Below are 57,671 nucleotides of genomic sequence, written 5' to 3' on the forward strand. Positions count from 1 at the left end.
CGTTTCGCCATCTCGTATCCCTCCAAAAAGTTCGGGATACACCTTAGCTAACTGTCCGGATTTCCGGGACCACTTCAGACAATCGGAGATTTTGCGGATCAGGAACTGGACTCGGGGCACCAGATGGACCCCGGCCTTGATTGGGTCATCGTCGGCGGCGAGAGCGGCAAGCGCGCGCGCCCTATGCATCCTGACTGGGCGCGCGGCCTGCGGGATCAGTGTGCCGCCGCTGGGGTGGCGTTTTTCTTCAAGCAATGGGGTCAATACGCGCCTTGGGACGACGACAACTGGTCTCTGCCTGATGGATACGACGATGTTGTTTGCCATGAACGCGCATACAGGATGGGCGGTGTGGATTTTCTCAATGTCGGCAAGAAAGTCGCCGGTCGCCTGCTGGATGGCCGGGAATGGAGCGAGGTGCCGGGATGACCGAAGCCTACGCTCCCGACCCATTTGAGGGACTGGACCGCAAGGAGCGCCGCCGATTGGAGGTCGGAATAGATCGCGTGGTCGAAAAGGTCACGTCAAACGTGATCGTCCGCAAGTCGCCAAAGCACCTTCTGCGCGAGGTCTACATGGCGGGGCTATATCATGGGAGCCAAGCGGGGGAGGGGTGGCCGGAATGACAGCCGCACCCCGCCCATACACGCCCGACCAGCTGGCCGACCGCTGGGGTTGCTCTGGCGAGACAATCCGCGCCATGATCCGACGTGGCGACCTGCATGCTTTTCGAGTCGGTGGCCGGTTGCTGCGCATTGCTCAGGAAACAGTGGAGGCATACGAATGCGGGACTATCGAATCGGACGCCTCAAGGGACGCTTCGTCGTCATGTGGAACGAGGACGACGGACGCCGCCGCCGTTACCGTCTTGCGGCACACTCGCCAAAGGAAGCTGAGCGAGAAGCCCGCGACCTGATCTTGCGCATCTCCGCGCCGCCTGCGGGAATGACCGTGGCGCAAATATGGGAAGCGTATCAGGAGGAAATGAGCGGACGCCGCCAAGCCGCCAAGCTGGCGCAGACCGGCAAGAACGTACTGCCGGAATTCGGCCACCTCGCTGCCGCGCAGATCACCAAGGACGATTGCCGCGCCTACGTCGACCAGCGCCGCAGTCAGGGGCGCAAGGACGCGACCATCCGCACCGAACTGGGGTGCCTGCGCGCAGCGCTACTGTGGGCGCACAAGGCCGACCTGATCCACAAGGCTCCGTACATAGAGCGCCCCCCAGCCCCGCCACCGCGCGACCGCCACCTATCCCGCTCCGAAGTGTCCGCGCTCCTGGCATCCGCAATCGACCCACACATTCGCCTTGCAATGCTGTTGATGCTGACCACGGCAGGCCGATCCGGCGCCATCCTCGAATTGACGTGGGACCGGGTGGACCTCGACCGGCGCATTATCAAACTGGCGACGAATGACATAGGCCCGAAGAAGGGCCGCGCTACAGGAGGCGCAGCGGGCCGCGCTGAGCCGCTATGTGGTGGAGTGGGGCGGGCGCCGGGTAAAGTCGATCAAGACAGGCTTCAATGCCGCCGTGAAGCGCGCTGGAATCGCTCACTGCACCCCGCATGATCTGCGTCGCACAGCAGGCCGGTTCATGGCCGAAGCCGGAGTGCCGATAGAGGAAATCGCCCAGTATCTCGGGCACACGAACCCCAGCGTGACCCGCTCGACCTATGGTCAATTCAGCCCAGATTATCTGCGCCATGCAGCAGGTTCGCTTGAGTTCAACGAGCCGGTTTCGGTTCAACGAACCAGAAAGAAAACCCCATGAAAAACGCAAGTAATTGTTTTTGTGTGGTTATTTGGCGACCCCGGCAGGATTCGAACCTGCAACCTGCCCCTTAGGAGGGGGCTGCTCTATCCAGTTGAGCCACGGGGCCGTGCGGGATCGGTTTTAGACAGCATCTGCGAGATTGTCATGCCCGATCCGAAAAAAAATCCGATCGCGTGGCGGCGTCTGCGCGCTTGAACCTGCATCCATGTTCGCGATAACATCGGGGCAGGGATTTTTTCGGGGACATTCTCTTGGCCAATGACAACCGCTCTTTGACGCTGCGCGATGTATCCGAGGCTTCCGGCGTGTCCGAAATGACCGTCAGCCGCGTGCTGCGCAACCGCGGCGACGTTTCCGATGCCACCCGCGCCCGCGTGCTCAAGGCCGCGAAGGATCTGGGATATGTGCCCAACAAGATCGCCGGCGCGCTGGCCAGCCAGCGGGTGAACCTTGTGGCGGTGATCATTCCATCCCTGTCCAACATGGTTTTCCCCGAAGTGCTTTCGGGTATCAGCCAGACCCTGGAGGACACCGATTTGCAACCGGTGGTGGGCGTCACGGACTACCTGCCGGAAAAGGAAGAAAAAGTTCTTTATGAGATGCTGTCGTGGCGCCCTTCTGGCGTGATCATCGCCGGGCTGGAACATACCGATGCCGCGCGGGCCATGCTGAACGCAAGCGGCATTCCCGTGGTCGAGATCATGGACACCGACGGAGAGCCGGTTGACGCCATGGTCGGGATCTCGCACCGCCGTGCCGGGCATGAAATGGCCTCGGCCATCCTCAGCGCCGGGTATCGGCGGATCGCGTTTCTGGGCACCAAGATGCCGCTGGACCACCGGGCGCGCAAACGGTTTGAAGGTTTTACCGAAACCCTGGCCAAGGGCGGAGTGGAAGTATGCGAACGCGAATTCTATTCCGGCGGCTCCGCGCTTGCGAAGGGGCGCGAGATGACCCGCGCGGTGCTGGACCGGTCGCCGGATATCGATTTTATCTATTACTCCAATGACATGATCGGCGCCGGCGGGCTGTTGTACCTGCTTGAACAGGGTGTCGATATTCCCGGCCAGATCGGGCTTGCCGGTTTCAACGGGGTCGAGCTGTTGCAGGGTCTTCCGCGCCAGCTGGCCACGATGGATGCCTGCCGCCGCGAGATCGGCTGCCGGGCAGCCGGGATCATTGCCGCCCGCGTTGCTGGCGAGACACCGGAGGCAACCGTGGCGTTGACCCCGACGATCAGCTTTGGAGATACGCTGCGGCGCGGCTAGGCCGGCTCAGCCCTTGCGATCATACTTGGCGATCCGGTCTTCGGCAGCCCGCAGCGCCTTGCGGAAATGCGGCCCGCGACGACGCGCAAGCACGGCCCTGCAATAACGTGCCAGCAGCCGAGGGCGATTCAGCTTTTCCAGCGTTTGCAGCATCTCTTTCTGATAGCGTGGCGTATCGCGCCGCCGCCGCAGCAACGTATAAAAGTCCGACGCCGTCATCGTGCCCGCCACACAGCCCTCGATCACCGGCTTCAACACCCCCATCTGCAACCACAAGGATGCGATCCGGTGCCCCATGAAACGGCAGCGGTACTTGTGCAGGTTGACCCCGCGAAACAGCGACGCATGCATGGCGTCCAGCGGCGCGCGCGGGTCATAAAACAGGTGCACCGCCCCGGCGCCCGCAACCATGTCGGGCGCATAGCCGTAGCGATCCGAATAATCGCGCCGCCACGCCTTGCGATAACGGGTTTCCCAGGGGGCCACCTCGCGATCCAGCGTGGCCTGCGGCGAGATGCAGATCACCGTGGCGCCCGGCGCCGCCGAAGAAAATACGGCGGCCGCATAGGCCCCCATCGACGCGCCATAAAAGATCACCTTGTCAAACCGCGCAAAGAACCCTTCTTCGCGCAAACGGTCAAAGAAATCATGCACATGACCATCGCGATACCAGGTCCAGTCATGTGCCATGAGGCCCAGCATCGACCAGCCGCGCGAGGTGACGAAATCGTAACCCCACGGCATCCGGTCTTGTGCATTCCCATATACGTGATCCAGATTTTCAAAGGTCACGATCAGGGTTTTGCCGCGCTCGACAAACAGCGCCGTATGCTGATCCCCCAAGGCTTCGTAAAATCCCTGTTCGGCGCCGATCTTTTGCAGATTGGCCTGCCACTCTGTCTGGGTCTGCCCTGCCGCGTCCTTCATGCTCATGCCGCCTCTGCCAGCTTCTGGCGCACGTCTTCATACATCTCGAAATCCGGACCGAAGGCGGCCTCGATATTGCGCCGGTCGGTGGCCGTCATGCCTTCGATCAGCTCGGCGCTTCTGGATTTGTGACCCAGCGAGGCGCGGGTGTCCTGCACCTCGGGATGCGCGACGTTGAAAACCCGCCGCACGATCCGGGACAACGCGCCACCAAGATCGGCCATGTCGCCGACAAAATCATAGCTGATGAAATCATAAGAGATCTCCAGCCGCTGGCTGCGCCAGTGCCGGTCCAGATCCCGTGCGGCCGGATCCTGTGCCATGATGTCCAGGAATTCCGACAAGGTCAGGTCACTGTCAGCGGGGCGTTTGAGATAACGCATCAGCCGGGTTTTCTGCTTTTCGCCCTTCACGATCTTGTCGGCAAAGGATGACACGGTGCGCGCCACCGGTTCGCGCACAATGGTAAAGCGGTACACCTGCTTGTCGGCCAGCGCCTCCATCACGCGGGGCATGGACAACCCCCGCGGCCCGGTCAGCAAAAGCGTATTGGGCGGCGTGTGGACCGATCCCATGTCGATACTGTCCGTGGTTTCCCCCTTTTGCTGCAACAGGTTGGCCATCAGCGTGGCCAGCACCGTGGTACATGCCGCCTTGTGGTTCTTCATGTACAAAAACGGCGTGCCAAAAACCGGGATGTTCACCAGTTGCAGAAAATGGCGCTGGTGCGGATAATTGTCCAGGATGCGGGGCCGATACTCCATCTCAGCCCTCGCGAAACAGGCGGGGGGCCGCCGCGATCAACTTGTCCCGACACTCTTTGATGAACCCTTTTTCCACAAGGTAATCGCGCGAAATCTTGGTGATCGACGCCTCCCCTTTCAGCGATTCAATGGCGATCTTTGCCTGAAACTCGGGGTCATCCACCGGCGCCTTGTTGTTGACCACGCGCGCCGGGATCGGCGCCGCGTCAGGATCGATGCCGTGCTTGAGCATCACCTCGTGCAGGAACGATCCGCGCCGGGGACGGTTGTTTTCCTTTTCCTGAAGCCGCGGTTTCATCCGGCGCGCCCAGAAATGCACGCCCCTGGTGTCTTCGGTGAACCAGTCATTCATGTCGAACTTGCTCTGGAACATCTTGTTCCTGTCCCTGAAGCTGACGGGGTAAAACGCCTCGACCGGCTCGGCATACTTGATCTCGCCCGATTGCCTGAGGAAATACGTCACCGCCGCCGGGCCGGTGAATCCCCAGTTCTGCGCCGTCATATGCACCGGGTTCCCGGCGTCTTTCTCGGCCTGCAACTCTTTCTGCTGCCAGGGGCGCAGCCATGGGCCGATGGCATATTCATCCTCGAAAAACGCCAGCATCGCGTTCAGCGCGCCCGAGGTTTTCGGCAAGCCAAGCACCGCATTGCAGACCAGATCGTCCTTTTCCCAGCCAAACACCGATTTTCGGGAAAAATTGAACGGGCGGTAACAGTAAATATCCGCGTCCACCCAGATCTTGTCAGTCTTCCTGAGCAGGTTCAGGCGCCACAGGTCGGCATGAATCGCCGGGCTGCCGGTGCGAACATGGCGGTACATCGGATCACCCGGAAATATCTCGGCCGCATCGGCGGTGTGCACGCCTTCGGGCACGTTGGGAATTTCCTCATAGCTGTACAGCGTCGTGTGATGGCCCGCGTCGGCAAAGCTTTTCAGGCAAAGCTGTTCCAGCCAGCTCAGCTGTCCGCCGATCCACAGCGATGCAATCTCGGGGAGTTTGGCCATGTTGCCTGCCCTTTGTTCTTGATTTGAAAACAGTTTACCGGTTTGCGGGGGGTTTGTCTCTGAATTTTGCAACCAAACGCGGGGGGGGGTCAGTGCGCCGTTTCCTGCTTGTCCACGGTGAAAAAGAAATCATCCGGCAGGTCGCGTTCCACCACCCAGTCGGGGATCACCTCGGGACCGGCCAGAAACACGTTGGCCCCGAAATGCGGGTGCAGGCGTGCCAGCTTTTCCATGCGCGGTCCGGTCAGTTCGGCGTAGAAATTCGCGTAGTTGTCGGTCTCTCTCAACGCGTCGATCTTGGCCCGGTGCCGGTCCACGCTGAAGGCATGCGCCTCGGCAATCTCGGGGTCGGCCAAAAGCCGGTCCATCTCGGCCTGCATCATGGGGATCATGCGCTGGATCGACGTATCCTCATCCACGTTGTTGTTCATGCGGAACCAATAGGCCAGCCCCTGATCCCGATCGACATGGTTCACCCGCCCCCGGTCACGTTTGACCAAAAAGCTTTCGGCCGAGCGCACGGCATAGTGGTTGAGCTGCACCAGATCATAGCCCACCGTTTCGGTGGTCGAGCGCCAGGCATTGCGGTACATGTCCTTGGGCAAAGGTTGTCCAGAGCCGTTCACCCAATTGATTTCGTTCCATAATTGCGGGTTCAGCCCCTTGGGGCGATGCACGCCCAGCTTCTTGAACAGGCCGATATTGCGATACAGTGTCTTGAACCCCCAGGCCTGATGCGGCTTGCGCGTTATTTCATGGGCACAGCGCGTGAATTGGGCGATCAGCGGTTCGTCGGCATAGCCGTGCACATCCGAATTGCCGAACAAACGCCATGTACAGGAAATCAGGTTGGCATCGGGAACCGCGCCAAACAGCGCCCTGAGCGTGCCGTCGCCCACCTTGATGTTGATGAACTCATCCACGTCCATCGAAATCACCCAGTCGGCATCCCTGACCACGGCTTCCTTTTCTCCGGCCTGCAAGGCCGCGTGCTGGGGTTTCAGGCCAGTGCCCTTGAACGGGTTCTCGCGATGCTGGACATAGCCCTTGTCCTGCAACAGGCGCAGGAACGAGTCGGTGCCGTCATTGCAATCATTGGTGTAGACCAGCACATCCTTGACCCCGATGGCCCGGTGATAGGCCAGCCATTCAAGGATGAACGGGCCCTCGTTCTTCATGCAGGTGATGATCGTCACGTCATTGCTGTCGGGATCCACCCTGGGTTTGGGGATCTCGGGCATCCGCACCGGCTTGTGATCAAACACGTTTTCGGCCAGCTCCAGCAGCGCAGGCTCTTCGATCAGCGCGGTCTTGGGGACGATTTTCGAAACCGTGTCGGTCGGGTGGCGCAGCCCCATGCAACGATAGACTTGAACCCAGTCCTGAGGCCCCGGCGGCGCGCCGACAATCCGCACCAGCCGCCAGACCGTATTCGGCCCGGCCTTTTGCGGCGCCACGCACCAGCGTCGGCGCATCTTGGTGGCGTCGAACTGTACGCAGATATGATCGCCAAAGCCGGTTTCGTCATCATTGCGCACCCGCCAGGGATAACAATGCCGGCCCACAAGCGAAACCGTGCCCGACGGCGCGTTGACCGCCGCGTCAAAGGCGGTCTGCCCGGTGACGGTTTCCCCCCTGCGCGTGGTCAGCAGGTCGCAAATATCCAGCAGCGCCACGGCGCGGGCGCGGTCCAGAAACCGCCGCCGCATCATCTCGAATATCTGCAACTCGCCCAGCGGCGAATCCCAGGGAGAGGCATCAGGTACGTCCATCCGGTCTTTGCCCGGCGCGTCGGGCGCGTTGAACGGGTGGTGTTCGGGCGGCAGATCATGCTGGCCCAGCGGCATGTCGCCATGCACCAGAACCACCTGTTCCAGCCCCTTGATCTTCTTCACCCCGGCCTTCAGCCCTTCGGCAAAAGCCAGGGCATCATCCGGCCGCGCCCGATCCAGGATCAGCGCCGCCTGCATCCCGTGATGCCCGGCGTGATAGCGCAGCCAGTCCAGCGTGACCGCCAGCGTTTCGCCGTTGCGAATGGCAAGGGCCGTGTTCAGCCCGGCAAACAGGCCGGTCTCTTCGCTGGTGACAGCCAGGCGCTCGGTCTGGCCGCCAAGGCTCAGCACCGGGGCGTCGCCCGCATGGCTCAGATCGGCAATCAGCCCGTTGCCGACACTGCGCAGATTGTTCAGCTCGGTTCCCGCCCCCGCCGTGATCGCGGCGGGTGGTGTGCCGGTGGCGAAATAGGCCACGGCCTGCCCCTGGCCCACACCCACCACATCCAGAACCCGCAGGCCACCGATATCGCGATGCTGAAAGGAACGGCTTTGAAACTTGGCCTGGCCCATGCCGGTGCGACCCCTGCTCGAAATGTGTTTGCCCGGTTCAGCCGGGGTTCTTGTTGGCCTCTTGATACCACCGAACCAGTTGGCGCTGCAAACGCTGTGGCAGCACCGCGCTGCCCCCGGCCACAAGAATCTGTGTCATCAGCGTTTGATACCCGGGTTGCCTGACCAGTTCGTTAAACCGTGACTGATGCCATGCCACCGCCTGCGCGTGCAGCGCGGCCACCCCCGGCAAGGCGCGCAGCCTGCGCTCCTGGGCTTGCGTCGCCGGGCGCATCCGCGCAATCGAGGTGTCGGCCACGGTGTTGAAATTGCGCTCAGTCCAATAGGCAAGATCCACCGGCTTGTGCGTTCGGTTGGGCAGGCCGCGATCGCATTTCAGCACGAACCCGGCCGCCGAGCGCACCGCGTAATGGTTCAGTTCCACCAGGTCCCGCGCCACGCCCAGATCATACAGCGCAAGCCGCTGCGGCGCGCGCGCCAGGATCGGGTGCATCGGGCGCCCCGATCCGTCGACGAATTGCGGCAGATCCGCTTTTTCGGGGTCTTTCTGCCGGGGCCGGTGCACGCCCAGCTGGTTGAACGGACCCTTGGCGCGGAACAATGTCTTGAACAGGCCGGCGGCGATGGGAAACTGCATGTCCGGCGGCGCGGCACGGGTGAATTGCTCTGTCACCGGGGCGTCGCGGATATCGACCACGCCGTTATGCCCGAACAACCGCCAGGGCAGCACGATGGCATCGGTGGTTTCGGGCACCCTCGCCAGCAGGGCGGGGATATCGTGGCCGTCGACGTGGATGTTCAGGAACTCGTCCACATCCGACACCAGAATCCAGTCCGCCGTCTTGCGCAGATCATGCCGCCAGGCCAGCCGCAGCGCCTGCCACTGGATCGACCTGTTGCGCCTGGGTTCATGCGGCACATGGGTGATGATCCCGGCCTGGTCCAGCGCCTGCAAAAGATCATGCGTACCGTCATCGCAATCGTTGGAACAGATCAGGAAATCCGTGACCCCGGCCGCCCGGTGATGGGCGATCCATTCCACAAGATAGGGGCCTTCATTGCGGACCGTTGTCACACTGAGAACGCGCAAGGGGGTGCCTCGTTGCTGGCTTCATGCGTCTTGCTAACACGGGAACCGGGGCGCGCGCACCCGTTTGCCCGCGCCCCGGACGCGATTGAGTCCTGCGGGTGACACCTGGGCGCGCGCTGGCCGCGCGGCTCAGGGTGCCGCCGCCCAAAGTTCGACTTCGACAACGAATTCCGGTCGGGTAAACCCCGATACGATCAGCAGGGTGGACCCCGGCAAAGCGGCATTCTCTGCCAGAAAGGCGTCACGGGCCGCCATATAGCCCGCCATGTGGTGGCGGGCGGTGACATAGGCGGTTACATGCACCACATGTTCCGGCCTCATCCCGGCCTCGGCCAGAATATGACGGATATTGGCGAAACAGATATCGGCCTGGGCGCGGGCGCCATCGGGCACGCGGCCATCCGGGGCCAGACCCAACTGGCCCGAAACCCGCACCAGCCGGTGCCCGGCGGGGATCTCCACACCATGGGAATACCGGGCGAAGGGCGGGGCAATGGCGGCAGGGGCAAGCGGGCGCATCGGGTCTCTTTCGTCAGGGGCGTTCCACCTCAGACTTGCATTCCGGCGCATGGCTTGTAAATTGAGGATCATCTCTGGCACAGACATAGGGCCACGCACATCCCAACCGGGTGACGCGTGGCTTTTGCGTTCCTGGCCATGCCCGCCCCGACATGAAAGGCTGGCCCATGCAGGGATATTGGTCCGACATCACGGCACCGCGGTTTCGCGACCTGCCCGCCGACATGATCGCGGTTCTGCCGCTGGGCGCCACCGAACAGCACGGGCCGCACCTGCCGGTGTCGGTGGACAGCGATCTTGTCGAGGCGGTGCTTGCACGCAGCCTGCCGCACTGGCATCGCGACACGAACGCGCTGATCCTGCCCACCCTGCGCGTGACCCGAAGTACCGAGCACGCCGCCCATCCCGGCACGCTCAGCCTGTCGGCAAACACGCTCCTGGCCATGCTGGGCGATATCGGCGACAGCGTGGCGCGTGCGGGCATCACCCGGCTGGCAATGCTGAACGGGCATGGCGGCAATACGGCGGTGCTGGACATCGCGGCCCGGGATATGCGGGTGCGGCACGGCATGATCACCGCCCATGGCAGCTGGTTCTCCTTTGCCGAATGGGACGGGGTGATGGGGGCCGACGCCCTGCGCCATGATCAGCATGGCGGCGACAGCGAAACCAGCCCTATGCTGGCCGTGCGGCCCGATCTGGTCGATATGGCCGCCGCCGCCGATTTCCGCTCCAAAAGCCGCAAATGGCAGGACGAACAGCACTGGATCGGCCTGAACGGTCAGGCCATGCGCCCCGGCTGGGTGATCGACGATCTGCACCCGGCGGGCGCCTGTGGCGATGCCTCGGTCGCGACCGCCGACAAGGGCCACGCCGCGCTGGACAGCGCCGCGCGCAATTTTGCCGCCTTCCTGCGTGAATTCGCGCGTTTCGATCCGGCAGAGTAAGGCGCGGCTGATGACCATGCTGATCCCCGACATTGCCCTGCCGCGCGCGCTGATCCGCGATGCGGCCCAGTTTCGCGGGCATGTCCACCGCGACTGTGTCACTGGCGATCTGGTGCTGCGCCGGGGGCGTGTGGTGGGGATGCGCTCCGGCCAAGCCGCGCCCGGCACCTGCCGGCTGATATTTCCCGCGCTGACGGAGCCGCATTGCCACCTGGACAAATGCCACAGCGTCGGGCGGCTGGAGCAGCGGGGCGGCGATCTGTCAGCTGCCATCCAGGCCCAGCACCGCGACAAGGCAAACTGGAGCGCCGACGACATCCGTGCCCGTGCCCTGCGTGGACTGGCCGAGGCAAACGCTGCCGGCGTGGCCACTCTGCGCAGCCATGTCGATTGGGGCAGGGACGCGGAACCGCCGCTGGCCTGGCATGTGTTGCTGGAACTGGCGCAGGCCGCGCCGCTGACCATGCAACTGTCGCCGCTGACCGGTATCGATCAGATGGCCGATCCCGATTTTTCCGAAACCGTCGCCCGTGCCGTGCCCGAAGGCCATGCGATTGGCGCGATGGTGCTGGGGCACCCCCATATGCGCGCCGGGCTACGCAGCCTGTTCGCCGCCGCCGCGCGGCATGATCTGGCGGTGGATTTCCATGTCGATGAATCGCTGGACCCGGACATGAACGGGCTGGAAGCCATCGCCGATCTGGCGCTGGAAACCGGGTTCGGGGGGCCGATCCTGTGTGGCCATGCCGTCAGCCTTGCCACCCGCCCGCCAAAGGATTTCACCCGAATCGCTGACAAGCTGGCCCGCGCCGGTATCGCCATTGCGGCCCTTCCGGCGACAAATCTTTACCTTCAGGGCCGTGCGCCCCACGTCCCGGCAGCGCGCGGCCTGACACCCCTGCGCGCGCTGTCGGCGGCCGGGGTGCGGGTTGTGGTGGGCACCGACAATGTGCGCGATGCCTTTTGCCCGGTGGGGCGACACGATCCGCTGCGCGCGCTGGAACTGGCGGTGCTGTCAGCGCAGCTTGATCCGCCGCTGGGCCGCTGGCTGTGCGCGATCACCACCGACGCCCGCGCCGCTCTGGGCATGAACCCCGGACCGATCGACGGCGCCCAGCTTCACGATCTTCGGGTCGCGCAGGGGCATGACCCTGCCGCCATGATCGGCGGTGCGCCCCACAAACCCGCCACGGACCTTTTGGAGGAACTTCCCCGATGACCAACAGCATTTCCGGCAAGACCGGTATCGACTGGGCCGCCTTTGCCGCCGAACTGGCCCCGGTGGACACGATTTCCGAACCGGTCCTCGTCAAGAAACGGTCGCGCGATTTCTTCTGGTATTCACCGATCCTGAACGCCCAGCTTCGGCGCAGCTTCGGCGATCTGGTCGCCCTGCCCAAATCCGCATCCGAAATGGCCCATTGCCTGAAGACAGCCCATGCCCATGACGCCCCGGTCGTGCTGCGCGGCGGCGGCACCGGCAATTATGGTCAGGCCGTGCCGCTGGAGGGCGGTCTGATCATCGAAACCACCGCGATGAACCGGATTCTGGAGATCGGGGACGGCCATGTCACCGCCCAGGCCGGCGCCAATATCCAGGCGGTCAACGCCGCGCTGCACGCACAGGGGCAGGAACTGGCGATCTTCCCTTCGACCCAGGACATTGCCACCATCGGCGGGTTTGTCGCGGGTGGCTCTTCGGGGATCGGCTCGGTCGCGCAGGGGATGTTGCGCGATCCCGGCAATATCCTGTCGCTCAGGGCCATGTCCGTCACCGATGACCCGCAGGAGCGGCTGTTCAAGGGCGACGATGTCAACCAGATCCACCATGCCTGGGGCATGAACGGGGTCATCACAGAGGTCACGTTGCGCACCGTGCCGCACCGCGACCGGATCGGTTGCATGGCTACGTTCGACACCTATCGCCAGGCCTATGCCGCCGGGTTCGCGCTGGCGCGCGCGCCCGATATCGCGCCCAGGCTGGTTTCGACGGTCGATGCCCGTATCTGCGAATATTTTCCACGGCTGACCGGCCATATCCGCCCCGAAAAGCACTTGCTTGTGTCGCTGGTTCCGGCCGAAGACATGGCCGCGTTCCGCAACCTGATCGCCAACCGGGGCGGCCATGTCGATCTGGCAATGTCGGGCGCCGAACTGAAGGCGGCAAACCTGCCGCATGTGTTCGCGTTTTCCTACAACCACACCACGTTGCAGGTGCTCAAGGCCGACCGCGGCGCCACCTATTTGCAGGTTGGCTGCCCGGTGCCGCCCGATCCCGACGCCATCGCCCGCCTCCGGCCCCAACTGGGCAGCGATGTCTGGCAGCACCACGAATATTCGCTGATCGATGGCCAGATCGTCACCTTCGACCTGCCGATCGTCTGGTTCAGCACCCGGGATCGTCTGCACGAGATCGAAGCCATATATGAAAGCAACGGGTTCACCGTGTACGATGCCCATACCTTCATGGTCGAAGGTGGCGGGCTCAAGAACGCGGATTACCGCCACCTTGCCTGGAAAAAGCGGATGGATCCGAAGGGGCTTCTCAATCCGGGAAAATCCCGCGAATGGGCCCGGGTCAAGGACATGTCTCCCGAGGAGATCGAGGCCATGATCGCCGATTAGGTCCATCGGGTGTCGGCAGGAAAAGCAGCGCCGCTGACCCGGTGCCCCGCGCGTTTTTGCCCAAATGCGACCCCGGGTGTCGAATATGGCCCTCGTAGGGTCGGATTCGGACCAGAGGAATCGCAGTGGGCTGAACCTATGATTACGCATGCAATTGCATCCGCACCCAGACCGGCCCCCTTTTGGGCAACACTCACGCCCAACCGGGCTATTGGCCGCCCGCGATTGGCCGCTCCTCACAAAAAAATGCTCAGTTTCCTGTTGCAACCGGACGGGTCGCTGTGGCTGGATGAGAGAGGTTGAAAGCGAGGATCGTGTTGAAATGCCGTGCAAGGCCCGAATACCGGGCGCTTTGGCGACCGGGACACACCGGCACACCACCGAACAGCGGCCATCGGGGCTGCCGAACAGATAAGCAGGTCAGCTGCAATACGGGGCTTGCCCCAAAGAACCAACAGAGAGGAAAATCATGACTTTTTTCAAACGTAACGGACAGCCGCTGCCGGACGTGATCGTCAATCAGGCCGACAAGGTCGGGGACGATGCCGTCAGCCGCCGCGAATTCCTGGCACTGGCCAGCACGTTCGGCGCTACCGCCGCCACGGCCTATGGCATGCTGGGCATGGCCGCGCCGGCCCGCGCCGCAAGCGACGGCATGATGGGCGGCACGGTGCGCATCCAGCAGGAAGTGCGCGCGCTCAAGGATCCGCGCACCTATGACTGGTCGCAGATTGCCAACTTCTCGCGCGGGTGGCTGGAATATCTTGTCACCTATGAAAACGACGGCACGTTCCAGCCCTCGCTTCTGGAAGGCTGGGACATCAATGACGACGCCACCGAATACACGCTGAATGTCCGCAAGGGCGTGAAATGGAACAATGGCGATGATTTCACCGCCGAGGACGTGGCCCGCAATATCGCGATGTGGTGCGAAAAGGATGTCGAGGGCAACTCGATGGCCGGCCGTTTCGCCACCCTGATCGACGCCGATACCGGCAAGGCGATCGAAGGCAGCATTCAGGTGGTCGACAGCCATACCGTCAAGCTGATGCTGCCCAAGCCGGACATTTCGCTGATTGCGGGTATGGCCGATTATCCCGGCGCGGTGGTGCACAGCTCGCATGATCCCAACAACATGCTGACCAACCCGATCGGCACCGGCCCGTATCTGCCGGAAAGCATGGAAGTGGGCGTCAAGGGTGTGCTGGTGCGCAACGAGAACCACACCTGGTGGAACGAAGGCAACGGCGCGTGGATGGACCGTATCGAATATGTCGATTACGGCACCGATCCGGCGGCCTGGGTTGCCGCGGCCGAGGCCGAAGAAGTGGACATGCTGTATTCGGTTGACGGTGAGTTCATCGACATCATCAGCTCGCTGGATGACTGGAACGAGAACGAAGTGGTGACAATGGCCACCATCGTGATCCGCCCCAACCAGCTTGCCGAGGTGGACGGCGTCAAGCCCTATGCCGACAAGCGCGTGCGTCAGGCCATTGCGATGGCGGTGGACAACAACGTTCTGCTGGAATTGGGCTATGACAACCGCGGGGTTGTGGCACAGAACCACCATGTCGGTCCGGCGCATCCGGAATTTGCCGATATCGGCCTGCCCAAGCACGATCCCGCGGGCGCCAAGGCGCTTCTGGACGAGGCGGGCATGGGCGATTTCGAGATGGAAATCATCTCGATCGACGACGCGTGGCGCAAGAACACCACCGACGCCGTTGCCGCCCAGCTGCGCGACGCCGGGTTCAACATCAAGCGCACCGTGCTGCCCGGCAACACGTTCTGGAACGACTGGGCGAAATACCCGTTCAGCTCGACCAACTGGAACCACCGTCCGCTGGGTGTCCAGATCTGGGCACTGGCCTACCGCACCGGTGAGGCCTGGAACGAATTCGGCTATTCCAACCCCGAGTTCGACGCCAACCTGGAAATGGCGCTGGCCACGGCGGATGTCGAAAAGCGCCGCGCTCTGATGATGAAGGGCGAGATGATGCTTCAGGAGGACGGCGTCACCATTCAGCCCTACTGGCGTTCGCTTTACAACCACACCAAGACAGGTCTGGAAGGGGGGGCGCACCATATCACCTTCGAGATCCGTCCGGCGCAGCTGCGCTGGACCTGATCCAGCAAAACAAGACCCTGCGGGCCGCCTTTGGGCGGCCCGTTTTCATGAAAGGTGCCGCCAATGGATATGATCCTGCTCGCGCAAACCGTTTCGCTGGCGCTTCCGGCCCTGTGGCTGGCGCTGGGGATGCGGGACAATATCCTTCACCCCAGCGTGAATGAGACCTTCACCGCACAGGTGATGACGCTGGATCGGATGAAGACGGATTTCCCCGAGCAATACGCACGCCTGGCCCATCGCGCGGTCCCGCAGCGGTCGTACCAGCGCACGGCCTTTCGGCTGGCGATACTGGGCGAAGGTCTGGCGCTGATCCTGCTTTGGACCGGCGTCGTTCTTATGGGGCTGGCGTTGTTTGGATCCGTCCCAGTGTCCAGCGCCAGATCCGTCGCCATTCTGGGCGCCCTGACTTTCACCTGTGTCTGGGCCGGCTTTCTGATCGTCGGAGAGCATTTTGCCTATTGGTTTTGCCATGACGGCGCACAGAACACCCATTTCCAGATGGTGCTCTGGGGGTTGGGGAACATGATCTTCCTGAGTCTGTGACCGGCACGGGCGCGCGACAGCCGCCTTGTATCCACCTTTCGGCGTACTAGCCGTTCCCGGCCAGACAGGTGGCAAACTGATCCGCCATCTGCTCTATCAGCCGCAGATACAGCTGCGGGCCGGGGCCCTGATCGATGCCGGTCGGGTCCAGCGTGGCGGTGGGGATCTCCGCGCCACCCGTGACCGCCTGTGATACCTTGTCGTTGACCTGCGCTTCGGTGAACAGACATTCCACCGGCGCACGCTCCAGTTCGGCGCGCAGCGCAGCCAGCCGGGCGGCGCTGGGTTGGGTGGCGTCGCTTTCCAGCAGGGCGCCTGTTGCCCGAAGGCCAAAGCGGGTCTCGAAATACTGATAGGCATCGTGAAACACCAGGAACCGCTTGTCTTTCAGCGGCGCCATGGTGGCCTGGGTCCGGGCCGTCAAATCGGACAGCGCCGCCTGAAGCAGCTGGGCATTCGTGTCATAGATCGTGGCATTGGCGGGATCCATCCGGGCCAGGCGGGTGGCGATGACCTGAACCCACACCTGGGCGTTTGCCGGGTCAAGCCAGGCGTGTGGATCAAGCCCTTCGTCATGGATGCCGCCATCATGCTCGCCTTGTTCATGACCACGATCCTCTGCGCTGAACACTGCCGCATCGTCATAGTTGTAACGGACCGTATCGGGCAGGCTCAGAAGAGCGATCTGCCCGGCGTCACGGGCCAGCCGGGCGATGGTGTCACCCAGTGTCGGGGTCAGTGCCGGCCCGACCCACACGACCAGATCGGCATCTTGCAACGCGCGCGCGTCGGACGGGCGCAAGGCATAGTCATGCGGCTCACTGCCCGGAGGGATCAGCAGGTCGGGCGTTCCGACCCCCTGCATGAGGTCGGCGACCAATGAATGCACCGGCGCAATGTCCGTTACAACCTTGGGCATTTCGGCCAGAACGGCGTTGGGCAAAAACAGCGCGATGGTCATCAATCGGGCGATCAGGGTCATGGCACGGTCCTGCGGGTGTGGCGGTGAATTTTCGCACTGGCTCTAGTCGAAATGTTATACTATATCAAGCCCCATTGACGAGGATATTGATGACCAGGATCGGCTTTGAAACCCATGATCATACCGCCTGCATCGCTGGCAGCATGGCAGCGACAGAGGCGGCCTGTATCGAACGTGGCCTGCGCCTGACCAGGGGGCGGCGGCGCGTTCTGGAAATCCTGCTGGAAGAACACCGGGCCATGGGCGCGTATGACATATTGGGGTTGATGGCCGATGAAGGTTTCGGCGCGCAGCCGCCGGTTGTCTATCGCGCGCTCGACTTTCTGGTAGGCAACGGGTTTGCCCACAGGATCGAGCGGCTGAACGCCTATGTCGCCTGTACCCACCCCACCGACGATCATGCGCCGGTGTTCCTGATCTGTCGCATCTGCGGCGCCGTGGCCGAAACCGGCCTGCCGACCAGGACCAGCCTGGGCACCGCCGCGCGGGCCGCGGGCTTTGCCATCGAAAGCACCGTGATCGAGGCCGAGGGCCTGTGCCCCGCCTGTCAGGAGACCGCCCCGGAATGAGCCTGATCACCGTCAGCAAACTTGGCAAGGCCCACGGGGCGCATCAGGCGCTGGCGGAAGTCGACATGACCATCGACAAGGGCGAGATCGTTACCATTGTCGGCCCGAACGGCTCTGGCAAGACCACGCTTTTACGCTGTATTATCGGGGCGTTACGCCCGGACAGCGGCAGCGTTTCCCGTGCCCCGGGCCTGCGGATCGGGTATGTGCCCCAAAGCCTGGCGATTGATCCCACGCTGCCTTTGACCGTGAACCGGTTCCTGTCTTTGCCACGCCGTCGCACCCGGCCCGCGATTGGCGCGGCTCTGGCGCGCGCCGGGGTGCCGGGGCTGGAAGAGCGGCAGATGTCGGCGCTGTCGGGTGGCCAGTTCCAGCGCGCCCTGCTGGCGCGGGCCCTGCTGGAAGAACCCGACCTGCTGATCCTGGACGAACCCACCACCGGGCTGGATCAGCCCGGCGCGGCGGACCTGTATCGCCAGATCGAGCAGGTCCGTACCCAGACCGGCGCGGCGGTTCTGATGGTCAGCCATGACCTGCATGTGGTGATGAGCGCCAGCGATCGGGTGGTGTGCCTGAACGGGCATGTCTGCTGTCACGGCACGCCGGAAACGGTTGCCTCTGCGCCGGAATACCGGGCGCTGTTCGGCACCGGCACCCATGGCGCGCTGGCGCTCTACCGACATGCGCATGACCATCACCACCACCATGATCACGGCGCGTTGGATGATCCCCATGCTTGACGATTTCCTGATCCGCGCCGGGCTGGCCGGGATCGGTGTGGCGCTGGCTGCCGCGCCACTGGGCTGTTTCGTGGTCTGGCGCCGGATGGCCTATTTCGGGGATGCCACGGCCCATGCCGCGATCCTGGGCGTGGCGCTGTCGCTGGCGCTGGGAACCTCTGTTTTCACAGGGGCGCTGGCGATTGCGCTGGTGATGGCGGTGGCCGTGTCCAACCTGAGCGGGCGCGGCTATGCGATGGACACGCTGCTGGGGGTGGCGGCGCATTCCGCGCTGGCCTTCGGGCTTGTGGCGGTCTCGTTTCTGCAAGGTGTGCGGGTTGATCTGATGGCCTATCTGTTCGGGGATATCCTGGCCGTTGGCAAGACCGATCTGGCGGTGATCTGGGGCGGGGCGGGGCTTGTTCTGGGCCTGATGGCCTGGCGTTGGCAGGGGCTGTTGACCGCCACGCTGAACCCCGATCTGGCCTATGCCAGCGGGATCGACCCAAGGCGCGAACAGATGGTGCTGGCGCTGTCGCTGGCGCTGGTGGTGGCGGTGGCGATCAAGGTGGTGGGGGCCTTGTTGATCGTGGCGCTGCTGATCATTCCGCCCGCCGCGGCGCGGGCGCTGGCGCGCGGCCCCGAGGCCATGGCGCTGGGTGCCGCCGGGGTCGGTGCGGCGGCGGCGATGGCGGGGCTGTGGGTGTCCTATATGTATGACACCCCGGCGGGACCATCGATCGTAAGCGCGGCGGCAGTGATCTTCGGGTTGACCAATATCGCGGCGCGAATCGGGTTAACGCGCTGATTTTCATGAATAACCCGTTTCGGCAACGCGTCGGTATCACGTCGGTTCCGCATCGGTCCCGATTGGCAAAATCCCGGCCTTGACGCAGCGCGCGGCGCATTAGGGTCAGGACCCATTGATCCTGCACCACTGGCGCCAAATCCACGAAATATCGGGGGTTTGGCGCGCGCCGGACATAGTGGCTCTATTTCCAAGCGTGCCAAGCCGCTGGGATGAGGTGGATTTGGCGTCCTGCGGATTTGACGGATTTGCCGCCTGACGTTCTTTCAATGCCTTGAAATAGACCCGCTATTCCTGCGGCATTGTACGTCGTCAGACAGCAAATCTGTTAAACCAGTGGTGCAGGATCAATGGGTCCTGACCCTAACCCCAGCCGGCAACCGGCGGCGCGTCGGCCAGCATCGGGCGGCGGGTTCGCAGCGCGCGGTGTGCCTCGTCCGTAAGGCCCAGCTTGAGCAGCAGGTTGGCCCAGGTCAGCTCCAGCAGGTCGCGCTGTGCCCGGCTGCCGCCCAGCCGCTCTGTCTGGGCCATCACCGGGGTCAGATCGGCCAGCGCCGCGCCCCAGTCCCCGCGCGCCATGGCGCCCCAGGCGCGCGCCACCGGACCCACCAGATCCCCGGCATAGCCGCGACCGGCTTCGGCCAGCACCGCCAGCCTGTCGCCCTGCCCGGCCATCGCATGCGACAGCGCCGCGTGAATATCGGCAAAGCTTTGGCCCGGTGTCGGGAAATATTGTGCGGCGTAATCGCTGAGCGCCGCCCAGCGCGCCGGATCCACCGCGATCCCGGCCAGTTCGGCGCGGTGATACATCGCCGCCGTGTCGGTGAGCACGTTGAGCGGCAGGCTGTGCCCGGCCCCCGGCACCGCGCCGCCGTCCAGCGCCCGCCACATGCCGGCCGCGTCCCCATCATGCAGCGCCCACAGCGCGGCGTGCCAGCTGAGATGCCCGTGCAGCAATCCGCGGCTGTCATAGCCTTGCATCCAGTCATCCAGAAAGGCCCGCCCGGTGTGGGTGCCGCCCGCCTCGTATTGCGCATGGGCCTTGAAATGCGCGCCGTTGGCATTTGCCGGGTTAAGCGCCAGCGCCCTGTCCATCAGCGTCAGCGCCGCGTCCGCCTGCCCGGTTTCGCACAGGGCAACCGAATGCATCGACATCATCCACCAGTCTTCGCCGTAATGCGGCAGCAGCGCGGTGGTATAGGCCAGCAGATCCGCCTCGCGCCCGATCTTGCCGGAAAAGCCGATCAGCCCGAACACGCTGGAGCAAAGCTGCGCGACCAGCGCGTCGCGCGGGAAATCCCGCACATGGGCAAGCACAAGGCGGCGCGTTTCGGCGGCGTTCCCCGCCAGAAGGGTGGCCATGGCCGCGATATGCTGTGCCTCGCGCCGGTCGTTGCTGCCGAGGCCGGTCGCCGTGGCAATCGCGGCCTGCGCACCGGGCATGTCACCACCCATCATCCGCGCCCGCGCCAGCGCGGCATGGCCCAGCGCAAAGCCGGGATCGGCCTGCACGCATTGCCCGAATGCCGCGACCGGCCCGAACTGTGCCGCAAGGAAAAGCTGTACGCCCCGGTCATAGGCATCGCGCGCCCGTGAGGATGTGGTGGTGATGTCGTTTGAGTAACCGTCCTGTAACGCCATCGGCTGCCCTCCTGTTTCCGGGATCAGCCTAGAGCAGAAAATTCACCCTGTCAGCGCGGCGTGCACCAGGGCTTTGAGCTGGGGCCGCGTGGGATAGGAACTGGAGGGGGACAGCTGGGTGAAGAACACCACCGACAGCGCCTCGGCCGGATCGATCCAGAAGAAGGTGGAGGCCATGCCGCCCCAGCTGAAATCGCCGATGCTGCCGGGACAGCGGGCGCGGCCCGGATCCAGCACCACGGCACCGCCCAGACCGAACCCCATGCCCTCCATCGGCTGTTCGGCAAAGCTTTCCGGCCCCATCGAGGCGATGTCGCCGGGCAGGTGATTGGCGGTCATGAACCGCACCGTGCGATCCGACAACAGCCGCGCATCGCCCAGCGCCCCGCCCCGGCGCAGCATCTCGGCAAAGCGCAGGTAGTCGTCGATCGTGCCCACCAGCCCGCCGCCGCCGGAATACAGGGACGCGTTCAGATAGGGCGCGCCCTGCGGCGCCTGGCTGAGGCGCAGCGTTTCACCGCCGCTGCGCGCCTCGTTCAACGCCATCGCGTCGCCTTCCAGCGGGGTATAAAGCGCGGCAAACCGGTCTTGTGTGCCTGGCATGACAGAAAACCCGGTTTCCGACATGCCCAGCGGATCCAGGATTTCGGCGCGGAAGAATTCGTCCAGCGGCCGGCCCGAGACCACCTCGATCACGCGGCCAAGGATGTCGATGCCAACCGAGTATTCCCAGCGCGTGCCGGGATGAAACCCAAGCGGCAGCGCGGCGGTGCGGCTGGCCATGTCGGCCAGAGTGCCCTGTGTGGGGCCAAAGATGATCTTTTCGGCGTCCATGGCGCGGGCCAGCACACCGGGATTGAACGGATAGCTCAGCCCGCTGGTATGGGTGGCCAGCTGGTGCAGCGTGGGCGTGGGGCAGGGTTCGGTCTGATCCAGCATCACGGCGCCGGGCACCAGCGCGTGACAGTCGGCAAAGGCGGGGATGAATTCCGAAACCGGCGCGTCCAGATGGAACAGGCCGCGTTCGGCCAGCATCATCAGGGCCACCGTGGTGACGGGTTTTGTCATCGAGTAAAGCCGCGCCACGGTATCGCGCGCGAACGGCAGACCGGCCTCGCGGTCGCGCAGACCGGTGGCGTGGTCGAACACGATATCGCCGCCCCGCGCGATCAGCAGCGAATTGCCGGCATATTTGCGATCGGCAACCAACCTGTCCATCCAGGCGCTTATCCACGCCAGCCGGCCGGGATCAAAGCCCCGCGCCTGTGCATCCGCCACGCCGATCATGATGCCCTCCCGGTCCTGTGACTTGTCCTTGCCCCCAGACTGCCCTTGGGAAACAAGGGCGGGCAAGGCGGTAAGAATACGTAGTTTCGCCATGTGCCGCGCGGGCGGGCAAATGTCACGGTCTTGTCGAGGTACAGGCGACGCCCCTTGGAACATGCAGCGGAATCGCCACATAGTTGGAAAGGCACAAGCGAGGGATCCCGGATGCGACTGATCGGAACGGCACTGACCATCTGTTTCTTCCTGACCGGCGTGGCGCGGGCCGAACCGCTCAAGCTGTATGTGTTCGGCAACAGCCTGATCCACCACCTGACCGACAGTGACGAAACCAGCGCGCCGCACTGGATTGCCTATCTGGCGCGCGCGGCGGGCGAAGAGTTTGCGCTGGACGGGCAATGGGGGTTCATGCGCGATTTCGCCGGTGCGGACCGGCCCTCGGCCAACTGGCGCTTTGGCGCGGTGAACCGGGGCTGGACGCGGCAGTATCGCAATTTCGGCGATGTCGGCTGGGACGCGGTGATGTTCAACCCGGCCAATTTCATTCAGTACCAGCCCGCCGACCGGCCCTATGACGGCAAGAATGACGACGGCAGTTCGCCCCTGTCGGCCACGCTGACGCTGATCGACCGGATGCAGCAGGAGGCCGCGCCAGAGCGGTTCATCCTGTACGAGGGCTGGGCCGACATGGCCGGGTATGCCCAGCCGTTTCCGCCCTCGGACCGCAAGTTGCGCGCCTATCTGCGCTACAATGCGGGCGCCTATCATGACTGGTATGTGGATTACCTGGGCAAGCTGCGCGCCGCGCGGCCAAAGCTGCGCATCGACATGATCCCGGTGGCCAGCGTGCTGAGCGAGTTGCTGGATGGCGGTGTTCTGGACGGGCTGGGCGCGCAGGACCTGTATTCCGACGACGCGCCGCATGGCACGGCGACGCTGTATTTCCTGGCCGGGGCAATCACCTATGCCGGGTTGTTTGACACGCCGCTTCCCGAAACGCTGGACCTGCCCGAGACCATCCATGCGGATGTGCGGCTGTATTGGGACGCGGTGCGCGACGAGATCATGCGGATCATGCAGTCCCGGGACAGCGCCGGCGCGCCGATGCCGGCCACCGTCACGACCGCCGGAACCGGTGGCGCGCAACCTTTCGCAACCCCGGCGCGCGACCCGGCGCAGCAGGGCGGCGGCGGGCTGGGGCTGGCCGATCCGGCGCTGGCGATGGGGCTGGCGGGGATCAACGACTGGACCACGCAGCACCCGTTCATCGACCGCATGAAAACCGCCCGCCGCTGGACCGGGCACCTGCCCGGCCAGTGGGGCGGGGTTGATCCCGACGAGATGGAAGCGCGCGGGCTGCTGGACGAAAACGGCTGGGTCTGGGGCATCCCCGGGGATATCGAGGCGGTCGAGGCGCTGTTGCTGACCGATCAGCCAGAGGCCGCCACCGGGCTGGCCGGGCGCTATCGCGTGACATGGGCCGGCGGCGGCACCCTGCGGGTGACGGGACGGGCGCGGGTGGTGCGGGACGATCCGGGCGAAATCTGGTTCGACTACACACCGGGCGACGGGCCGGTGGGGCTGCGCATCGAGGCCACCGACCCGGCGCGCACCGGCGATTATATCCGCGACATCGCGGTGGTCGCCCAGGATCAGATCCCGCTTTACGAGGCCGGCGCGGTGTTCAATCCCGACTGGATCGCGGTGGTCGACGATCTGCGCATGGTGCGGTTCATGAACTGGATGCAGACCAACGGGTCCACCATCCGCTCCTGGCAGGATCGCCCGCTGATCAGCGATTTTTCCTGGAGCTGGCGCGGCGTGCCGGTGGAAATCATGGTGCGGCTGGCCAACGAGATCGGCGCCGATCCGTGGTTCACCATGCCGCATCTGGCGGATGACGATTACATGCGCCGCTTTGCCACCTATGTGCGTGACACTCTGGACCCCGGCCTGATGGCCTATGTGGAATATTCCAACGAGCTGTGGAACTGGGGGTTTCAACAGGCGCAATGGGCGCTGGCCGAGGCGGAAAAACGCTGGGGCGCGGGCGCGGCGGATGACGCCTGGATGCAGTTCGCGGGCATGAAGGCCGCCGGGATGGGCCGTATCTGGGGCGACGTGTTCGGCGACGCCGCCCATCAGCGGCTGGTGCGCGTGGCGGCCACCCACACCGACTGGCCCGGCCTGGAAAAGGGGCTGCTGGAGGCGCCGCTCTGGCAGAAAGAGGGCAACCCGCCCCCCGTCGCACAGTTCGATGCCTATGCGGTTACCGGTTATTTCGGCGTGGAACTGGGCATGGACGACGGCGCGCCCGGCGTGCTGGAGCGGCTGAGACGGGCGGCGGACAAGGCGCGCGCGGAGGGCGCGGCGCAGGGGCTGCAACGCGCGGCGCTGGATGCCTATGTCGAGGCGCGCAAATATGACGGGATGCACGGCCCCACCGCCGAGGCGCTGCGCAGCGGCAGCCTGCGCCACATCCTGACCAAGGCCCTGCCCTATCAGGCAAAGGTGGCGCGCGCTTATGATCTGGCGCTGGTCATGTACGAAGGCGGCAGCCATGTGGCCGGGGTGGGCGAATGGACCAACGTGCCCGAACTGACGGACTATTTTTCGGCCTTCAGCACCAGCGACGAGCTGGGCGTGTTGTATGAAGAGCTTCTGAACGGATGGGCGGCGCTGGGCGGGCGCGGCTTCAACGCCTTTACCGATGTGGGCCAGCCGGGCAAATGGGGCAATTGGGGGCATCTGCGCCACCTGTGGGACAAGACCCCGCGCAACGACGCGCTGATCGCCTATAACCAACGCGGCGCGCATTGGGCCGAACCGCGCGCCGAGGGGGCATTTCTGCATGGTGGCATCTTTGCCGGAAGCGACGGCGGCGACCGGCTGACCGGCACCGCCAAACGCGACATCCTTCTGGGCGGCGCGGGCGATGACGTTCTGGTGGCGCGCGGACGCGGCGACCTGTTGCATGGCGGCCCCGGCACTGACCGGGCCGAACTGCCCGGCAACCGCGCCGATTACCGGTTTTCGCGCGACGGCGCGCGCGTGCGGGCTCAGGGCGCGCAGGGCGATTACCTGCTGACCGGCATCGAGGCCGTGTCCTTTGCCGACAACCCGGCGCTGATCCTGCCCATTGCCGGGCTTTTGTGACACAGGCCCGGCCTGCCCGGCAAAATCCCCCTGCCCGGCCCTGATCCCATCTGTTAGGCTCTGGCGCAAGACAAGCAGGGCGCAGCAGCAGTCGTGATCAGCATCATCATCCCGGCCAGTAACGAAGCCGCGCATATCGGCGCGTGCCTTGCGGCGTTGCTGAACTCGGACGGGCCTGAGGGCGCGCAGGTGGTGGTGGTGGCCAATGGCTGCACCGATGACACGGCGGACCGGGCGCGCGGCTTTGCCGGACAGGCGCGGGCGCGCGGCTGGCAGCTGCTGGTTCTGGAGTTGCCCGGGATCGGCAAGCCCGGCGCGCTGAACGCCGGTGACGGCGTTGCGCGCCACGACATGCGCGCCTATCTGGATGCCGATGTTGTGGTTGACGCGCCGCTGATGGCCGACATTGCCGGGGCGCTGTCCACCGATCAGCCGCGGTATGCCAGCGGCCGTATGCGGCTGGCCCGCGCGCAAAGCCGGGCCACGCGCGCCTATGCCCGCATCTATGCGCGTGTGCCCTTTGTCACCCAGGACGTGCCCGGCGCCGGACTATTTGCGGTAAATGGCGCGGGGCGGGCGCGGTGGGGCGATTTCCCCGACATCATATCTGACGACACCTTTGTGCGGCTCAGCTTTGCGCCGCGGGAACGGATCGGCGTGGCGTCGGGCTATGACTGGCCGCTGGTCGAAGGGTTCGGCGCGCTGGTGCGGGTGCGCCGCCGCCAGAATGCCGGGGTGGCCGAGATCGCCCGGCTTTACCCGGACCTGCCCGGCAACGACGACACGCCGGCGGTGTCGGTGTGGCAAAAGCTGGGGCTGGCGCTGTCGGATCCGCCTGGCTTTGCGGTTTATGGCGGCGTGGCGCTGATCGTGAAGCTGACGCCGCAACGGCACGCCGCATGGGAGCGGGGCCGGTGAGCCGCCTGCGGGGCCTGATGCGCGGCGACGGGCTGGGCGCGCGCGCCTTGCGTTCGTCGATGCTGACGGTGCTGGGCTATGGCGGGTCTCAGGCGTTGCGTCTGGCGTCGAACCTGATTCTGACGCGGCTGCTGTTTCCCGAGGCGTTTGGCGTGATGAGCCTGGTCTGGGTGTTCCTGCAAGGGCTGAGCAATTTTTCCGACATGGGCGTCGGCCAGTCGATCCTGCAATCCAAACGCGGCGAGGACCGGGATTTTCTGGATACCGCCTGGACGGTTCAGGTGTTGCGCGGGCTGATCCTTTGGATCGCGACATGGGTCATGGCCGCGCCGGTGGCCGATTTCTACAACGCGCCAGAGCTGCGCGAGTTGTTGCCGGTTGTGGGGCTGACGCTGTTCCTGATGGGGCTGCTGCCCACCAAGCGCGACCTGGCCAACCGCAAGCTGGTGCTGGGCCGGCTGACCGCGATCGATCTTGCAGCGCAAGCCCTTGGGCTGACTGTAGGGGTGCTGGTGGCCTGGATCACCGGCTCGGTCTGGGCGCTGGTGGCCAATGCGGTCGCGTCCAACCTGATCGCGCTGGTCCTGTACATGTTCCTGCTGCCCGGCGCGACCAACCGCCCGCGCTGGGAGCCACGGGCGGCGCATGAGCTGATCCATTTCGGCAAGTGGATCTTCCTGTCCACTGCCGCCGGTTTCCTGCTGAGCCAGGGTGACAAGATCGTGCTGGGCAAATACCTGAGCCTGGGCGCGCTGGGGGTGTATAATATCGGTTATTTCCTGGCGTCCTTTCCGCTTTTGCTGGGGGCGATGGTAGTGCGGCGGATCATGATCCCGGTCTACCGCGAAAGACCGCCCGCCGGGAACGCCGCAAATTTCGCCGCGTTGCACCGGATGCGGATGATGCTGTCGGCGGGGCTGTTTGCCATGCTCTTCGGCTTTGCCGTGCTGGGGGTGTGGCTGGTGCTGATCCTGTATGATCCGCGCTATGCGCTGGCCGGGGGCGTTGTGGTGTTGCTGGCGCTGATGCAGATCCCGCAGCTGATCGTGATCACCTATGACACGGCGGCGCTGGCGGCGGGGGATTCGCGCGGGTTCTTCGTGCTGGCCGCCACCCGCGCCGGGCTGATGATGGCCGGGCTGCTGATCGGCGCCAGCCGGATGGGGCTGATCGGCGCGCTGCTTGGACAGGGGGCGGCGATGGTGCTGGCCTACCCGGTGGTGGTGTGGCTGGCGCGGCGCCACGGGGCGTGGGACGCACGCCATGACGCGCTGTTCTGGGCCGTCGGATTGGGCATCGCGGCCCTTGCGCTTTGGCTCAACCAGGACGCGATCACCGGCCTGTCCGCCCTCAATTTGCCTTGATTCGACCTTTGTAACGGGCGGTTCCGGGCGTATCTTCGAAGACAAGAATACGTCCGGGCGCGAAAGTCCGGGCAAATTGTGGCGTCCATTTGGCAGCAGGTTGTGAGCGGTGAGTGACGAGGGTGACAACAGCATAAGCGAGACCGATATCGCGATTGTGGGCATGGCCGCCCACCTGCCCGGTGCGCCGGGGATCGATGCCTATTGGCAAAACCTGCGCGACGGCATCGAATCGATCACCCGGCTGAGCGCGGCCGAACTGGAGGCCAATGGCGAAAGCCCGGCCCGCATGAAACACCGCAATTACGTGCCCGCCGCCGCGATGCTGGACGGGTTTGCCGATTTCGACGCCGATTTCTTTGGCCTGTCGCCCAAGGAAGCCGCGATCATGGATCCGCAGCACCGCCAGTTTCTGGAGGTCAGCTGGGAGGCGCTGGAAAACGCCGGCCATATGCCCGAGAACTTTGACGGGCCCATCGGTGTGTTCGCGGGCTGCGGCATGGGCAGCTATTTCTATTTCAACATCTGTTCGAACCGCGATCTGGTGGATTCGACCGGCATGTTCCTGTTGCGCCATACCGGCAACGACAAGGATTTCCTGTCCACCCGGCTCAGCCATTTTCTGAACCTCAAGGGCCCCTCGCTGGGCCTGCAAACCGCCTGTTCCACCTCGCTGGTGGCGGTGCATTACGCGGCGCAGTCGATCCTGAACGGCGAATGCGACATGGCGCTGGCCGGCGGTGTGACGATCGAGCTGCCGCAGGGGCGCGGATATGTGTTCGAAGAGGGCGAGATCCTGTCGCCCGACGGGCATTGCCACGCGTTTGACCACCGCGCCCAGGGCACGGTATTCGGCTCGGGTGCCGGGGTGGTCGTGTTGCGCCGCCTCGCGGATGCGGTGGCCGATGGCGATCACATCTGGGCGGTGATCAAGGGCTCGGCGGTCAACAATGACGGCTCGGCCAAGGCCGGATATCTGGCGCCCTCGGTCGACGGACAGGCGGCGGCGGTGGCCGATGCGCTGGCAATCGCCGATGTGCCCGCCGATACGGTGGATTACGTGGAATGCCACGGCACCGGCACCTATCTGGGCGACCCGATCGAAGTGGCGGCGCTGACCGAGGCGTTCCGCGAAACCACGGAAGATACCGGGTTCTGCCGGATCGGATCGGTGAAAACCAATATCGGGCATCTTGACACGGCGGCGGGCGCGGCGAGCCTGATCAAGACCGCGCTCAGCCTGCATCACCGGCAAATGGCGCCATCGCTGGGCTATGAGGCGCCCAACCCCGCGATAGATTTCGACACCAGCCCGTTCCGGGTGAACGACAGGCTGACGGAATGGACAGCCCGAAACGGACCGCGCCGCGCCGGGGTGAACTCGCTTGGCGTGGGCGGTACCAATGCGCATGTGGTGGTTGAAGAGGCCCCCGCCCGCCCGCAATCGGAACCTTCGGACTGGCCGTTCCAACTGTTCGTGGTGTCGGGCCGGTCCACCAGGGCGCTGGACGCGAACGCGGCCCGCCTTGCGCACCACCTGCGCGCCCATCCCGAACAGCCGCTGGAAGATGTCGCCCATACGCTGCTGAATGGGCGCCGCGCATTCGAGAAACGCCGCGTGGTGGTGGCCGAAACCCACCAACAGGCCGCCGACCTGTTGGAAAGCGGCGATCCGCGCCGGGTGTTCACCCACGCCGCCGATACCGATACGCCCGAAATGGTGTTCATGTTCCCCGGTGGCGGGGCGCAATATGTCGGTATGGGACGGGATCTGTATGAAACCGAACCGGTGTTTCAGGACTGGATGGACCGTGGCTTTGACGTGCTGGCGGGCAAGGGCGGCGAAGAGCTGCGCGCGCTGTGGCTTGCGCAGGGCGAAGAGGCCGCGCAAGCGGCCGAAGAGCGGCTGAAACGCCCGTCATTGCAATTGCCGCTGATCATGATGGTGGAATATGCGCTGGCGCAGCTGTGGATCAGCTGGGGCGTGAAACCCGGCGCGCTTGTCGGGCATTCCATGGGCGAAAACACTGCCGCCTGCGTCGCGGGTGTGATGTCCTTCGAAGATTGCCTTGGCCTTGTGCAACTGCGCGGTCAGTTGTTTGACACCGTACCGCCGGGCGGGATGCTGTCGGTGCCGCTGCCATTGGCAGAGCTGCGGCCCTACCTGACAGACGATTGCGATATCGCCTCGGTGAACGCGCCCGCGCTGACGGTGATTTCCGGCCCCGATGCCGCGCTTGAAACGCTGGCCGGAACACTGGCGGCGGATGACATCGACACACAGCGCATTGCCATCGACATTGCCGCCCATTCGCGGATGCTGGAGCCGATCCTGAGCCGGTTCGGTGACTACCTGCGCGCCATCCCGCTGCACGCGCCGCGCCTGCCGATCATCTCGAACCGTACCGGCGCGGCCCTGCTGGACAGCGAAGCCACCGACCCCGATTACTGGGTGCAACACCTGCGCAATACGGTGCTGTTTGCCGATGGCATCACCACGCTGTCACAAGAGAGCGCGCGGGTCTATCTGGAGGTTGGTCCCGGCAAGGCGCTGTCTTCGCTGGTGAAAATGCACGGGCAGGTCAGGCCCGACAAGGTGCTGTCCTCGCTGCGTCACCCCGAGGATGACATTGCCGACGATGCCTGGTTCCTTACGGTTCTGGGCCAGCTGTGGGCCTGTGGCGTCGATGTCGATTTCGAACAATACCGGGGCGGCATTCCCCGGCAAAAGGTGGTGCTGCCGTCATATGCCTTTCAGCGGTCGCGCTATTTCATCGAGCCGGGGCAGGCCCGGATCGAGGCGCCCGACGATCCGCTGATGCGGCTGGAGGACAGCGCCGACTGGACCTGGGCGCCCGCGTGGCGGCCCGCACTTGCCGAGTGCGAGATTGACGTGGAAACCGAACTGGCAACCGCCCCGAAACACTCGTGGCTGATCTTTGCCGACGAGGGCGGCACGGGTGTCGCGCTGGCCGCGCGGTTGCGTGCGGCGGGCCATGATGTCGTGACCGTGGCGACGGGCGATGCCTTTGCCCAGACCGGGCCCGACGCCTATGCGCTGGCCCCCGAACGCGGGCGCGACGGCTATGACGCGCTGATACAGGACCTGATGGGCCGGGGCCGGGTGCCGGACCGCATCGTGCATATGTGGCTGCTGACCGAAGCGGAAACCCACCGTCCCGGATCCAGCTTTTTCCACCGCAACCAGGAACAGGGGCTGATGAGCCTGTTCTTCCTGGCGCAGGCGATATCGGATGAAAACCTGCCCCGCCCGCTGCATGTCACCGCCGTGAGTTCGGGCGCCATGCAGGTGCGGGGCGAGCCGCTGCTCTATCCCGAGAAATCCACCCTGCTGGGCGCGGTCCAGGTGATTCCGCGCGAACTGCCGGGCGTGACCTGCACGCTGCTGGATGTCGAACCGCCCGCGCGCAAGGGGCGGGACGCGCTTTCCCTGCGCCTGCTGGACGATCTGATGGCAAGCCCGCGCAACCTGATCGGTGCGCTGCGCGGCGAAAAGCGGTTTGAACGGCGCTATCGCAAGGTGGCTCTGGATGCGCCAGACGCACCCGTATGGAGGCCGGGTGGCACCTACCTGATCACCGGCGGCTTTGGCGGCATTGGCCTGACTCTGGCCGAGCGCGCCATTCGCACCGCCGGGGCCAATGTGGTGCTGGTCTCGCGTGACGGGCTGCCGGCGCGCGACACATGGGACAGCTATCTGCGTGGCCACGGCCCGATGGATCGCACCGCGCGCCGCATCCGGGCGGTAGAGCGGCTGGAATCGCTGGGGGGCACCGTGCTGTGCCTTGCGGCGGATGTGTGCAACCTGGACGAGATGCAAAAGGCCGTTGCGGCGGCGCGCGGCGCCTTTGGCGCGATCAACGGGGTGATCCATGCCGCCGGGGTAATTGATGACGGGCCGCTTCTGGCCAAGACATCCGCCGGGATCGACGATGTGCTGGCGCCCAAGCTGCATGGGGTGCAGGTGCTGGAAACACTGTTCCCGGATGGCGCGCTGGACTGGCTGGCGCTGTTCGCCTCTTCCTCGACCGCGACCGCCCCCGCCGGGCAGATCGATTATGTCGCCGCCAACGCCTATCTGAACGGCTATGCACAGGCCCGCGCCGGTGGCAAAACCCGTGTGCGGGCGATCAACTGGGGGCTTTGGGCCGAGGTCGGCATGGCCGCCGAGGCCGTCGCGGCACGCAGCGGCACCGCGCCGGAGATGCCATTGCAGCCGATCGACGCGCCGATGCTGGACACTGCCGGGTTCGATGCCACGGGCGCGCGGATCTTTCTGGCAAGCTATGACACAACCCGCTGGGTTCTGGATGAGCATCGCACCATTGACGGGCAGGCGGTGCTGCCGGGGACGGGCTATATCGAACTGGCGTTCGAGGCGCTGGCCGCGCATGGCGAAAATGATCCGTTTGAAATCCGCGACCTGCTGTTCCTGCGCCCGTTGATGGCGGCTGACGGCGATCGGGCCGATCTGCGCGTGCGCCTGATCCGCAGCGACGAAGGCTACCGGTTCGAGCTGCAAAGCGCCTGCCTTTTGGAGGGGCGAAAGGGCTGGCAGACCCATGCCGAAGCGCGGCTGCTCCCCGTGCGGGACGCCGCCGCGCCGCGGCTGGACAGCGCCGCCATCCGTGCGCGTTGTCCAAGGGTGGATGCCGGCAAGGGTGCCGCGCTGACCACCCCGCAAGAGGCGCATCTGCAATTCGGCCCGCGCTGGAAAGTGCTGCGCGACACCGCGCTGGGGCAGGGTGAGGGGATTGCCACGCTGTCGCTGGACCCCGGATATTCCGATGATGGCTGCCTTGCGCATCCCGGCCTTCTGGACATTGCCACCGGCTGGGCGATGGACCTGATCCCCGGTTACGGGCGCGGCCATTTGTGGGTGCCGGTCAGCTATGGCGCCCTGCGCCTGCTGTCGCCCCTGCCGCCCGGGATCGTCAGCCATGTGCGCCTGTCCTCTGGCAGCGGCGCCGAGGGCATGGCCAGCTTTGACGTGACCCTGGCCGCGCCGGACGGAACCGTATGTTGCGAGATTTCGGGCCTGTCGATCCGCCGTGTGGACACCGCCGCCGGCTTTGCCCGCGCCCAACCGCTGCGCAATGGCGAGGTGACATTCGACGACTCCGCCGACGCGCAGGCGCCGCTTTCGGCGGCCGAGGAACGACTGGCCCATAACCTGACACAGGGCATCCCGCCGCAACAGGGTGCGGACATGTTCGAGGCCGCCATGGGCGGGCCCTTGCAACAGGTGGTGATCTCCTCTCTCGACCTGCCCGCGCTGATCGCGCAGGCCGGGGCGGCAATGTCGCGCGACACGGGCGACGGGCAGGCATTCGAGCGGCCCGAGCTGGACACGGATTATGTAGAGCCTGCCAACGATATCGAACGCACGCTGGCCGGATTCTGGCAGGATCTGCTGGGCGTTGACAAAGTGGGCATCCGCGACAGCTTCTTTGATCTGGGCGGGCATTCGCTGATCGCGGTACGCCTGTTCGCCATGGTCAAAAAGGCCTATCGGATCGATTTCCCGATCTCGATCCTGTTCGAGGCCCCCACCATCGAGAAATGTGCGGCGATGATCGCCGAACGGCTGGGGCCGGACGCCCAAGGCGCCGCCGACGGCGCGCCCGCGCCCGAGGCGGCGCCTGCCCGCCGCTTTACCCATCTCGTGCCGATGCACCAGGGGGAGGGCGGCTCCAAAACGCCCTTCTTCCTGGTTGCGGGCATGTTCGGCAACGTGTTGAACCTGCGCCACCTGGCACATCTGATCGGCACGGACCGCCCCTTTTACGGCCTTCAGGCGCGCGGGCTGTTCGGCGACGCGGCCCCGCATGACGATCTGGTCCGTGCCGCGGCGGATTATATCGGCGAAATGCGCCAGGTGCAGCCGCACGGGCCGTACCTGTTGGGGGGCTTTTCGGGTGGCGGCATCACCGCCTATGAAATGGCCCGCCAGCTTGAGGCCGCCGGCGAAACCGTTTCGCTGGTTGCCATGCTGGATACGCCCCTGCCCGTGCGCCGCCCGCTGTCTCGTGCGGACCGCATGAAAATCCAGATACAGGAGTTCCGGGCCAGGGGCATCGCCTATCCGCTGGTCTGGGCCAGGAACCGGATCGCGTGGGAGATCGAAAAACGTCGCGCGCCCAAGGAGACCGGACAAGAGGCACACGGCCAGCAATTCCACGACGCCGAGATCGAGAGCGCCTTCCTGCAAGCGGTGGCGCGCTATCCGATACAGGGTTGGGGCGGCAACCTGGTCCTGTTCCGCCCGCCGCTGGCCGGCACGTGGGACATGGGTGGCGGACGGCTTGTGGATCGTGATCGCGCCTATGTGTTCCACGACAATGACTGGGGCCGGTTCGTGCCCGGCCTGCGCGTATTCGAAGTGCCGGGCGACCATGACAGCATGGTGCTGGAACCTAATGTGCGGGTGCTGGCGGCGCGCATGAAACAGGTGATTGCCGAGGCCGAAAAGGCCAGCCCCGCACCCCAAAGACGGGAGGCCGCCGAATGACCGCCCCGTCGCTGCTGACCGTGATCGTGAACTACAAGACACCCGACATGACGCTGCAATCGGCCGAGGCCGCGTTGCGCGAGATGCAGGGTATCGCCGGGCAGATCGTGATCGTCGACAATGACAGCGGCGATGGGTCGTTCGAGACAATCCGGGCGGAAATCATCCGGCGCGGCTGGCCCGAGGATCGGATCGAGGTGATCCAGTCCGGCCATAATGGTGGCTTTGGCGCCGGCAATAACGCGGGTATCCGCCATGGCTTTGCCCGGCGCGCGTATGACTATGTCTATATCCTGAATTCCGATGCCTTCCCCGATCCGGGCAGCATCCGGATCCTGCTGGATCATTTGCAGGCATCGCCGCAAACCGGGCTGGCCGGGAGCTATATCCACGGGCCGGACGGAGACCCGCACCTGACCGCGTTCCGCTTCCCCTCGATCTGGGGCGAACTGGAGGGCGCGGCGCGGGTTGGCGCGGTCAGCAGGATGCTGGAAAAACACATCGTCCCGCTGCCCATCCCCGCCGTGACCACGCGGGTGGACTGGCTGGCGGGCGCGTCAATGATGATCCGGCGCGAGGTGCTGGAGGCGATTGGCCTGTTTGACGAGGCTTTCTTTCTTTACTTTGAGGAAACCGATCTTTGCCTGCGCGCCGCGCGGGCCGGATGGGCCACCGATTATGTGCGCGCCAGCGAGGTGACGCATATCGGATCGGTCTCTACCGGCATGAAGATCTGGACCCGAATGCCCCGCTACTGGTTTGACAGCCGCCTTTATTATTTCCGGCGCAACCATGGTGGGCTGTATGCCGGGGCCGCGACGCTGGCGCATGTTGCCGGCGCGCTCATCTGGCGGCTGCGTCGCCTGATCGGCGGGAAATCCCGCCGCGATCCGGACTGGTTCCTTTGGGATCTGGTCTCACATAGCTGCAAGACCTCTCTCAAGACCAATGCGCGCGAACGTAGCCGAATACCCAAGTTTCCGTTGTCACCTGAACCCGCAAGCGGGGGAGAATTGCCATGAGCCTTGATACGATTTCCGCCAACAGCCCGATGTCCGCCGTTTTCATCGGCAACGAGAGCCTTTTGATCCAGTGCGCGACCCTGTGGCGCGACACCGGCGGCGGGATTGCCGCGATTGTCACCCGGTCGCCCGAGATCGCGCGCTGGGCAACCGAGGCGGGGCATTCGGTGATCGCGTCGGATGGCGACCTGGCAACGGAACTGAGCGCGCTGGAATTTGACTGGCTGCTCTCTGTGGCCAATCTTGACATGCTTGGCGACGCGGTGCTGCGCCTGCCCGCGCGGGGCGCCGTGAATTTTCACGATGGACCGCTGCCGCGCTATGCGGGGCTGAACGCGCCGGTCTGGGCGCGCATCGCGCAGGAACCGCGCCATGGCATCACCTGGCACATGATCGAAACCGGGGCCGATACCGGCGACATCCTTGTGCAACGCATGTTCGATATTTCCCGGACGGATACCGCGCTGACGCTGAACACCAAATGTTACGCCGCCGCGATCGACAGCTTCCCGGAAGTGGTGCAGGCGCTGGCCGACGGGCTGCCCGCCCGGCGCGCGCAGGACATGACCCTGCGCAGCTATTTCGGGCGCGCCCACATGCCCGCTGGCGCCGGACGGCTGGATTTCCGCCGGGACGCGCAAGAGGTGGTGGCGCTGGTGCGCGCGCTGGATCACGGCGACTATTTCAACCCGATCACCGCGCCCAAGATCGTGGCCGGGGGACGGGTGCTTGTGGTGGGCGGCGCGGAACTGGCCGAAAGCGCCGGGCACGGCGAACCGGGCGCCGTGCTGGCGGTGTCGGATGACAGCGTGACCGTCGCCTGTGGCCGTGGGGCGGTGATCCTGTCGCGGCTAAGCGATACGGACGGGACTGGCGAAATCCTCAGCCACATCCTGCGCACCGGAGAGCGCCTGCCGATGGCGGATCGCGCCGCGGCCGGGGCGCTGGCCACAACCATGCGCGCGGCGGCGAAATCCGAACCGTTCTGGCGCAAGCGGCTGGCCGGGTTTCTGCCCGCGACCCTGCCGCTGACCGGCGCGCCCGGCGACCTGCCCGACATGCGCCGCATGGCGGTGGATCTGGGCGGCGCGGATGCGCTGACGGCGCTGGCGCTTTGGGCGCTGCGCTCGGGCGCGCCCGAGGCGTGCGACATCGCCTATCGCGGGGCCGAAGCGCCCCATGCCGCCGGCTATCTGAACGACTGGGTGCCGCTGCGGCTGGACGCCGGACTGCTGAAGGGCACGGTGGGCGCGGCGCGCGGCGCAATAGGGGCTGAGGCCGCGCTGTGCGACGGAAACGGCAGCTTTGCCCGCGACCTGATCGCGCGCGACCCCAAACTCGCCCCGCCCGCCATGCCCGATCTGGCCCTGTGCCTTGATCCCGGCCATGGCCCGCTGGAAGGCGCGGCGTTGTCGTTTGTGCTGACGGAGGGCACCGCGACCCTGCATTACGATGCGGCCCGCGTGCCCGCCGACCATGCCGCGCGGCTGGTGGCCCGGCTGGAATTGCTGGCCGGTGCGATGACGGATGACAGCGCGGTCAGCGCCCTGCCGATCCTGCCCGATGCCGAACGCGCCGAGCTGCTGGAACGCTGGAATGCCACGGATACCGAATTCGACGCGGATTTCACCCTGCCCGCCCAGTTCGAGGCACAGGTGGCCAGGACTCCAGACGCCCCGGCGCTGGTGTTCGGCCACGAAATCCTCAGCTACGCCGAGGTGGACGCGCGCGCCAACCGCGCCGCGCATGTGCTGCGCGACATGGGTGTGACGCGCGGATCGCTGGTGGGGCTGTATACGCGGCGCACACCCGATCTGGTGGTCGGCGCACTGGCGATCCTCAAGGCCGGGGGCGCCTATGTACCGCTTGATCCCGCCTATCCGCGGGACCGGCTGGCGCATTACATCGCGGATTCGGGCTGTGGCGTGATCGTCACGCAGGCCGCGCTTGCCGCCGATTTGCCACCGCATCAGGCGCAGCTGCTGGAGATGGATACCGATGCGCGGCTGAACAGCGCGGCTGACAGCACCCCCGGCGCGATCACGGCGGGCGGCGATCTGGCCTATCTGATCTATACGTCCGGCTCTACCGGCACCCCAAAGGGCGTGATGGTGGAACACGGCAACGTCGCCAATTTCTTTGCCGGGATGGATGCGCGCATTCCCCATGCGCCGGGCGACACATGGCTGGCCGTAACCTCGCTCAGCTTCGACATTTCCGTGCTGGAACTGTTCTGGACGCTGGCGCGGGGCTTCAGGCTGGTGCTGTCGGGCGACGAGACCACCACCCAGATTTCCAACGGCCGCCTGCCCGCCGCCGCCGGGGGGATGGAATTCTCGATCTATTACTGGGGCAATGACGATGGCGTCGGATCGAAGAAATATGAAACCCTGCTGGAAGGCGCGAAATTTGCCGACGAGCACGGGTTCTGCGCGGTCTGGACGCCGGAACGGCATTTCCACGCCTTTGGCGGCCCCTATCCCAACCCCGCCGTGACCGGCGCCGCCGTGGCCGCCGTGACCAAACAGATCGGCGTGCGTGCCGGATCTTGTGTCACCCCGCTGCACCACACCGCCCGTGTGGCCGAAGACTGGGCCGTGATCGACAATCTGACCAACGGGCGCGCCGGGCTGGCGATTGCCGCCGGCTGGCAGCCGGACGATTTTGTGCTGCGCCCGGAAAACACGCCGCCGCGCAACCGCGACGTGATGTTCGAACAGCTTGAAGACCTGCGCAAACTGTGGCGCGGTGAAGCTGTGGAATTCCCGCGCAAGGACGGCAGCCTGCATGCCGTCGTCACCCAGCCGCGCCCCGTCTCCGGCGAATTGCCCGTCTGGGTCACAACCGCGGGCAACCCGGAAACGTGGAAGGATGCCGGACGGCGCGGGTGCAACGTGCTGACTCATCTGTTGGGCCAAAGCATTGACGAGGTGGGCGCGAAGATCGCGCTTTATCACGATGCGCTGCGCGAGGCGGGACACAACCCGGATGATTTCACCGTCACGCTGATGCTGCACAGCTTTTTGGCCGGGGATCGCGACACCGCGCGCGAGATCGCGCGCGAGCCGATGAAGGATTATCTGCGCAGCGCCGCCGGGCTGATCAAATCCTATGCCTGGGCCTTTCCGGCCTTCAAGCGGCCCGAGGGTGTGGACAATGCGTTTCAGCTGGACCTTGGCATCCTGTCGCCCGAGGAGCTGGAAGAAATCCTCGATTTCGCCTTTCTGCGCTATTTCGAGGACAGCGGGCTGTTTGGCACCGTTGAGGACGCGCTGGACCGGGTGGAGCAGGTCAAACGTATCGGCGTGACGGAAATCGCCTGTCTGATCGATTACGGTATCGCCCCGGCGACCGTGTTGCAGGGTCTGCGCCCGCTGGCCGAGGTGCTGCGCCGCGCCAATGAGGGTGGCGAACTGGACCCGTCCGATACGTCGATCGCGGCCCAGATGCTGCGCCACGAGGTCAGCCATATGCAATGCACCCCGTCCATGGCACGCATGATCGCGATGAATGACGAGGCGCGCTTTGCGCTTGGCGGCGTGAAGCACCTGATGATCGGGGGCGAGACGCTTTCGGGCGCGCTGGTCGCTGATCTGAACGCGGCAACCCGGGCCGACGTGCTGAACATGTACGGCCCCACCGAAACGACAATCTGGTCGTCGACCGGCCCGGCGGACCCGTCCGAAGGGGTGGCCAATATCGGCACGCCCATCGCCAATACCCGGCTTTATGTGCTTGACGAAGACGGCGCGCCCGCCCCGGTTGGCGTGCCGGGCGAGCTGTATATCGGCGGCGCGGGTGTGACGCGCGGCTATTGGCAGCGCGCGGCGCTGACGGCAGAGCGGTTTGTCGCCAACCCGTTTGGCAAAGGCCGCTTGTATCGCACCGGCGATCTTGTGCGCTGGCGCCAGGATGGCAGGCTGGATTTCCTGGGGCGCGCCGACCATCAGGTGAAACTGCGCGGCTATCGCATCGAACTGGGTGAGGTCGAAACCCGGCTGGAGGAGATCGCCGGGATCGACCAGGCCGTGGTGATCGCGCGCGAGGACAGCCCCGGCGACGTGCGGCTGGTGGCCTATCTGCGCGGGGCGTCCGTGCCCGCAGATGCCGAGATTCGCACCGCCCTGCGCGCCACGTTGCCAGATTTCATGCGCCCGCAGCACTATGTCACGCTGGCCGGGTTCCCGCTGACCCCGAACAAGAAGGTCGACCGCAAGGCGCTGCCCGCGCCCGAGGCGACACGCAAACTTTCAGCGACCGCGCCCGAGGCAGCGCCGGTCAGGGTGCTGGCCGGCGCGGACAACGCGCTGAGCCAGGTTGTCGCCGATGTCTGGGCCGAGGTTTTGGGCGTGAGCGGGATCTCTGCCACCGACAATTTCTTTGACCTTGGCGGGCATTCCCTTCTGGCGGTGCAGGCTCATCGCGAGATCAAGGCCCGCTGCGGCGCGGCGCAGTTGTCGATCACCGACATCTTCCGCTTTCCGGTGCTGAACGCGCTGGTCGGGCGGCTGGAAGAGCTGACCGGCGGCGCCAGGCCCGCCGACAGCCCCGCCGCGGCACCGGCCGAAGAGGTGGCCAGCCGGGCCGATGCCCGCGCCGAGGCGATCTCCAAGCGCCGTGCCATGCGTGCCCGCCGCCGCACAGGTGCCCAATGAGCGCCGCGCCCGATCATCTGAGCGCGCTGGCCGCGCGCGCCCGCGCCTGGGCCCCGGACGGGGTGGCCCTGGCCCTGGCCGACATTCGCCAGCCCGCGCCACCCGTCTGGCCCGAAGAGGCCCCCGCCATTGCCCGCGCCATTCCGGCACGGCGGCGCGAATTTGCCGCCGGGCGCCATGCCGCGCGCCAGGCCATGGCCGCTTTGGGCGCCCCGGTGCGCCCGCTGCCGGGCGGGCAGAACCGCGCGCCGCGCTGGCCTGCCGGGCTGACCGGCGCGATCAGCCACGATGCCACCTGCGCGATTGCCCTTGTGGCGCGCACGACCCGGTATCGCGGGCTTGGCGTGGATGTCGAACCCGACGCGCCGCTGCCCGAAGACCTGGTGCCGGAAATCTGCCTGCCAGAGGAGCGGGCATGGCTGGCGGATATGCCGGCGATGCAGCGCCACGCGCTGGCGCGCCGGATATTCTGTGCCAAGGAAGCGGTCTACAAGGCCCAGTTCGCGCTGACCGGCCTTTTGTTCGGGTTTGATGCGGTGCATGTCGCCCTGACCCCGGCCAGCGACGATTTTGCCGCCACGTTCCGCCGCACCATCGGCCCGATCCGGGCGGGCAGCACCCTGACGGGCCATGTCGGCCCGGTGGGCGGGCATGTTCTGGCCATGGTCGCGCTGGGCGCTCAGGGCGGATCCCGAAATGCCGATTTCCCCGTTTCGGCCATTGGATGACCACATTCCCGCGCCAGATTAGGGTAAACAGAGCGCATAGAACGACTCGCGCCACCGATTATTGAGGACCGGGCATGGACAAGATCCAGACACTTGGCGAAGTGCTGAGCATGTTGCGCAGGAGGTTTCTCCTGTGGGCCTGCGTCATTGCGCTTGGCGTTCTGGTGTCGCTGGCCTATGCGCTGTCGCTGCCGCGCGAATACGAAACCTCGGCCACGATCCAGATCGAACAACCCTCGATCCGGACCGGCGAAAGCTCGATCGGGTCGATCAATGTGGCCATGTTGCAAAAATTGCAGATCGTCGAACAGCGGGTGATGGCCCGCGACAACCTGCTGACCATCATCCACAAATTCAGCCTGTATCCCGGCCTGACCAACGCCCAGAAAGTGGAACTGCTGCGCCGCTCGTCTCGGGTCAATCACATCACCAACCCCGATTTCCGCTGGCGCCAGGATGTCAGCCCTTCGGCGCTTCTGGTCACGGTCCGCATGAGCGATCCGGTTCTGGCGGCCAATGTCGCCAACGAGCTGGTCAACAACGTTCTTCAGGAAGAAGAGGGGCGGCGCTCGGTCCGGGTGCGTGAAACGCTGGAATTCTTTGATGGAGAAGAGCGCCGGATCGGCGCGGCCATTGCGGACCTGGAACAACAGATCGCCGATTTCAAGCAAGGCAACGACGTGTTGCTGCCCGGCGGGCTGGATGCCCTGCAAACCCGGCTGGCCAGCCTGCAACAGTTGCAGCTGGAGGTCGAACGCCAGATCGTGACCCAGACCGATATCGGCAGCGGCTCGCAGAACTCGGTCCGCGCCCAGCGCGCCCGGCGCCTGGAAGAGGAACGCCGCGTCATCCAGTCCGAGATCGAACGCATCGCCGCCCGGATCCGCGCCCTTCCGGGGCTGGAACAGCAATTGTCGAAACTTGAGCGGCAGTTGGGCAAGCTGGAAGACCAGTACAAGGCGATCACCGTGGGCAAGGCCGAGGCCGAGATGAACCAGATGCTGGAGGCCAATCGCCAGGCCAACAGCTTTGCCGTGCTGGAAAAGGCGCTGCCGCCGGATTGGCCGATTGCCCCCTCGCGCAAGAAGATCCTGGCCATGGGCGGGTTGCTGAGCGGGATTGTCGCGCTGGCGCTGGTGTTTCTGGCCGAACTGCGCAACCCGGTGATCTGGACCCGGTCGCAATTCGAACGGCAGCTGGGAATGCGCGCCGTCGCCGCTATTCCGGTGATCGAAACCCCGCGCGCCCGGCGCCGGCGGTTTGTCAGGGCCGGGCTGAAGCTGGGCGCCTTTTCCGCCACCTTCGCGGCCTTTGCCGGACTCATTCTGAAGTTCGGCAGATAAACGCCACATTTGCGCCGCAATTGCCGAACGCAACGTCCTGTATCCCCGAATCAATTTCGCAATACGAGAAGCTTGCGCGCGCCACTCAACCACGAACCGGAAACAATCCCGAGCAATTTGCAGAAACTATTTCCAAAAACGGTGTTTCAAGACAGGCGAAATGGATCGAAATTGCCGAATATTTCCGCTGCCCAGAAATTGACACAATGAAAACCGATATATTTCAATATATTACGGAGTTTCACGCGAAAACTTGAGTAGATTTTTCGGAAATTGTGTCTAATCTTTGTCCTTGGGTGGGCGCTTCCAGAGAGGAGCACCGAAGGACTAAAGTCACGACTGCTCGTGTGTCAAAGCCGCTGCTGCCAGGGGTTCAATTTGATCCGTCCGAGTTGGTTCAGCCGCGCGCCATTCCAGGCGCGCGTATGGGTCGGTGCGGCCCGCGAAACGTGACCTCTCTTTCGGCCTTTCCTTTGGGGTTTAGGGGATGACGCCAATGGCGATCTATTCGCGTAAAGATTTTGAAGAGGCGATTGCGGTGATCCCCCTTCGCAACGGGTTTTACCGCACGTATGTCAAACGCCTGTTTGATATCCTCTTTGTACTTGCCATCGCCCTGCCGGTCACGCTGATCGTCGTGGTGCTGGCCCTTCTGATTTCCCGCGACGGGGCCTCGCCGTTTTACCGGCAGGAACGTGTCGGGCTGAATGGCCGCAGGTTCCAGATGCTGAAACTGCGGTCGATGGTCCCCGACGCCGACCGCAAGCTGGAGGCCTATCTGCGCGACAACCCGGCGGCCCGCCAGGAATGGGATGACAAGCAAAAGCTGATGAACGATCCCCGCATCACCCGGCTTGGGTGGTTTCTTCGCAAGACTTCGATGGACGAGCTGCCCCAGTTCTGGAACGTGCTGGTGGGCGACATGTCGGTCGTGGGGCCGCGCCCGATGATGACCGAACAGGTCCGGCTTTATCCCGGCACCGCCTATTATTCCATGCGCCCCGGCATTACCGGGTTCTGGCAGATCTCCGACCGCAACGAATGCAGCTTCGAAGAGCGCGCCTTTCACGACGCCAATTATGACCGGGCGCTGTCTTTTGGCACCGACGTTGCGGTCGTGGTGCGCACCCTGGGGGTGGTCGCGCTTGGCACCGGAGTCTGACGCCGCCCGGATGCCATGACCACGCACCGCTGACAGCAGGAACCGCGCGCGCTATACTGGGCGCGCGCGTTTTGGTTCACGAAAGGCCCGCCCCACATGCCCAACGCCTTTGCCAGTCTGATGCTGATGCTCTGGCCGGTCGTGGCGTGGCGCCTGTTCGTGGCCCTGCCACCGGGCCGGGCGCTGATCTGGACGTTTCTGGGGGCCTATCTGCTGTTGCCGCCCCCGCCCGCCGCGTTCGATTTCCCGCTGATGCCGGCGCTGGACAAGGAGACGTTGCCCAACCTGTCGGCCTTTGTGATCGTTGTGGTCGTGCTGGGGCTGAAGCCGCGCATCCTGCCTGAATCGCGCCCGGCCCGCTGGCTGGTTCTGGCGGTAATCCTGTCGCCGATTGCCACGGTGTTCACCAATTCCGAGCCGCTGATCTTTACCGAACGCGTCATTCGCGGCCTGTATCTGCAAGACGCCATCGCCCAGCCGATCAACCAGTTCATCACGCTGATGGGATTTCTGCTGGCGCGCAACTACCTGCGCACCCGCGAGGATCAGCGCGATCTGCTTCTGGCGCTGCTGATTGCCGGGCTGGCCTATTCCGTGCCGATCCTGCTGGAAGTGCGGCTCAGCCCGCAGCTCAACAACTGGATCTACGGCTATTACCAGCACCTGTTCTCGCAATCCATCCGCGGCGGGGGCTATCGGCCTGTGGTGTTCCTGTATCACGGTATCTGGGTTGCCTATTTCGTGCTGGCCTGCCTGTTGGCCACCCTGGCGCTGTGGCGCGGGGATACGCGGCCCTCGCGGATCAGGTTTCTGGTGGCGGCCTGTTACCTGGTGGTGGTGCTGGTGCTGAGCAAGACGCTGGCCATGCTGGTCTATGCCGGGGTGGCCGGGGTGATGATCATGACGCTTTCCACCGCCGCGCAGCTGCGCGTCGCGCTGGTCCTGGCGGCGATTGCCTTTTTCTACCCCGCGCTCAAGACGGCCGGCCTGGTCCCTGCCGATGCCATTCTGGCCCAGGCCGAGGCGATCTCTCCCGAACGGGCATCGTCCCTGGCCTTCCGGTTCGAAAACGAAGACATCCTGGCCGAACGGGCCATGCAAAAGCCGCTGTTCGGCTGGGGCATCTGGGGGCGCAACCACCTGCACGATCCCACCACCGGCCTGATCACCTCGGTATCGGATGGGTATTGGGTGATCGTTCTGGGCGTGTGGGGCTGGGTGGGGTATATCGCCCGGTTCGGGCTGATGGGCCTGCCGATCCTTCTTTTGTGGCGCCATCTGGGCCGGGCGCGCGCGGCGGCGCGCGATCGGTTCCTGCGCGAGGCCCGCTTTACCCTGCGCGGCGGCGCCCATGCCCATGTCGGGGAATCGCGGGTCGCGGTGTCCCCCTATGTCGGGCCGCTGGCGCTGATGCTGGGGGTCAACATGCTGGACCTGTTGCCGAACGCCACTTTGACACCGATAACATGGCTGATCGCCGGGATGCTGCTGGGCCATGCCGAGCTTCTGACGCGGGAAGCCCCGGAAACCCCGGCCAGTCCGGCCCCTGCTCCGGCGGCGGAACCCGAAAAGCGCCGCACCGTATTGTAGCCGCCTTGCCGCGTAACGCACCGACACCCGTGCCAACAGGGCGGCACCGCAGAAGGAGACCATGATGACCCAAACCGCATTGACCGGCTTTTTCGGATGGATGACCGTTATCCACTTTGCCATCCTGATCACCGCGGGTGTGTTCCTGTTGATCTTGCGCAACTGGGCCTCCGGGCTGCACGCCGCCCTGTTCGGGCTGGAACGCGCCGATGTGAACCGCACCTATTTCAACTGGCTCGCCGCTTACAAGCTGCTGATTTTCGTCACCGCCCTTGTCCCATGGCTGGCGCTGAGGCTGATGTGACGCGGTTGCCGGAACTTGCCCCGGCTGCTAGCCATGGTTCAACGCCAATTTCCAAGGACACACCCCATGGACACACAAACCCGGATCGAACTTGAAGCCGCTGCATTCCGCGCGCTGCGCGACCACTTGATGGAAAAACGCACTGATGTGCAGAATATCGACATGATGAACCTGGCCGGGTTCTGCCGCAACTGCCTGTCGCGCTGGTATCAGGAAGCCGCCAACGCGCGTGGCATCGAGATGACCAAGGAAGAGGCGCGCGAAATCTATTACGGAATGCCCTATTCCGTGTGGAAGGATACATACCAGACCGAGGCCAGCGCCCGGCAACAGGCCGATTTCAAGGTCGCCTTTGCCGAAAATGTGGGCGAGGACAAAGGTTAAGACCCCCGCCCCCGCATCGTCATACCGTCGCGGCGATGTCCCGCAAAATCCCGGCAAGGGCGCCGGGCTGGCTGATGAATGGCGAATGCGAACTGTGCAGCGTGTGCACCTGCGTGGCATTGCCCATCGCGCCATCGACCGCTTCGATCATGTGATCCTGCCCGGCAAGCGGGATCGCGCGGTCCTGGGTGCAGCGGATATAGTGGCGCGCCACAGTGCCATACCGGTCGGGCGTGATGGCGCTGGGCACGGCGGCCACCGCCACCGGTTCGTCGCAATGCAGACCGTTGCGCGCGGCGGCAAACTCGGCATCCGACAGATCTCCGTAGAACGCCGCCCTGATGCCGGCGAGGTAGTCCGCATCATCCGATCCCACGTCGATACGCAGGGCGCCCACCTGTTCCGGGTCAGCCTTGAACAGCGGCGGCACCAGCGCCTCGCTCATGATCTCGGACAGGATCATGGCAACGGCCGGCATTCCCGGCGGCAGCATGAAGGCGCACAGATAGACCGCCGCCGCCACCATGCCGGGGGCGGCCTCGGCCACGGGCGACACGGTGACGCCGCCCAGCGAATGGCCCACCAGAATCACCTTGCCATTGCCAAGCCCCGCCGCCGTGTCGACATCTGCCAGCACCGCATCGGTGCGTGCATTCTGTGTCACCCCGGCATTGGGCGATAGTTCGGTGCCAAAGGCGGCCGGGTCCAGCGGGCGCTGAAAGAAACTGGCCGGCATGGCCGCGTTCCGGCCGGCGCCAGGCAGATCCGACGCCACCACCGCGTGGCCCGCCGCCTCGAGTTCCTGTTTCAACCAGTCCCAGCAGGCCCCGCCATGCCAGGCCCCGTGCACCAGCACAAAGGCCGGTTTGTCTGCGCTTCCGGTCATGTGGTCCTCCCGTTATTCCCAGATCGGCATTCTGCGGTTAGTCTAGGGCGCAACACCGCCCCCGAATATTGCACCAGAGCGCAAATCCTTGATCCAGAGCGCAGAAACTCAGCCCCTGATCCGCGACACCACGTCGGTCGCGCCGCACCGGCGGTTCGCGTATTTCTGCGAGGCGATCTGTTCCACCTTCGTGGGCATCCAGCCCGAACGCAGCAATAACCGGCAGTTCGATGCCCGCTTTTCCGCGCATGATCTGGGGGTGGGTCAACTGGCCTCGATCCATGCGCCGGGGCACAGGGCCGCGCGCGACGGCGCCATGCTGCGGCGCACCCCGGATGACTCGGTCTTTCTGAATTTCCTGCCCGATGCCGCCTTTGACTGCCAGATCGGTGACGCCACACACCATGTGCCAGCGGGCACGCCGCGTGTGATCGACAACGCCGCGGCATTCGCGCTGCATTTTGCCCCCAATGACCGCCTGCGCCTTTATTCGCTGCGTCTGCCGCGCGACAGACTGCCGCCCAAGCGCAAGATCGACGCGCTTAACCGGCAGTTGGCCCATGGGCCCGGAGGACAGTTTCTTGCCGCCCAGTTCCGGTTGGCGGCTCTGGCCTGTGACAGCGGCGACAGCGCCGCGATCCGGGCCACCGGTCACGCTCTCGTGGCGCTGCTGGAGGCGCTGGAAACCGGCGCGGACGCCCCGGTGGCGGATGTGGCGTTGATGAAGCTTTGGGCCGCGCAACATCTGTCGGATCCCGCGCTGGGGGCGGTGATGATTGCCGGGCACTTCCGGGTCAGCCCGCGCACCGTGCAGGACAGGTTCCGTCGCGATGGCACCAGTGTGGGGCGCTGGGTACAGGATCGCCGATTGCGCGCCGCATGGGATGCGCTGCGCGATCCCGCGCAGCGATTCCGCCCGGTGGCCCGGATCGCGCTGGAGTGTGGTTTTGCCAGCGTGGCGCATTTCAACCGGGCCTTTCGGGCGCGGTTCGACATGGCGCCGTCGCAGGCCAGGCACCTGTTCTGATCCACTTCGATTTCGGGCCGGACATATGTCGCCAACCTGACCCGTGCTGATGGCGGTGCGTTTCTTGCGCTGGCTGAACAGGCCGGCGTGGTGACGCTGACCGTGCCTTGTCCGCCGGGGCGCGCCGGCATGGCGCTGGACGATCTGCGGGCGGGGCGGGCGCAGGGGGCGGCGGTGCTGGTGCCGTGATACGCACTTGCGCACAGGTTCTGTTCGAATGGGCGTCTTTTGTGCGTGAAATTATGGGGTATATCTGGGCCATCGACGCGAGAGGACCAACATGGGCGACATTCTTCCAACCTATTTCATTTCGCATGGCGGCGGGCCGTGGCCGTGGATTCCCGACATGGCGCGCGAGCTGGAGCCGCTGGCCCGATCGCTGGCCCGGATGCCGCAGGAGATCGGCACCCGCCCGCGCGCGGTGCTGATGATCTCGGGCCATTGGGAGGGCGAGGAATATGCGGTGATGTCGTCACCCAATCCGCCCATGGTGTATGACTATTACAATTTCCCGCCCCATACGTACGAGATCACCTATCCGGCGCCCGGCGCGCCCGCGCTGGCAGAAGAGATTGCCGCGCGGATTGCCGGGGCGGGATTGCCCACGGCGATGGCTCCCGATCAGGGCTATGATCACGGCACATTCGTGCCCATGGCGCTGATGTATCCCGAGGCGGACATGCCGCTTTTGCAGGTATCGATGCGGTCGCATTATGACCCGGCCGAGCATTTTGCGCTGGGCCGCGCGCTGGCGCCGCTGCGCGAACAGGGGGTTCTGATTGTCGGTTCGGGATTGAGCTATCACAATCTGCGCCTGTTCGGCCCCGGTGCCAAAGAGCCGTCGGACGTGTTTGATGCCTGGTTGGGCGAAACCCTGACGCTGGCGCCCGAGGCGCGGCACGCGGCGCTGATGGCCTGGGAGACCGCGCCACACGCGCGCACCTGCCATGCGCAGGAAGATCACCTTGTGCCGTTATTTGCCGCGCTGGGCGCGGCGGCGCAGGCGCCGGCGACGCGGGTCTATCATCAGACCGGCATTCGCGGCGGTGTCACCGCGTCAAGCTGGCGTTTCGGGTAAGGGGGGCCAGCCCCCCGCCGCCTTTGGCGACTCCCCCCGGAGTATTTTTGGCAAAATGAAGAGCCGGATCAGGCGCGGCGGGAGTCGAGCCGGGTAATGCCCAGCGTGTCGAGCACCCTGGCTTCGATATGTTCGGCATTCATGGCGGCCACGTCATACATGGCGCGCGGGCTGGCCTGATCGATGAAGGTATCGGGCAGCACCATGGAGCGGAATCTGAGGCCGGTGTCGAACACGGCGTTTTCGGCCAGAAGCTGGGCGACATGGCTGCCAAAACCGCCGATGGCGCCTTCCTCGATGGTGATCAGCGCCTCGTGATCGCCGGCGAGGGTCAGGATCAGGTCTTCGTCCAGCGGCTTGGCAAAGCGGGCGTCCACGATGGTGGGGGTGATCCCCCTGGCGCCCAGCGCCTCGGCCGCCTTGCGCACCTCTTCGAGCCGGGTGCCCAGAGAGAGAAGCGCCACGCGCTTGCCCTGTTGGATCAGGCGGCCCTTGCCGATTTCCAGCACCGTGCCACGTTCAGGCAGATCCACGCCCACACCCTCGCCGCGCGGATAACGGAAGGCGATGGGGCCGGTGTCATGTGCGGCGGCGGTGGCGATCATGTGTTTGAGTTCGGCCTCGTCGGCGGCGGCCATCACCACCATGCCGGGCAGATTGGCCAGATAGGCAATATCGAAACTGCCCGCGTGGGTGGCGCCATCCGCCCCCACCAGCCCGGCGCGGTCAATCGCGAACCGCACCGGCAGGCGCTGGATCGCGACATCATGCACCACCTGATCATAGCCGCGTTGCAGAAAGGTGGAATACATGGCGCAGAACGGTTTCATCCCGCCAGCCGCCAGCGCGGCGGCAAATGTCACGCCATGCTGTTCGGCAATCGCCACATCGAAACAGCGGCTGGGAAAGCGTTCGGCAAACAGGTTCAGCCCGGTCCCGTCCGGCATCGCCGCCGTGACCGCGCAGATGCGATCGTCGCGCGCCGCCTCTTCCACCAGCGTCTGGCCGAAGACCGAAGTATAGGAGGGCGCGTTTGACGGCGCCTTGTGCTGTTTGCCGGTCAGCACGTCGAATTTCGCGGTGGCATGGCCCCGGTCGCGCGCCTGTTCGGCGGGGCCATAGCCCTTGCCTTTCCTGGTGATGACATGCAGCAGCACCGGCCCCGTCGCGCGCTGGCGCAGGGTGCGCAGTACCGGCAAAAGCTGGCTCATGTCATGGCCGTCGATCGGGCCGACATAGGAAAAACCCAGTTCTTCGAACAGGGTGCCGCCCACCGCCATGCCCTTGAGCATCTCCTTGGCCCGCTTGGCACCCTCGCGGAAGGGTTCGGGCAAGAGCGACACCGCCCCCTTGGCGGCGGCGCGGAATTCCTGGAACGGCTCGCCGGCATATAGCCGGGACAGGTAGGATGACATCGCGCCCACCGGCGGAGCGATCGACATGTCGTTGTCGTTCAGGATCACGAACAGGCGTTTGTCCAGATGCCCGGCATTGTTCATCGCCTCATAGGCCATTCCGGCCGAGATCGAGCCATCCCCGATCACGGCAATCGCATCGCCCAGCCCGCCCGCGCATTGCCCGCCCAGGTCGCGCGCCACGGCAAAGCCCAGCGCGGCAGAGATCGACGTGGAACTATGCGCGGCACCAAACGGATCATAGACGCTTTCAGAGCGTTTGGTGAATCCGCTCAGGCCGCCTTCCTGGCGCAGCGTTCTGATGCGTTCGCGCCGCCCGGTCAGGATCTTGTGCGGATAGCACTGGTGGCCCACGTCCCAGATCAGTTTGTCGCGCGGCGTGTCGAAAATCGCATGCAGCGCCACGGTCAGTTCCACAACGCCCAAACCCGCGCCCAGGTGGCCGCCGGTCTCGGAAACCGCCGAGACGGTTTCCTGACGCAGCTCCTGCGCCACCTGCACCAGTTCGCCGTCGGAAAACTGTTTCAGGTCTGCCGGGATCGTCACCCGGTCAAGCAATGGGGTATCGGGTCTGGCTGACATGGGCCGCGCCTTTTCGCTTAGCTGTCCCGCGAGATAACGAAACGGGCGGCTTCCCGCAAGGGATCGGCGGCCACACCATAGGGAGACAGGGCGTCACAGGCATCCTCGACAAGCGCCACAGCGCGGGATTTCGCGCCCTCCAGCCCCAGATGCGATACAAACGTGGCCTTGCCCGCTTCGGCATCCTTGCCCACCGCCTTGCCCAGCTTGGCCGCGTCGCCCTCGATGTCCAGAATGTCATCGGCGATCTGAAAGGCCAGCCCCAGATCGTCGGCATAACGTTGCAGCGGCGCGGTATCGGCGCGCGCCATCACCGCCCCGGCCGTGGCCGACCATGCGATCAGGGCGCCGGTCTTGCCCGCTTGCAGCCGGGTGATTTCATCCAGGGTCAGCGGATCGGGCGCGGTTTCGGCGGCAATGTCCAACGCCTGACCCAGCACCATACCCTGCGCCCCGGCGGCCCGTGCCAGACGCAACGCCAGATCGGCGCGCACGGCGGGGTCCGGGTGACAGGAGGGATGGGTGACGCATTCGAACCCCAGCGTGTGCAGCGCATCCCCGGCCAGAACGGCGGTGCAATCATCCCATTTCACATGCACCGTGGGCAACCCCCGGCGCAGCGCGTCGTCATCCATGCAGGGCAGATCGTCATGCACCAGCGAATATGCGTGGATCGCCTCGATCGCCGTCGCCGGCCAGATCGCCTGCCCGGGCGCGACATCGTGCAGCCGGGCGCTCTCCAGCACCAGAAAGGCGCGCAGCCGCTTGCCCCCGGCGCTGGCATAACGCATCGCTTGCACCACGGGCAGATCGCCCAGCGGCGCCATCACCGCGCCTAGATGGGTCTCGACCGCGCGGGCGGCGTTTTGCAGATGGGTCTGGAACACGAAAACCGCCCTTGTCTGGTATGTGCCGGGCCTACAGCCCCTCCACCGGTTTCAGCCCGGTCGGATTGCCATCGCTGTCCAGCTGGATCGCCGCCACTTTTTCCTCGGCTTCCTTGAGCTTGTCCTCGCAGCGTTTCTTGAGCGCCGCGCCACGTTCGTACAGCTTGATGGAATCCTCCAGCGCCACGTCGCCGCGCTCCAACTGGCCCACCACCTGTTCCAGTTCGCCCATCGCCGCCTCGAAACTCATCTCGCTGACAGGGGTGTCATTCATCCGGCTCTCTCCATCAATGTCCCGACATGCGCGGCAACCGAGTCCGCCAGCGCGTTCAGATCATATCCGCCTTCCAAAGTCGAGACCACGCGCCCCCCGCAATGCGCCTCTGCCAGGTCACAGATATGCCGGGTCAGCCAGGCGAAATCCTCGGTGGTCCAGTTCAGCTGGGCCAGCGGATCGGCCCGGTGGGCATCGAACCCGGCGGAAACGATGATCAGCTCGGGCGCAAAGCGCGCCACCGCCGGGAACACTTCGGCCTCGTAGACCCCGCGCATGACGCGCCCGTCGGAATGCGGCGCCAGCGGGAAGTTCTGCACATTGTTGTGCCCGCCGGTTTCATGCGCCGCCCCCGAACCCGGCCATAACGGGCTTTGGTGAGAGGAAAGGAACAGCGCGCGCGGCTCGTCCCATAACAGGGCCTGCGTGCCATTGCCGTGATGCACGTCGAAATCGATCACCGCCACCCGGCTCAGCCCGCGCCGCTCCATCGCGTGGCGCGCGGCAATGGCGGCATTGCCAAACAGACAGAACCCCATCGGCACGTCCTGCTCCGCGTGATGCCCCGGCGGGCGGCAGGCGACAAAGGCGTTGTCCACCGCATCGTCCAGCACCGCGTCCACCGCCGCGATACAACCCCCAACCGCGCGCCGCGCCGCCTGGACAGATCCCGCAGACATCCACGTATCGCCATCCAGCGGCACCGCGCCGCGGCCGGGTTCGGCGGCAATGATCGCGTCGATATGGCGTTGCGGGTGACACAACAACAGATCGGCATCGTCGGCCAGCGGCGGCGCGCGCCGCTCCAGCGCGGCGAATCCGGGCGCGTCCAGCGCGGTGGCGATGCGATCCAGCCGGGCCACCTGTTCCGGATGACCGGACGGGGTGACATGCGCAAGGCAATCGGAATGCGAAAACAAGGCCGTTGTCATCGTCCCTCTTTCATTGTTCCAAAAATACTCAAACCCAACACCCGCCACACGCACCGCAGCCCGGGTTCAGTCGGGGGCCAGCATATAACCCGCGCCGCGCACTGTCTGTAAGTATCTGGGCTGCTTTGGGTCTTGCTCGATCTTGCGCCGCAGCCGGGTGATCTGCACATCCACGGCGCGCTCCTGCGCCTGCCCCTTGTCGCGCCCCAGTTCCTCGACCAGCCGCGCGCGCGTAATCGGCTCGCCCGGACTTGCCGAGAAGATCCGCATCAACTGTGCCTCGGTCGCGGTCAGCCGCACCGGATCCTTACCCTGCCACATCTCGCCCCGGTCGATGTCATACCGGATCGCGCCCAGATGCAGCACCCTGGGCACGCTGTCGCTGTCGTCCGGGGCAGGCATCCGGCGCAGAATCGCGTTGATCCGCAACAGCAATTCCTTGGGCTCGAACGGTTTGGCCAGGTAGTCATCCGCCCCCGCTTCCAGCCCGGCAATACGATCCCCGGTTTCGCCCCGAGCCGTCAGCAAAAGGACAGGCGTGACCGAGGTTTCGCGAATCGCGCGGGTCAGGCTCATGCCGTCCTCGCCCGGCATCATCACGTCCAGCACGATCAGATCGAAATCCAGCCCCGCCAGGATGCGCCGCGCATGCGCCGCATCGCGCGCCGCCGTCACCAGAAACCCGTTACGCATCAGGAATGTGCGCAAAAGGCCGCGGATGCGCTCGTCATCATCCACGATCAGCAGATGCGGGGCCACGTCGCTCATTGGTCTTCCCCTATTGCCCGGTCTCGCGCAACGACAGGTATTGCCGCCGCAACTCGCGATCCATCATCGCCTCCAGCACCCGGCGAAACCCGGCCACCGCCTCTGGCCCGGCCTCGCGGAACGCATCGCGCATCCGCGCGCGCTGCGCGTCCGACAGCCGGTTTTCCAGCGCCTCGCCCGCCTCGGTCAGGTACAGGTTACGCTCGCGCCGGTCCGTCGGACCGACCCGGCTTTCCACCAGCCCGTCCTCGATCAGCGTGCGCAGCACACGGTTCAGCGATTGCTTGGTCACGCCCAGGATTGCCAGCAGGTTCGTCACCGTCGTGCCCGGCGCGCGGTTGATGAAATGGACCGCCCGGTGATGCGCCCGACCATAAGCCATGGTGCCCAGGATCCGGTCGGGATCGGCGGTGAACCCGCGATAGGCAAAATACATCGCCTCGATTCCCTGGCGCAGCTGCTCATCCGTCAGATACAGCAGGCTCTCGCTGCTGGTGACCTCTCCCATATCGCCTCCGGGTATCACTTTTTGCCTGTTATTTGCTCATAATACGTCAGCTTTGTTGACACTCCAAGCGCGAACTGTTAGCGAATCACAGATTTTACGCAATATTATGTCCGTATCGGTCATTTGTTGCGCAACAAATGGAAAATGACGCAAGGAAAGGAAGCGACCATGGCGGGCGCAGCATATGATGATCGTGACGGCGTGATCTGGGTGGATGGCGAACTGGTCCCATGGCGGGATGCCAAGGTGCATATCCTGACACATGCCATGCACTATGCCTCTTCCGTGTTCGAGGGAGAGCGCGCCTATAACGGCAAGATCTTCAAAAGCCGCGAACATTCAGAGCGGCTGATCGCCAGCGCCAGGGCGCTGGACATGCCGATGTCCTACAGCGTGGACGATATCGAAGCCGCCAAGCAGGAAGCCCTCACCGCGTCAGGCTTGCAGGACGCCTATGTGCGCGCGGTGGTCTGGCGCGGTTCGGGCGAAGACATGGGCGTCGCATCGGCGAGGAACCCGGTGCATATGGCTGTCGCCGTGTGGGGCTGGGGCGCCTATTACGGCGATGCCAAGATGCAGGGCGCCAGGCTCGACATCGCGGAATTCAAACGCCCCTCGCCCGAAACCATCCCGGTCCATGCCAAGGCGGCGGGGCTTTACATGATCTGCACCATCTCCAAGCACAAGGCCGAGGCCAAGGGCTGTTCGGACGCGCTGTTCATGGATTATCGCGGCTATGTGGCCGAGGCGACCGGCGCCAATATCTTCTTCGTCAAGGACGGCGAAGTGCACACCCCCCTGCCCGATTGCTTCCTGAACGGCCTGACCCGCCAGACCGTGATCGGAATGCTCAAACAGCGCGGCGTCACGGTGCACGAACGCCACATCCTGCCCGAGGAAATGGCCGGGTTCGAACAATGCTGGCTGACCGGCACCGCCGCCGAAGTGACCCCGGTGGGCCAGATCGGCGACTATATGTTCGAGGTGGGCGCCCTGACGCGCGAGATCGCCGAGGCGTATGAGAAACTCGTACGCAGCTGATGTCCGGCTTGCGCGCCGCCATTGAACAGGCCGGTGTCAGGGACAGCGCCACGCTGTCCTTTCACCACCACCTGCGCAATGGCGACGACGCGATGCGGCAGGTGCTGGCCGCCTGCTCTGACATGGGGCTGCGCGATCTGCATATCGCGCCCTCCTCGCTGTTCCCGGTGCATGGCGCGCTGATCCCGTTTCTGGAAAACGGCACCGTCACGCGCATCACCACCTCCTATATGACCGGCCCGCTGGCGGACGCGGTCAAGGCGGGCGTTCTGGCCCATCCCGTGCGCCTGCAAAGCCATGGCAGGCGGGCGGCGGCCATCGCCTCGGGGCAATTGCCGATCGACGCCGCCTTTGTCGCCGCCCCCGCCGTGGACGCAGCGGGCAATCTCTCGGGCGCCACCGGCCCGTCCGCCTGCGGCCCGCTGGGCTATGCCATGGTGGATGCCGCCCACGCGGCACAGGTGGTCGCGCTGACCGATCACCGCTGCAAGACCGTGCCGCGCATCTGCATCCCGGCAGAACGGGTGGATCAGATCGTGGCGGTGGATCACATCGGCGACGCAGGTCAGATCGCCTCGGGCACAACCGGGCGCGCGCCTTCCGAAAACGGCCGCATCATCGCCGATCTGACCGCCCGCCTGATCGCCTGCTCAGGCCATCTGCGCAACGGTTTCTCGTTTCAGACAGGCGCCGGGGCGACATCGCTGGCCGTGGCCCGCGCACTGGCGCCGCATATGGCAGCCCGCGGCGTAACCGGCGAATTCGCCGCCGGGGGCATCACCGGCGCACTGGTCGACATGCTGCACGCCGGACTGTTCCGCCGCTTGTGGGACGTACAGGCGTTCGATCTGGCCGCCGTGCGCTCCTATGCCCGCGACGCCGCCCACCTTCCGATGTCCGCCGAGCGATACGCCAGCCCGGAGCGCCCCGACACCATCGCACGCCAACTGGACGTGATGATCCTGGGCGCCGCCGAAGTGGACTGCGATTTCAACGTCAACGTCACCTGCGCCAGCGACGGGCGCATCATTGGCGGCTCGGGTGGTCATTCCGACACGGCGACAGGAGCAAAACTGGCGATCGTCACCACCACTCTGCGCGCCGGCGGCCATGCCAAGCTGGTCGACCGCCTCACATGCCTGACAACTCCCGGAGCCGCCATCGCGGCGGTCGTGACCGAGGCCGGCATCGCCATCCACCCGTCCCGCAGCACCCTTGCGACCGCCGCTAAACGCGCCGGACTGCCCCTGAAATCGCTCCAGGACCTGCGCCAACTGGCCGGCCCCCCTTCGCAACCGGGACGAGGACAGGGCCGCATCATTGCTGAATGCGAAGCGCCCACCGGAGACATCATCGACACCATCCGCACGGCGTGATCCACCCCGGACATAAGGGGGCCAGCCCCCTCTTGAGCCTGAAGGCTCAATTCACCCCCGGGATATTTTTGGCCAAAAGAAGACACGGGATCGGCCTTTTTCTTTTGGCTCCAAATATCCCGGGGGAATCGCCGTTAGGCGATGGGGGCAGCGCCCCCGCCCGGCTCTATCCCTGGGGTGTCATTGTCTTGCGGGCATTGCGCTTGAGGCCCAACTGACGTTCGCGCCAGATGATCAGCACTCCGGCCAGAATGATCACCGAGGATCCGGCCAGCATCATACCCGTGGGCACCTCGTCAAACCAGACATAGCCGATCACAATGGCAAACAGCATCGCCGCATAATCGAACGGCGCCACAACCGATGCCGGCGCGAACCGATAGCTGGATGTCAGGAGTATCTGCGCCACCCCGCCCAGCAGACCGGCGCCAACCAGCAGCCACAACTCGCGTCCCGTTGGGATCACCCAGCCAAATGGCAGCGTCAACAGCGCCAGCCCGGTCGCCGTGATCGAGAAATAGAACACGATCGCCGAGGTTTCCTCGCTCTGCACCAGCTTGCGGATATGAATCTGTGCCAGGGCCCGGAACACCGCCGAACCCAACACCAATAGGATACCCAGCATCGCCGCATCATCCGGTGCGCCACCGACAATCGTCAGGCGCGGCCACAAAACGATCATCACGCCCAGAAGCCCGATGAACACCGCCGTCAGTCGAAAGGCGCGCACGCTTTCGCCCAGGAACATCGCTGCGAACACCACCGTCAACAGCGGCGCGGTAAAGCCGATCGCCGTCACTTCGGGCAGGGGCAGATAGCCCAGCGATGCAAAACCCAACCCCATCGCCGTAGTGCCGATCAGCCCGCGCCAGAAATGCCCGATCGGGCTTTTCACCTTCAGCCCGGTCGAGAGATCCCCGCGCCGCCACAGCCATATCAGGATCACCGGCAGCGCCAGCGCCGAACGAAAGAACACTGCCTGTCCGGTCGGCACATGTCCCGCCGTCGCCTTGATGAACGCCGCCATCACCGAAAACAGCGCCACGGCCAACACCATCAAAAGGATACCGCGCACCGGGTTCATCCTGGACCTTTCCGATTGAGACAGACAATCCCTACCAGCCCGCGTGCGTGACGGAAACCACCCTTGATCTTTGGGCCCGGCAGGGGGACACATTGGCACGAACCACCACGGGAACCGCCATGTCCGACCAGAACCACCTGATCACCCGCCTGCGCGCCGCCTCGTCCGGGCGCGAGGACGACATCTTTGCCCATACACCCGACGGTACAACCATGAGCTATGGCGCGCTGTTTGCCGGGGCCAAGACCATGGCCGCCGCGCTGACGGAACACGGCCTCCGGCCGGGAGACAGAGTGGCCGTGCAGGTAGAAAAAACGCTCCAGGCGATTCAGCTTTATCTTGGCACGGTCATGGCCGGCGGCGTCTTCCTGCCGCTGAACACAGCCTACACCACCTCCGAACTTGGGTATTTCCTGGCCGATGCCACACCGCGCGTGGTCGTCTGCGATCCGGCCCGCCGCGACGCCACCGCCGCGATTGCCGGCACCGCAACCGTCCTCACGCTGGATGCCAACGGCGCGGGCAGCCTGGCCATTGCCGCCGCCCGGCACACCAGTTTTACCCCTGTACCGCGCACGGCCGACGATCTTGCCGCGATCCTCTACACCTCCGGCACCACGGGCCGCTCCAAAGGCGCGATGCTCAGCCATGCCAACCTGGCCTCGAATTCCGAAACCCTGCGGGACCACTGGCGTTTCACCGCCGAT

At 65.0% G+C, this 57,671-nt stretch carries 47 protein-coding genes, 1 tRNA gene and 1 pseudogene (1 of these 49 running past the window's edge); 31 read left to right on the top strand and 18 right to left on the bottom strand.

The genetic code is table 11. The features are described from left to right. Positions 1–123: 123 nt before the first annotated feature. From I3253_RS10415 to I3253_RS20445, 5 genes and pseudogenes are all read left to right on the top strand, one after another. Entirely contained in the window at positions 124–429 is a 306-nt protein-coding gene (locus I3253_RS10415; RefSeq protein WP_197917609.1) for a DUF5131 family protein, read from the top strand. After that, positions 426–626: a hypothetical protein gene (locus I3253_RS10420; protein WP_197917610.1), complete on the top strand. Its 201-nt coding sequence runs from the start codon at positions 426–428 to the stop codon at positions 624–626. Before I3253_RS10415 ends, I3253_RS10420 begins: the two co-directional genes overlap by 4 nt. Further along, a pseudogene (locus I3253_RS20730) lies at positions 623–769 on the top strand (helix-turn-helix domain-containing protein); the annotation flags it as partial. The gene I3253_RS10420 and the pseudogene I3253_RS20730, both read left to right, overlap by 4 nt. Positions 770–783: 14 nt before the next feature. Then, on the top strand, positions 784–1,572 hold the full coding sequence (locus tag I3253_RS10425; RefSeq protein WP_232236969.1) for a site-specific integrase: 789 nt from the start codon (positions 784–786) through the stop codon (positions 1,570–1,572). After that, entirely contained in the window at positions 1,535–1,774 is a 240-nt protein-coding gene (locus I3253_RS20445) for a tyrosine-type recombinase/integrase (RefSeq protein WP_332255677.1), read from the top strand. The genes I3253_RS10425 and I3253_RS20445 overlap by 38 nt, the downstream gene beginning before the upstream one ends. Positions 1,775–1,806: 32 nt before the next feature. Here I3253_RS20445 and I3253_RS10430 read toward each other — a convergent pair. Beyond that, a tRNA-Arg gene (locus I3253_RS10430) sits at positions 1,807–1,883 on the bottom strand. Positions 1,884–2,028: 145 nt separating this feature from the next. Between I3253_RS10430 and I3253_RS10435 the strand changes: the two genes are divergently transcribed. Continuing rightward, positions 2,029–3,045 (top strand): LacI family DNA-binding transcriptional regulator, encoded by a 1,017-nt coding sequence (locus I3253_RS10435; protein ID WP_197917611.1) that lies wholly within the window; start codon positions 2,029–2,031, stop codon positions 3,043–3,045. A gap of 6 nt (positions 3,046–3,051) precedes the next feature. On the opposite strand, the gene I3253_RS10440 is transcribed toward I3253_RS10435, so the two are convergent. The 6 genes from I3253_RS10440 to I3253_RS10465 form a co-directional block, all read right to left on the bottom strand. Continuing rightward, positions 3,052–3,978 (bottom strand): phosphoadenosine phosphosulfate reductase, encoded by a 927-nt coding sequence (locus tag I3253_RS10440; protein ID WP_197917612.1) that lies wholly within the window; start codon positions 3,976–3,978, stop codon positions 3,052–3,054. Beyond that, on the bottom strand, positions 3,975–4,736 hold the full coding sequence (locus I3253_RS10445; protein WP_197917613.1) for a sulfotransferase family 2 domain-containing protein: 762 nt from the start codon (positions 4,734–4,736) through the stop codon (positions 3,975–3,977). The genes I3253_RS10440 and I3253_RS10445 overlap by 4 nt, the downstream gene beginning before the upstream one ends. 1 nt (position 4,737) lies before the next feature. Next, positions 4,738–5,742, bottom strand: a complete 1,005-nt coding sequence (locus I3253_RS10450; RefSeq protein ID WP_197917614.1) for a hypothetical protein — start codon at positions 5,740–5,742, stop codon at positions 4,738–4,740. Between the two features lie 89 nt (positions 5,743–5,831). Next, entirely contained in the window at positions 5,832–8,087 is a 2,256-nt protein-coding gene (locus I3253_RS10455; protein WP_197917615.1) for a glycosyltransferase family 2 protein, read from the bottom strand. A 37-nt stretch (positions 8,088–8,124) separates the two neighbouring features. Beyond that, entirely contained in the window at positions 8,125–9,177 is a 1,053-nt protein-coding gene (locus I3253_RS10460; RefSeq protein ID WP_197917616.1) for a glycosyltransferase family 2 protein, read from the bottom strand. Positions 9,178–9,306: 129 nt separating this feature from the next. Beyond that, positions 9,307–9,696, bottom strand: a complete 390-nt coding sequence (locus I3253_RS10465; protein ID WP_197917617.1) for a RidA family protein — start codon at positions 9,694–9,696, stop codon at positions 9,307–9,309. Positions 9,697–9,863: 167 nt separating this feature from the next. Here I3253_RS10465 and I3253_RS10470 point away from each other — a divergent pair, with 167 nt between their 5' ends. The 5 genes from I3253_RS10470 (at position 9,864) to I3253_RS10490 (ending at position 15,945) form a co-directional block, all read left to right on the top strand. After that, positions 9,864–10,643 (top strand): creatininase family protein, encoded by a 780-nt coding sequence (locus I3253_RS10470; RefSeq protein WP_197917618.1) that lies wholly within the window; start codon positions 9,864–9,866, stop codon positions 10,641–10,643. Between the two features lie 10 nt (positions 10,644–10,653). Beyond that, a complete protein-coding gene (locus I3253_RS10475; protein ID WP_197917619.1) occupies positions 10,654–11,862 on the top strand; it encodes an amidohydrolase family protein in 1,209 nt (402 codons plus the stop codon). Then, positions 11,859–13,268 (top strand): FAD-binding oxidoreductase, encoded by a 1,410-nt coding sequence (locus I3253_RS10480; protein WP_197917620.1) that lies wholly within the window; start codon positions 11,859–11,861, stop codon positions 13,266–13,268. Before I3253_RS10475 ends, I3253_RS10480 begins: the two co-directional genes overlap by 4 nt. Before the next feature lie 469 nt (positions 13,269–13,737). Next, positions 13,738–15,399, top strand: coding sequence for an ABC transporter substrate-binding protein (locus I3253_RS10485; protein WP_197917621.1), 1,662 nt, complete (start codon positions 13,738–13,740; stop codon positions 15,397–15,399). 63 nt (positions 15,400–15,462) lie between these two features. Continuing rightward, positions 15,463–15,945 carry a DUF2165 family protein gene (locus I3253_RS10490; protein WP_197917622.1) on the top strand — a complete coding sequence of 161 codons (483 nt, stop codon included), beginning with the start codon at positions 15,463–15,465 and terminating at the stop codon, positions 15,943–15,945. 46 nt (positions 15,946–15,991) lie between these two features. Here the strand turns inward: I3253_RS10490 and I3253_RS10495 are convergent, their stop codons facing one another. Further along, entirely contained in the window at positions 15,992–16,927 is a 936-nt protein-coding gene (locus tag I3253_RS10495) for a zinc ABC transporter substrate-binding protein (RefSeq protein ID WP_197917623.1), read from the bottom strand. An 89-nt stretch (positions 16,928–17,016) separates the two neighbouring features. Here I3253_RS10495 and I3253_RS10500 point away from each other — a divergent pair, with 89 nt between their 5' ends. From I3253_RS10500 to I3253_RS10510, 3 genes are read left to right on the top strand one after another with little or no spacing between them, the layout of a single operon-like run. Next, positions 17,017–17,496: a transcriptional repressor gene (locus I3253_RS10500; protein ID WP_197917624.1), complete on the top strand. Its 480-nt coding sequence runs from the start codon at positions 17,017–17,019 to the stop codon at positions 17,494–17,496. After that, the gene (locus I3253_RS10505) at positions 17,493–18,236 is read left to right on the top strand and encodes a metal ABC transporter ATP-binding protein (protein WP_197917625.1); all 744 of its coding nucleotides are present in this window, start codon (positions 17,493–17,495) and stop codon (positions 18,234–18,236) included. The genes I3253_RS10500 and I3253_RS10505 overlap by 4 nt, the downstream gene beginning before the upstream one ends. After that, positions 18,229–19,023, top strand: a complete 795-nt coding sequence (locus I3253_RS10510; protein WP_197917828.1) for a metal ABC transporter permease — start codon at positions 18,229–18,231, stop codon at positions 19,021–19,023. Before I3253_RS10505 ends, I3253_RS10510 begins: the two co-directional genes overlap by 8 nt. A 363-nt stretch (positions 19,024–19,386) precedes the next feature. Here I3253_RS10510 and I3253_RS10515 read toward each other — a convergent pair whose 3' ends face one another. Continuing rightward, a complete protein-coding gene (locus tag I3253_RS10515; RefSeq protein ID WP_197917626.1) occupies positions 19,387–20,664 on the bottom strand; it encodes a tetratricopeptide repeat protein in 1,278 nt (425 codons plus the stop codon). 42 nt (positions 20,665–20,706) lie between these two features. Next, positions 20,707–21,951, bottom strand: coding sequence for a serine hydrolase domain-containing protein (locus I3253_RS10520; RefSeq protein ID WP_408647806.1), 1,245 nt, complete (start codon positions 21,949–21,951; stop codon positions 20,707–20,709). Between the two features lie 204 nt (positions 21,952–22,155). Here I3253_RS10520 and I3253_RS10525 point away from each other — a divergent pair, with 204 nt between their 5' ends. From I3253_RS10525 to I3253_RS10580, 12 genes are all read left to right on the top strand, one after another. Continuing rightward, complete coding sequence (locus tag I3253_RS10525; protein WP_197917627.1) at positions 22,156–25,104, top strand: calcium-binding protein; 2,949 nt, start codon at positions 22,156–22,158, stop codon at positions 25,102–25,104. Positions 25,105–25,197: 93 nt separating this feature from the next. After that, positions 25,198–26,022 (top strand): glycosyltransferase, encoded by an 825-nt coding sequence (locus I3253_RS10530; protein ID WP_197917628.1) that lies wholly within the window; start codon positions 25,198–25,200, stop codon positions 26,020–26,022. Continuing rightward, positions 26,019–27,386, top strand: a complete 1,368-nt coding sequence (locus I3253_RS10535) for an oligosaccharide flippase family protein (RefSeq protein ID WP_332255678.1) — start codon at positions 26,019–26,021, stop codon at positions 27,384–27,386. The genes I3253_RS10530 and I3253_RS10535 overlap by 4 nt, the downstream gene beginning before the upstream one ends. Positions 27,387–27,495: 109 nt before the next feature. Then, positions 27,496–33,918, top strand: a complete 6,423-nt coding sequence (locus I3253_RS10540; protein WP_332262130.1) for a type I polyketide synthase — start codon at positions 27,496–27,498, stop codon at positions 33,916–33,918. Beyond that, on the top strand, positions 33,915–34,940 hold the full coding sequence (locus I3253_RS10545; RefSeq protein ID WP_197917629.1) for a glycosyltransferase family 2 protein: 1,026 nt from the start codon (positions 33,915–33,917) through the stop codon (positions 34,938–34,940). The genes I3253_RS10540 and I3253_RS10545 overlap by 4 nt, the downstream gene beginning before the upstream one ends. After that, positions 34,937–39,595, top strand: a complete 4,659-nt coding sequence (locus I3253_RS10550; protein ID WP_232236971.1) for a MupA/Atu3671 family FMN-dependent luciferase-like monooxygenase — start codon at positions 34,937–34,939, stop codon at positions 39,593–39,595. The genes I3253_RS10545 and I3253_RS10550 overlap by 4 nt, the downstream gene beginning before the upstream one ends. Further along, positions 39,592–40,323, top strand: a complete 732-nt coding sequence (locus I3253_RS10555) for a 4'-phosphopantetheinyl transferase family protein (RefSeq protein ID WP_197917630.1) — start codon at positions 39,592–39,594, stop codon at positions 40,321–40,323. Before I3253_RS10550 ends, I3253_RS10555 begins: the two co-directional genes overlap by 4 nt. Positions 40,324–40,397: 74 nt before the next feature. Next, entirely contained in the window at positions 40,398–41,666 is a 1,269-nt protein-coding gene (locus I3253_RS10560; RefSeq protein ID WP_197917631.1) for a GumC family protein, read from the top strand. A 496-nt stretch (positions 41,667–42,162) separates the two neighbouring features. Then, positions 42,163–42,828, top strand: coding sequence for a sugar transferase (locus I3253_RS10565; protein ID WP_197917632.1), 666 nt, complete (start codon positions 42,163–42,165; stop codon positions 42,826–42,828). A gap of 96 nt (positions 42,829–42,924) precedes the next feature. Beyond that, positions 42,925–44,418, top strand: coding sequence for a hypothetical protein (locus I3253_RS10570; protein WP_197917633.1), 1,494 nt, complete (start codon positions 42,925–42,927; stop codon positions 44,416–44,418). A 64-nt stretch (positions 44,419–44,482) separates the two neighbouring features. After that, entirely contained in the window at positions 44,483–44,722 is a 240-nt protein-coding gene (locus I3253_RS10575) for a DUF6868 family protein (protein ID WP_197917634.1), read from the top strand. Between the two features lie 66 nt (positions 44,723–44,788). Further along, positions 44,789–45,106: a DUF1244 domain-containing protein gene (locus I3253_RS10580; protein WP_197917635.1), complete on the top strand. Its 318-nt coding sequence runs from the start codon at positions 44,789–44,791 to the stop codon at positions 45,104–45,106. 19 nt (positions 45,107–45,125) lie between these two features. On the opposite strand, the gene I3253_RS10585 is transcribed toward I3253_RS10580, so the two are convergent. Further along, on the bottom strand, positions 45,126–45,992 hold the full coding sequence (locus tag I3253_RS10585) for an alpha/beta fold hydrolase (protein ID WP_197917636.1): 867 nt from the start codon (positions 45,990–45,992) through the stop codon (positions 45,126–45,128). Between the two features lie 88 nt (positions 45,993–46,080). Here I3253_RS10585 and I3253_RS10590 point away from each other — a divergent pair, with 88 nt between their 5' ends. Next, complete coding sequence (locus I3253_RS10590; RefSeq protein ID WP_197917637.1) at positions 46,081–47,019, top strand: AraC family transcriptional regulator; 939 nt, start codon at positions 46,081–46,083, stop codon at positions 47,017–47,019. Positions 47,020–47,299: 280 nt separating this feature from the next. Continuing rightward, positions 47,300–48,097: a DODA-type extradiol aromatic ring-opening family dioxygenase gene (locus I3253_RS10595; RefSeq protein WP_197917638.1), complete on the top strand. Its 798-nt coding sequence runs from the start codon at positions 47,300–47,302 to the stop codon at positions 48,095–48,097. A gap of 68 nt (positions 48,098–48,165) precedes the next feature. Here I3253_RS10595 and dxs read toward each other — a convergent pair whose 3' ends face one another. From dxs to I3253_RS10625, 6 genes are all read right to left on the bottom strand, one after another. After that, positions 48,166–50,094, bottom strand: coding sequence for a 1-deoxy-D-xylulose-5-phosphate synthase (dxs, locus tag I3253_RS10600; RefSeq protein ID WP_197917639.1), 1,929 nt, complete (start codon positions 50,092–50,094; stop codon positions 48,166–48,168). A 17-nt stretch (positions 50,095–50,111) separates the two neighbouring features. Then, on the bottom strand, positions 50,112–50,981 hold the full coding sequence (locus I3253_RS10605; RefSeq protein ID WP_332255680.1) for a polyprenyl synthetase family protein: 870 nt from the start codon (positions 50,979–50,981) through the stop codon (positions 50,112–50,114). Positions 50,982–51,012: 31 nt separating this feature from the next. After that, on the bottom strand, positions 51,013–51,255 hold the full coding sequence (locus I3253_RS10610) for an exodeoxyribonuclease VII small subunit (RefSeq protein WP_197917640.1): 243 nt from the start codon (positions 51,253–51,255) through the stop codon (positions 51,013–51,015). Then, entirely contained in the window at positions 51,252–52,187 is a 936-nt protein-coding gene (locus tag I3253_RS10615) for a histone deacetylase family protein (protein WP_197917641.1), read from the bottom strand. The genes I3253_RS10610 and I3253_RS10615 overlap by 4 nt, the downstream gene beginning before the upstream one ends. A gap of 66 nt (positions 52,188–52,253) precedes the next feature. Further along, positions 52,254–52,955 carry a response regulator gene (locus I3253_RS10620; RefSeq protein ID WP_197917642.1) on the bottom strand — a complete coding sequence of 234 codons (702 nt, stop codon included), beginning with the start codon at positions 52,953–52,955 and terminating at the stop codon, positions 52,254–52,256. Between the two features lie 10 nt (positions 52,956–52,965). Continuing rightward, a complete protein-coding gene (locus I3253_RS10625; protein WP_197917643.1) occupies positions 52,966–53,463 on the bottom strand; it encodes a MarR family winged helix-turn-helix transcriptional regulator in 498 nt (165 codons plus the stop codon). Positions 53,464–53,631: 168 nt separating this feature from the next. Here I3253_RS10625 and I3253_RS10630 point away from each other — a divergent pair, with 168 nt between their 5' ends. Both I3253_RS10630 and I3253_RS10635 read left to right on the top strand, forming a co-directional pair. Further along, on the top strand, positions 53,632–54,504 hold the full coding sequence (locus tag I3253_RS10630; RefSeq protein ID WP_197917644.1) for a branched-chain amino acid aminotransferase: 873 nt from the start codon (positions 53,632–53,634) through the stop codon (positions 54,502–54,504). Continuing rightward, positions 54,504–55,880 (top strand): citrate lyase subunit alpha, encoded by a 1,377-nt coding sequence (locus tag I3253_RS10635; RefSeq protein WP_197917645.1) that lies wholly within the window; start codon positions 54,504–54,506, stop codon positions 55,878–55,880. Before I3253_RS10630 ends, I3253_RS10635 begins: the two co-directional genes overlap by 1 nt. 166 nt (positions 55,881–56,046) lie before the next feature. Here the strand turns inward: I3253_RS10635 and I3253_RS10640 are convergent, their stop codons facing one another. After that, positions 56,047–56,964 carry a DMT family transporter gene (locus I3253_RS10640; protein ID WP_197917646.1) on the bottom strand — a complete coding sequence of 306 codons (918 nt, stop codon included), beginning with the start codon at positions 56,962–56,964 and terminating at the stop codon, positions 56,047–56,049. 119 nt (positions 56,965–57,083) lie between these two features. Here I3253_RS10640 and I3253_RS10645 point away from each other — a divergent pair, with 119 nt between their 5' ends. Then, positions 57,084–57,671: the 5' portion of a malonate--CoA ligase gene (locus tag I3253_RS10645; protein ID WP_197917834.1), read on the top strand. The gene runs 915 nt beyond the window's last position; 588 of the gene's 1,503 nt are visible here — the first part of the coding sequence; the start codon lies at positions 57,084–57,086; its stop codon lies beyond the right edge, outside the window.

Origin of the sequence: Thiosulfatihalobacter marinus (assembly GCF_016019955.1) — a bacterium.
Lineage (GTDB): Bacteria > Pseudomonadota > Alphaproteobacteria > Rhodobacterales > Rhodobacteraceae > Shimia > Shimia marinus_A.

Bases quoted from the DNA above. Each gene is read 5' to 3' on its own strand.
- I3253_RS10415 (WP_197917609.1), top strand. From the start codon at position 124: ATGGACCCCGGCCTTGATTGGGTCATCGTCGGCGGCGAGAGCGGCAAG.
- I3253_RS10420 (WP_197917610.1), top strand. From the start codon at position 426: ATGACCGAAGCCTACGCTCCCGACCCATTTGAGGGACTGGACCGCAAG.
- I3253_RS10425 (WP_232236969.1), top strand. From the start codon at position 784: ATGCGGGACTATCGAATCGGACGCCTCAAGGGACGCTTCGTCGTCATG.
- I3253_RS10440 (WP_197917612.1), bottom strand. From the start codon at position 3,978: ATGAGCATGAAGGACGCGGCAGGGCAGACCCAGACAGAGTGGCAGGCC.
- I3253_RS10445 (WP_197917613.1), bottom strand. From the start codon at position 4,736: ATGGAGTATCGGCCCCGCATCCTGGACAATTATCCGCACCAGCGCCAT.
- I3253_RS10450 (WP_197917614.1), bottom strand. From the start codon at position 5,742: ATGGCCAAACTCCCCGAGATTGCATCGCTGTGGATCGGCGGACAGCTG.
- I3253_RS10455 (WP_197917615.1), bottom strand. From the start codon at position 8,087: ATGGGCCAGGCCAAGTTTCAAAGCCGTTCCTTTCAGCATCGCGATATC.
- I3253_RS10465 (WP_197917617.1), bottom strand. From the start codon at position 9,696: ATGCGCCCGCTTGCCCCTGCCGCCATTGCCCCGCCCTTCGCCCGGTAT.
- I3253_RS10470 (WP_197917618.1), top strand. From the start codon at position 9,864: ATGCAGGGATATTGGTCCGACATCACGGCACCGCGGTTTCGCGACCTG.
- I3253_RS10475 (WP_197917619.1), top strand. From the start codon at position 10,654: ATGACCATGCTGATCCCCGACATTGCCCTGCCGCGCGCGCTGATCCGC.
- I3253_RS10480 (WP_197917620.1), top strand. From the start codon at position 11,859: ATGACCAACAGCATTTCCGGCAAGACCGGTATCGACTGGGCCGCCTTT.
- I3253_RS10485 (WP_197917621.1), top strand. From the start codon at position 13,738: ATGACTTTTTTCAAACGTAACGGACAGCCGCTGCCGGACGTGATCGTC.
- I3253_RS10490 (WP_197917622.1), top strand. From the start codon at position 15,463: ATGGATATGATCCTGCTCGCGCAAACCGTTTCGCTGGCGCTTCCGGCC.
- I3253_RS10495 (WP_197917623.1), bottom strand. From the start codon at position 16,927: ATGACCCTGATCGCCCGATTGATGACCATCGCGCTGTTTTTGCCCAAC.
- I3253_RS10500 (WP_197917624.1), top strand. From the start codon at position 17,017: ATGACCAGGATCGGCTTTGAAACCCATGATCATACCGCCTGCATCGCT.
- I3253_RS10505 (WP_197917625.1), top strand. From the start codon at position 17,493: ATGAGCCTGATCACCGTCAGCAAACTTGGCAAGGCCCACGGGGCGCAT.
- I3253_RS10510 (WP_197917828.1), top strand. From the start codon at position 18,229: ATGCTTGACGATTTCCTGATCCGCGCCGGGCTGGCCGGGATCGGTGTG.
- I3253_RS10515 (WP_197917626.1), bottom strand. From the start codon at position 20,664: ATGGCGTTACAGGACGGTTACTCAAACGACATCACCACCACATCCTCA.
- I3253_RS10520 (WP_408647806.1), bottom strand. From the start codon at position 21,951: ATGATCGGCGTGGCGGATGCACAGGCGCGGGGCTTTGATCCCGGCCGG.
- I3253_RS10525 (WP_197917627.1), top strand. From the start codon at position 22,156: ATGCGACTGATCGGAACGGCACTGACCATCTGTTTCTTCCTGACCGGC.
- I3253_RS10545 (WP_197917629.1), top strand. From the start codon at position 33,915: ATGACCGCCCCGTCGCTGCTGACCGTGATCGTGAACTACAAGACACCC.
- I3253_RS10550 (WP_232236971.1), top strand. From the start codon at position 34,937: ATGAGCCTTGATACGATTTCCGCCAACAGCCCGATGTCCGCCGTTTTC.
- I3253_RS10555 (WP_197917630.1), top strand. From the start codon at position 39,592: ATGAGCGCCGCGCCCGATCATCTGAGCGCGCTGGCCGCGCGCGCCCGC.
- I3253_RS10560 (WP_197917631.1), top strand. From the start codon at position 40,398: ATGGACAAGATCCAGACACTTGGCGAAGTGCTGAGCATGTTGCGCAGG.
- I3253_RS10565 (WP_197917632.1), top strand. From the start codon at position 42,163: ATGGCGATCTATTCGCGTAAAGATTTTGAAGAGGCGATTGCGGTGATC.
- I3253_RS10570 (WP_197917633.1), top strand. From the start codon at position 42,925: ATGCCCAACGCCTTTGCCAGTCTGATGCTGATGCTCTGGCCGGTCGTG.
- I3253_RS10575 (WP_197917634.1), top strand. From the start codon at position 44,483: ATGACCCAAACCGCATTGACCGGCTTTTTCGGATGGATGACCGTTATC.
- I3253_RS10580 (WP_197917635.1), top strand. From the start codon at position 44,789: ATGGACACACAAACCCGGATCGAACTTGAAGCCGCTGCATTCCGCGCG.
- I3253_RS10585 (WP_197917636.1), bottom strand. From the start codon at position 45,992: ATGACCGGAAGCGCAGACAAACCGGCCTTTGTGCTGGTGCACGGGGCC.
- I3253_RS10595 (WP_197917638.1), top strand. From the start codon at position 47,300: ATGGGCGACATTCTTCCAACCTATTTCATTTCGCATGGCGGCGGGCCG.
- dxs (WP_197917639.1), bottom strand. From the start codon at position 50,094: ATGTCAGCCAGACCCGATACCCCATTGCTTGACCGGGTGACGATCCCG.
- I3253_RS10610 (WP_197917640.1), bottom strand. From the start codon at position 51,255: ATGAATGACACCCCTGTCAGCGAGATGAGTTTCGAGGCGGCGATGGGC.
- I3253_RS10615 (WP_197917641.1), bottom strand. From the start codon at position 52,187: ATGACAACGGCCTTGTTTTCGCATTCCGATTGCCTTGCGCATGTCACC.
- I3253_RS10620 (WP_197917642.1), bottom strand. From the start codon at position 52,955: ATGAGCGACGTGGCCCCGCATCTGCTGATCGTGGATGATGACGAGCGC.
- I3253_RS10625 (WP_197917643.1), bottom strand. From the start codon at position 53,463: ATGGGAGAGGTCACCAGCAGCGAGAGCCTGCTGTATCTGACGGATGAG.
- I3253_RS10630 (WP_197917644.1), top strand. From the start codon at position 53,632: ATGGCGGGCGCAGCATATGATGATCGTGACGGCGTGATCTGGGTGGAT.
- I3253_RS10635 (WP_197917645.1), top strand. From the start codon at position 54,504: ATGTCCGGCTTGCGCGCCGCCATTGAACAGGCCGGTGTCAGGGACAGC.
- I3253_RS10640 (WP_197917646.1), bottom strand. From the start codon at position 56,964: ATGAACCCGGTGCGCGGTATCCTTTTGATGGTGTTGGCCGTGGCGCTG.